Below are 57,476 nucleotides of genomic sequence, written 5' to 3'. Positions count from 1 at the left end.
CCCTACGCGGGCATTTTTCTGCTGAGTATCCTGGGTTTCGTGATATTTGCTTCGACCCAGCCCATGCTGGCCGGGATTCTCAAATATTTCGTCGATGGCTTGAGCAACCCCGATGCGGTGCTCTTTCCCAACGTGCCGTACCTCAAGGACTTGAAACTGCTGATGGCGGTGCCGCTGCTGATCATTCTGATCGCTGCCTGGCAGGGCCTGGGGTCGTTCCTGGGCAACTATTACCTGGCCAGGGTTTCCCTGGGGCTGGTGCATGACCTGCGGGTCGAGTTGTTCAAGAAATTGCTGGTGTTGCCCAATCGCTACTTCGACACCCATAACTCCGGCCACCTGATCTCCCGGATCACCTTCAACGTGACCATGGTCACCGGTGCGGCCACCGATGCCATCAAGGTGGTGATCCGCGAAGGTCTCACCGTGGTGTTCCTCTTCGCCTACCTGGTGTGGATGAACTGGAAGCTGACCCTGGTGATGTTGGCGATCCTGCCGCTGATCGCGGTCATGGTCAGCAGTACCAGCAAGAAATTCCGCAAGCAGAGCAAAAAGATCCAGGTGGCCATGGGCGACGTGACTCACGTTGCCTCCGAGACCATCCAGGGCTACCGCGTGGTGCGCAGCTTCGGCGGTGAAGCCTATGAAGAGCAGCGCTTTACCAACGCCAGCCAGGGCAACACCGACAAGCAATTGCGCATGACGCGTACCGGCGCGGTCTATACGCCGATGCTGCAACTGGTGATCTACACCGCCATGGCGGCCCTGATGTTCCTGGTGCTGTTCCTGCGCGGTGACGCGACGGCCGGTGACCTGGTGGCCTACATCACGGCTGCTGGCTTGCTGCCCAAGCCGATTCGCCAACTCTCGGAAGTCAGCTCCACCATCCAGAAAGGCGTGGCCGGTGCCGAGAGTATCTTCGAGCAACTGGATGTCGAACCGGAGGTCGACGGGGGGACGGTCGAGCAGGAGCGGGTCAGCGGTCGTCTCGACGTGCGCAACCTGAGTTTCACCTACCCCGGCGCTGAGCGCGAGGTGCTCAAGGACATCAGTTTCACCGCGGCACCCGGGCAGATGATTGCGCTGGTGGGCCGTTCGGGCAGCGGCAAGTCGACCCTGGCGAGCCTTATCCCGCGCTTTTATCACCATGAGGTCGGCCAGATCCTGCTCGATGACGTGGAAATCGAAGACTACCGCCTGCGTAACCTGCGTCGTCATGTCGCCCAGGTGACCCAGCATGTCACCCTGTTCAACGACACGGTGGCCAACAATATCGCCTACGGCGATCTGGCCGGTGCTCCGCGGGCCGACATTGAAAAGGCCGCCCGGGATGCCTATGCGATGGACTTCATCGAGCAGTTGCCCAATGGCCTGGACACCGAGGTGGGCGAAAACGGCGTGCTGTTGTCCGGCGGCCAACGCCAGCGCCTGGCCATTGCCAGGGCATTGTTGAAGAACGCGCCGCTGCTGATCCTCGACGAAGCCACCTCGGCGCTGGACACCGAGTCCGAGCGGCATATCCAGGCCGCGCTGGACCAAGTCATGAAAGGCCGTACGACCCTGGTCATCGCTCACCGGTTGTCGACCATCGAAAAGGCCGACCTGATCCTGGTGATGGACCAGGGCCGGATCGTCGAACGGGGGACCCATGACGAGCTCTTGGCGCAGAACGGCTACTACGCACGTCTTCATGCCATGGGGCTGGACGCTCCCGCCCAGAATATCGCCTGAGTTCGGACCCCAGGCTGTGAGCCGGCCTGTTTCTCTCGGCCGGCTTCGCTCCCATCTGGTGTTGGACACACATGTTGCATGCACCTGAGAACCACTGTGGGAGCGAGCTTGCTCGCGATAGCGGTGTGTCCGGACCAGTGATGTTGAACGTGCCGGTACCATCGCGAGCAAGCTCGCTCCCACTGAGTTTGTATCTAAAACTTTACCTGCGTTGACCAATCCACAATAAATCCGCGACCCGTGACTGCTAAGGTCTGGCTACAGGACTTTCCTGAGCCCACTTCAGTCATCGAGGGGCTCATCCCTTCCGCGTGGGTGTTTGAATGCTGCAACGCTATCTCTGGAAGCTGCTGCCCAAGTCACAGCGCTCCTTTCTGTTGGGGCGTCTGTCGGTTGTCGACCGACAGGTCGTGAACAAGTCGATGTCGGCCAATTACCGTTTTCCCGATGCCTTTGCCCAGCGCGCCTGCCTGTTCATCCACGTGCCCAAATGCGCCGGCAGCAGTGTTTGCGTGGGGCTTTTTGATGGCTATAGTCCGGGCCACTTGCCGCTGTATTGGTACGAAGAGCAGTTTGCGCAGCAGTACGCCGCCAGTTTCAAATTTGCCTTTGTTCGCGACCCGCTGGAGCGTGCTTATTCAGCCTATGCTTTCCTGCGGGGCAACACGTTGGGCGCGCGCGACCAGGCGGCGCAGAAAATGGTGTGCCAATACCGGGACTTCGATGATTTCGTCGCGCGATGGCTGCACCCGGAGAACATCACCCGGCAATTGCATTTCGCTGCCCAGACGGATTTCCTCATCGATTCTCTCGGCCACCTGGCGATGGACTTCATCGGCTACCAGGAATACCTGGACCGGGACTATCAGCGAGTGTGCGAACACCTGGGGATGGTCGCGAGGTTGCCCCATGTGAACCACAGCTGGCAGCGCACCACGATGCCGGTCAGGGACATGTGCTCAGTACGGACCCGTCGACTGGTGCGGCGGGTGTACCAACGTGATTACGAGATGCTTGGTTATGAATGAAACGTCAAACGTACCGATGCAGCAGCCGCAGATTCGTCCTTATGCACAGGCGCTCACGCCGGCGGACCGGGCGGCCATCAAAGCCCAGCGGCCGCGCTGCATCTGGCTGACAGGACTGTCGGGGGCGGGCAAGTCGACCCTGGCCAATGCCTTGGAAGTGCAGCTCAACCAGCAGGGCTTGCACACCTCCCTGCTCGATGGTGACAACCTGCGCCAGGGGTTGTGCCGGGGGCTGGGCATGGATGCCGAGTCCCGCAAGGAAAATATCCGCCGCATTGCCGAGGTCGCGCGCCTGATGGTCGATGCCGGTCTGATCGTCATCGTTGCGGCCATCTCACCGTTTCGTGCCGACCGGGAAGCTGCCAGGCAGTTGTTTCCCGAGGGCACCTTCGTGGAGGTTTATGTGAGTACACCCTTTGACGTCTGCGCCCAGCGTGATCCCAAGGGGTTGTACCGCGAGGCCCGTGCCGGGCGGATCAAGAACTTCACCGGGCTCGACAGCCCCTACGAAGCGCCGCTTGCGCCGGACTGCGCGATCGATACCAGCGAGGTGGAGTTGGCCCAGGCCTGTACGCGGCTATCGGCGCTACTGCAAATCTGATGGGACAAACGTCCTGGCTTCGCGTTGCAGCCATGGACAAGCCTTCGCCAACCCTGTGCTAATATCGCGGCCCTGTTCATTTTGTATGTGGGATGCTCCATGAAGTTGTCCATGCCGCGATTCGATCAAGCCCCTGTATTGGTGGTCGGCGATGTCATGCTCGACCGCTACTGGCATGGCGGTACCTCACGGATTTCCCCTGAGGCGCCGGTACCGGTGGTCAAGGTCGAGCACATCGAGGATCGCCCCGGCGGTGCCGCCAACGTTGCCCTGAACATCGCTGCCCTCGGCGCACCGGCCTCCCTGGTGGGTGTGACCGGCGACGACGAGGCCGCCGACAGCCTGACCAACAGCCTCAAGGGCGCGGGTGTTCGTGCGATATTCCAGCGCGTCGCGCACCAGCCGACCATCGTCAAGCTGCGGGTCATGAGCCGTCACCAGCAACTGCTGCGAATCGATTTCGAAGAGCCTTTCGCCACCGACCCCCTGGCCCTCGGTGCCGAGGTCGACAACTTGCTCGAAGGCGTCAAGGTCCTGGTGTTGTCGGACTATGGCAAAGGCGCGTTGAAGAACCACCAGGCATTGATCCAGGCCGCTCGTGCCCGTGGCATTCCGGTCCTGGCCGATCCCAAGGGCAAGGATTTTTCCATCTACCGTGGCGCCAGCCTGATCACGCCGAACCTCAGCGAATTCGAAACCATCGTCGGCGGTTGCGTCGATGAACACGAATTGGTGAGCAAAGGCGCGCAGCTGATGCAAGACCTCGACCTGGGCGCCTTGCTGGTGACCCGTGGCGAGCACGGCATGACCTTGCTGCGCCCCGGTCACCCTGCGTTGCACCTGCCGGCCCGTGCCCGTGAAGTGTTCGACGTGACGGGGGCCGGCGACACGGTGATTTCCACCCTGGCCGCGGCGATCGCTGCCGGCGAGGAACTGCCCCATGCGGTCGCCCTGGCTAACCTGGCGGCGGGCATTGTCGTCGGCAAGCTCGGCACGGCAGCCATCAGCGCCCCCGAGCTGCGCCGCGCCATCCAGCGCGAGGAAGGCTCCGAGCGGGGCGTGCTGGGTCTGGAGCAACTGCTGCTGGCCGTTGACGACGCCCGTGCCCACAACGAGAGCATCGTCTTCACCAACGGTTGCTTCGACATCCTGCACGCTGGCCATGTGACCTACCTCGAGCAGGCCAGGGCCCAGGGTGATCGCCTGATCGTCGCGGTCAATGACGATGCCTCCGTGAGCCGTCTCAAAGGGCCGGGCCGTCCGATCAACAGCGTCGACCGTCGCATGGCGGTCCTGGCCGGCCTGGGCGCGGTGGACTGGGTGATCAGCTTCAGCGAGGGCACGCCGGAAAACCTGCTGCGTCAGGTCAAGCCGGATGTGCTGGTCAAGGGCGGTGACTACGGGATCGACCAAGTCGTCGGCGCCGACATTGTCGCGGCCTACGGCGGTACCGTGAAGGTGTTGGGGCTGGTGGAAAACAGCTCGACGACGGCGATCGTGGAGAAGATCCGCAACAACTGATGCGTCAGGCAAAAGCGCGGAACCTGTGGGAGCGAGCTTGCTCGCGATAGCGGTGTATCAGCCTAATCGAGGCTGAATGATCCAACGCAATCGCGAGCAAGCTCGCTCCCACTGGACCCATTGTCCAGCCAGAAAATGGGCATCAGGCCTAACGAGCCACCTTGCGCGGCACGATCTTCTTGAGCAACTGCCGGGCCTTGCCCTTGAGTCGGGTCAGGCCCGATTCCTTGCCCGGTGGTGTCAGCCCTTGCTGGCGAAGCCAGTCCTTCCAGCGAATCCGCTCGTCACGCACCAGCCAGCCGTCCTGCCGGGCGAAACTTTCCGCCAGGTACAGCCCCCGGGTGCTGGCCGGGTACAGCTGATCCTTTTTCAAGGTATACAGCTCGGGCAAGGGTTGCCCGTCCTGCAGCGGCATCAGGTACAGGTCGGGTCGCTTGCGGTCCAGGCGTGCCACCAACTGGTCGCCCTCCAGGCGCTCATCGACGTGAAACAGGCTCAGGGACTTGGCTTCCTTGGGCACGTCCAGGCGCAAGTCATAGATCAATTGCAGGGATGCCGTCGGCAGGTGCACATAGGCCCGTGGCCGTTCGATCAGTTGCAGGTTGGCGCTACGCACCGGGCGGGCCGAGCCCGACAGGGGCGTCAGGCGAAACGGCAAGGCCTCGCGGTAGTGCAAGGCCGTGGCGTAGGGGGCTGGCAGCCAGGTGTCGTTGAAGCGCCCGCCCAGCCAGCCTTCAGGGGTTTCCAACAGGCATTCTTCGGCGATCTCGCTGATGGCGGTGAGCAGCGGCAGGTTCAGTTCGTGGGCCGGGACGTAGCCGGAAATCAGCTTGAGCACCACATCGCCGCGATCTTGCCGACGCTGGCGCACCAGCACCCAATAGTCGCGGTTCTGCCAATGCAAGGTCAGGCGCACCGAAACGCCCAGGTTGGCCAGTTCCAAGGAAAAACGCTCGGGATCGGCCACCGCGACAGGGCGTCGGCGCTGCAAGGTCTGGGCGAAATTCAGCGGCATCCCGACACTCTGGTAAGTCAGGCCTTCGGGGGTCGCTTCGACGAAGAGGGGCAGGGTCTTGAAGTTACTCGGATTCTTTCTGATGAGCGTACGCGGCATGTCGGCTCCTTCCTTAAGGCCGCGTAGGGCGGCGTCAGTGTTTACGCAGGACCGTGGCTACGGTCGCGACGTTATGGGCGAGGTGCAGCGGATTGATGGTGCCGACAATAGCACTGGCGACCCCAGGATGCTCAAACAACAGTTCGAAACTGGCACGAACCGGGTCTACCCCGGGGCTCAGGCAGGCGTGGCCGCTGGCCAGGGCCTTTTTCACCAGGATCGCTTTGCCGTGCTCGTTGGCGTAGTCAATGACCGTCTTTTCGTTTCGTTCGTTCAGATTGTAGGTGACCATCGCGCAATCGCCTTGCTCCAAGGCCTTCAAGCCGCCGTCGACGGTCTTGCCGGAAAAGCCGAAGCCGCCGATCTTGCCTTCGCGCTTGAGCGCCGCCAGGGTCGGGTAGACCTCGCTGTCGTTGAGGATCGCCAGGTCATTGCCGTCGGAATGCACCAGGACCAGGTCGATATAGTCGGTTTCCAGGCGCTTGAGGCTGCGTTCCACCGAGAATCGGGTATGGGCGGCACTGAAGTCGTGGCGTGACTGGCCGTCACTGAATTCTTCGCCGACCTTGCTGACAATCACCCAGTCGTGACGTTGGCCGCGCAGCAGCGGACCGAGGCGTTCTTCGCTGCGGCCATAGGCCGGTGCAGTGTCGATCAGGTTTATCCCCAGGTCGCGCGCGAGTTTGAGCAACATGCGCGCTTCGTCGTCATCGGGAATCTGAAAGCCGTTGGGGTATTTGACGCCCTGGTCGCGGCCCAGCTTGACGGTGCCCAGGCCCAGGGGGGAAACCCGCGGGCCGTCATGGCCCAGAGGGCGAAAGAGGTCATGCAGGGTCGCTTGGCTCATGGCAGCAGTTGCTCCCAGGCAGGTACGCCCATGGGCGGCTTCGGCAGGTCCGGCAGCGGCGCCGGGTGACTGGGCTGGATGCCATCGCGCTGCAGCGCGTTGACCACCCGATCGGCGAAGTCCGGGGCCAGGGCCAGTTTGGTCGGCCAGCCCACCAGCAGGCGATCCTGCTCGGCGAGGAAGGCGTTATCCGGGCGGGTCAGGCCCGACTGCAACGGTTCGGCGCGGTCAACCCGCAACGTGGCCCATTGCGCGGTGCTGAGGTCGATCCACGGCAGCAATTGGCCAAGTTCTTTCTGCGCGACGGCGATCTGCTCGGCGGGCTCGCGGGCGATGGCATCGCCTTCGGCGAGGTCGCCCCCCAGGTACCAGACCCATTGGCCGTTGGCGGCCGGGTGGGTGGTCACGGTGACGCGTGGCTTCGGCCCGCCGCCCAGGCAGTGGGCGTAAAGCGGCTTGAGGCTCGGCCCCTTGGCCAGGACCATGTGCAACGGCCGGGTCTGCATGGCCGGTTTGTCCAGGCCCAGGGCTTTGAGCAGGTCAGCGGTGCCCGCGCCCGCGCTGAGGATAATGCGCTGGGCCCGAATCTCACGGTCGTCGACCTTCAGCCCGATCCATTCACCTGCTTCGCGCAGTGGCTCGATGCGCTGCCCGGCCAGCAGGCTGTCGCCGGCCAGTTCCGCCAGGCGCTCGATCAGGCTGGGAACATCCACCACCAACTCGGCCAGGCGGTAGACCTTGCCCTTGAAGCGCTTGTCTTGCAGGGCCGGCGGCAATTGGTCGCCCTTGACCTGGTCGACCCGTCCGCGCACGGCCTTGCTGGCGAAGAAACTGGTGAGGTTGCCGGCCAGGGTGCCGGGGGACCAGAGGTAATGGGCATCGGACAGCATGCGCACGCCGGACAGGTCCAGTTCACCGTCACCCTTCAGGGCTTCGCGCCAGCGGCGCGGCATGTCGGCGATGGCTTCCGAGGCGCCGGTCAGGGCGCCATGCAAGGCATATTTGGCGCCGCCATGGATGATGCCCTGGGATTTGACACTCTGCCCGCCACCGAGGCTGGCACTTTCCACCAGCACGGTTGAAAACCCCAGGCGGCGCAAGCGCGCGTTCAGCCAGAGGCCGGCGACTCCGGCGCCGACAATCAGAATGTCGGTGGAAATAACGGATGGCATGCAGCGACCTCAGTGTTCAAGACGAGGGCGCAGTATACAGACTCGATGGGGATGGGATTTTGTTGGTGATCAATCGCGATGTCGATAAACCTGTGGCGAGGGAGCTTGCTCCCGCTTGGGTGCGAAGCGCCCATGGAAAGTGGGGGTTGCTGCGCGACCCAGCGGGAGCAAGCTCCCTCGCCACAAAAGTATTCCAGTTTAATGATCAGGTGTTTTCAGTGCCCGGCGGTCTTGGAGAACAGCTGGATCACCACCACCCCCAACACAATCAGCGCCATCCCCAGCATCGCTGGCACGTCCAGTTTCTGCCCGTAGATGAACAGCGCCGCCACGCTGACCATGACGATCCCCAGTCCGGCCCAGACCGCATAGGCCACGCCCACCGGTACGGTGCGCACCACCAGCGTCAGCATCCAGAACGCGGTGCCATAGCCGACAATGACCAGCAGCAGGGGCAGGGGTGTGCTCAGGCCCTTGATCGCTTTCATCGAAACAGTGGCAATCACTTCGGCGCAGATGGCGATGGCCAGATAGTAGTAGGCGTTCATGGGCGGTTCCTCTTTGACGGTGGCGTCTTTCGATGGCGTAATTCTAGAGATCGCCCAGATGCGGTAAAGTCATTACCTATCTGCAATGGAGATAGGTTGAGCCATGAACGTACAGTGGAACCTGGAGCAACTGCGGCTGTTTGTCGGGGTCGCCGAGAAACGTTCGTTTTCCGCCGTAGCCCGGGACCAGCGCAAGGCGCAATCGGCCATCAGCAGTGCGATTGCCTTGCTGGAAGACGACTTGGGGGTGAGCCTGTTCGAGCGCAGCAGCGGCCGTCAGCCCAGGCTCACCGACGCGGGTGAAGCCCTGCTCGAAGAAGCCAGGGAAGTGCTGCGTCAATGCGAGCGCCTCAACGGTCGGGCCCTGGCCTTGATGCGTGGGCAGGAAGCGTCGCTGCGTCTGGCCCAGGATGAAGCCATGCCTTATCAACCGGTCATCGACAGTCTGGCAGCCCTGGCCGAGCAATTTCCTACCCTCGAAGTGCAACTGGCCAGCGCCGCCCAGGGCGACGTGGCGCGCAAACTGGTGGAGCGGCGCGCCGATCTCGGTTTGCTGTTCTATCACGACCAGATCCCCGAAGCGCTGGAGCGCCGGGTACTGGGCAGCGTCGAAATGGTCACGGTGTGCGGTCGGGATCATCCCCTGGCGAACCATGATTATGTGACCTGCCGGGAAATGGCCCGACACCGCCAGTTGTTGATGGCGACCCAGTCCAGCGTCTATCCCGGCAGCGAGCAGGCCAGCCCGCAGGTCTGGCGGGCCGACAGCTTCTATGTGTTGGCCGAATGGCTGAGGAGTGGCCTGGGCTGGGCCTGGTTGCCACGACATGTGGTGCAGTACCCGGCGTACCTGGGGGACATGGTCGAACTCAGCAGCGAATGGACCCCGCCGGCCCTGGTGGTGGAACTGGTCTGGCGCCGCGACGAACCCCTCGGGCCGGCGGCCCGTTGGCTGGCGGAACGTTTTGCCGTGCAGTTGCAGGCGATCGGCTGAAAAACCGATAAACTCCGCCGCCATGAACAGAACTCTCTATAGCGCGTTGTTTTATCTGGGGCTGCCACTGGTAGCGATTCGGCTGTGGTTGCGGGCCCGCAAGGCGCCAGCGTATGCCCGGCGCATCGGCGAGCGATTCTCCTGGGGACTGCCGGTCATGGTGCCGGGGGGGATCTGGGTGCACGCGGTGTCGGTGGGCGAGAGCATTGCCGCCGCGCCGATGATCCGCGCCTTGCTGCAACGTTATCCACAGCTGCCGATCACCGTCACCTGCATGACGCCCACCGGGTCGGAGCGGATCCAGGCGATGTTCGCCAGCGAGCCACGCATCCAGCATTGCTATTTGCCTTACGACTTGCCCTGCGCCGCCAAGCGTTTTCTCGACCGGGTTCGCCCGTCCCTGGCGGTGATCATGGAAACCGAGCTGTGGCCCAATCATATTCACCAATGCGCCAGGCGCGGCATACCCGTGGCCCTGGCCAATGCGCGGTTGTCGGAGCGTTCGGCCCGGGGTTATGCACGCTTTCCCAAGCTCACCCGGCCCATGCTCGCCGAGATGAGCCTGTTCGCCGTGCAGACAGAAGCCGAAGCCGAGCGTTTTCGTCAATTGGGCGCCCGGGCGGCAACCGTCGAGGTCACCGGCTCCATCAAGTTCGACCTGACCATCGACCCGCAACTGCTCGAAGACGCCAGCGCCTTGCGCCGCCAGTGGCAGGCAACCGAGCGCCCGGTGTGGATCGCCGCCAGCACCCATGAAGGTGAAGACGAAGTGGTACTCGCTGCCCACCGTCGGTTGCTCGACAGTTATCCCGATGCGTTGCTGATCCTGGTGCCGCGTCATCCCGAGCGCTTCGACTCGGTGCACCGGTTGTGTGAAAACGAAGGTCTGGTCACGGTGCGGCGCTCCAGCGGCCAGCCGGTTACCGCACAGGCTTCGGTGTTGCTCGGCGACACTATGGGCGAGCTGCTGTTTCTCTACGCGTTGGCCGACAGCGCGTTTGTCGGTGGCAGCCTCGTGCCCAACGGTGGGCACAATCTGCTCGAACCGGCGGCCCTGGCGAAACCGGTGCTCAGTGGGCCGCACCTGTTCAACTTTCTCGAAATCGCCGCGCAATTGCGTGCTGCCGGAGCGCTGGCGGAAGTGGAAGATGCCGAAAGCCTGGCCCTGGCGGTGCAGCGTCTGTTCGAACTGCCCCGCGACGCCCAGCGCATGGCCGAGGCCGGGCTGAAGGTGATGCGCACCAACCAGGGCGCGTTGCAGCGGTTGCTGGAGGGGTTGGGGCGGTTGCTCGCCAGTCGGTGATCTTTGCCCTTGTGGGAACCGCTGTTGTGGCGAGGGAGCTTGCTCCCGCTTGGGTGCGAAGCGCCCACTAGAAATGGGACCGCTTCGCGATCCAGCGGGAGCAAGCTCCCTCGCCACAAAGGTATCGTCGTTATTGCGCCGGCCGCGAGCGCAACTGCTGCGAGGCTGCCTGGGCCAGGTCCGGCGGCAGGAAGTCGCGGTCGGGGTTGTAGTCGGGCTTGAGGTAGCGCGACAGGTCCTGCAGGTCCGCCGGGCTCAACGTCCCGGCCGCTTGCTTCAGACGCAGGTTGTCGAGGATGTAGTCGTAGCGGGCGTTGTTGTAGTTGCGCACCGAGGTGTACAGCTGCCGCTGGGCATCGAGCACATCGACGATGTTGCGGGTGCCCACCTGATAGCCGATTTCCGTGGCTTCCACCGCGCTCTGGTTGGAGATGATCGACTGGCGCCGGGCCTGGACCTGCTCCACATCCGTGTTCACGGCGCGGTGCAGGTTACGGGTGTTCTCCACCACCTGGCGGCGCAGGCCTTCGCGTTGCTGTTCGGTCTGGGTGAGCTGCGAGTAGGACTCGCGCACCTGGGAACTGGTCAGCCCGCCGCTGAAAATCGGTATGTTCAATTGCAGGGCCAGCGTGCGTTGCTCTACGTCGCCGCTGTAGGCGCGACCGAATGCGTTCGGGTTGCTGAAGCCCAGGGCGTCGTTGTCACCTTTTTCGTATCTCGCCACGGCGTCCAGGGTCGGCGCGTGCCCGGCCTTGCGCTGGCGCAGAGTGTCTTCGGCGGCATCGACCGCGTAGTTGCTGGCCAGCAGGTTGAGGTTCTGCTTGGCCGCGGTGTCGACCCAGGCCTTGGCATCGTTCGGCGTCGGCGGCAGGATCGGCAGGGTGTGGACGATGCCTTGGAGCGAGTTGTACTGACGGTTGGTCAGGGTGATCAGCGCTTCGAACGCGTCCTCGACCTGGCGCTGGGCGAGGATCCGGTTGGCGCGTGCGGTGTCGTAGCTGGCCTGTGATTGCAGCACGTCGGTCTTGTCCGACAGGCCGACGTCGAAGCGTTCGTTGGACTGGTCGAGTTGGCGCTTGAAGGCGGCCTCCTCGGCCTTGGTCGAAGCCAGGTTGTCCTGGCTGCGCAGTACGTTGAAATAGCTCTCGGCGCTTTGCAGGATCATGTTCTGCTCGGTGGCCGACAGTTGCAGCGCGGCCTGTTCATTCACCGACTTGGCGGCCTGGAACTGGAACCAGCGATCGGCACGGAACAAGGGTTGGGACAGCGTGGCCTGGTAGGAGCGGGCACTACGGCTGGCGACTGCGGCAGGCTGGTCGATATCGGTGCGCACATTGGCGACTTCCGCACCGCCGGACAGGTTCGGCAACAACCCGGCGCGGGCCTGGGGCACTACCTCCTTCTGGGCACCATACTGGGCGCGGGCAGCGGCCAGGTCGGCGTTGTTGTCCACCGCTTCCTGATAGACGCTCACCAGATCGGTTTTGGTGGTCAGGGGCGCTTCGGCAGCCCAGGCCATTCCGTTGGACGCACAAGACACGGCGAGGGCCAGTGAAAGTTTGCGCAGCATGAGGCGATCCCTACTTCTCGAATGTTTGCGCACAAGAGGCGCGGCGTAGCGAGTGTAGTTGCGCCCGCGCACGGCAACAATCCTGTATATGTGCCATTCATCACGCCTTTTGCCCGGGCGATAGCGTTCTGTGGTGGTTGTGTCTAGACTGGCCGGGTTCTTGTCGGGGTGCCTTGCTATGAGGCTGAGATCGAATAATTTCGGATCCCGTTGAACCTGATCAGGTTAACGCCTGCGTAGGGAACAAGATTTCTCGTCACCCGGCGAGTCCTCTTGTGCTTCGTCCGGGATGTCGTTCGACCATTGAACGCACTCGAGCAGCAAGCACAGCATCCGCACTTTCGTGCTGGGTGCGTCCATTCGCTACAGGTTCGCTCCGACAAAAATCCACTGCCTGGATGTGTGTCTGGAGAGCCCGTGATGACGACAAAAGCAAAAAGCGCGACCAACCTCAGTGATTCGGCCAAGGTCGATGAGCAATCGGTCCAGCCCTTTACCCGCTCGCAAAAAATCTATGTCCAGGGCAGCCGCCCGGATATCCGCGTGCCCATGCGCGAAATCAGCCTCGACGTGACCCCCACCGACTTCGGCGGTGAAATCAACGCGCCGGTGGTGGTGTACGACACGTCGGGTCCGTACACCGACCCGAACGTGATCATCGACGTGCGCAAAGGCCTGGCCGACGTACGCTCTTCGTGGATCGAAGCCCGTGGCGACACCGAGCGCCTGGCGGGCCTGAGTTCCAACTTCGGTCAGGAACGCCTGGCCGACCCCGAGCTGACCAAGCTACGCTTCGCCCACGTGAACAACCCCCGTCGTGCCAAGCCGGGCGCCAACGTCAGCCAGATGCACTACGCGCGCAAAGGCATCATCACCGCCGAGATGGAGTACGTCGCCATCCGCGAAAACATGAAGCTGGAAGTGGCCCGCGCCGCTGGCCTGCTGGACCAGCAACACGCCGGCCACAGCTTCGGCGCCAGCGTGCCGAAAGTCATCACCCCGGAATTCGTGCGTGACGAAATCGCTCGGGGTCGCGCGATCATCCCGGCCAACATTAACCACACCGAACTGGAACCGATGATCATCGGCCGTAACTTCCTGGTGAAGATCAACGGCAACATCGGCAACAGCGCGCTGGGTTCGTCCATCGAAGAAGAAGTGGCGAAACTGACCTGGGGCATCCGCTGGGGTTCGGACACGGTCATGGACCTGTCCACCGGCAAGCACATCCATGAAACCCGCGAGTGGATCATCCGCAACTCGCCCGTGCCGATCGGCACCGTGCCGATCTACCAGGCCCTGGAAAAAGTCGGCGGCGTGGCCGAAGACCTGACTTGGGAGCTGTTCCGCGACACGTTGATCGAGCAGGCCGAGCAGGGCGTCGACTACTTCACCATCCACGCTGGCGTGTTGCTGCGCTATGTGCCGATGACCGCCAAGCGCGTCACCGGGATCGTCAGCCGTGGCGGTTCGATCATGGCCAAGTGGTGCCTTGCGCACCATAAAGAAAACTTCCTCTACACCCACTTCGAAGACATCTGCGAAATCATGAAGGCCTACGACGTCAGCTTCTCGCTGGGCGATGGCCTGCGTCCGGGCTCGATTGCCGACGCCAACGACGAAGCGCAGTTCGGCGAGCTCGAAACCCTCGGCGAGCTGACCAAGATCGCCTGGAAGCACGATGTGCAATGCATGATCGAAGGCCCCGGCCACGTGCCGATGCAGTTGATCAAGGAGAACATGGACAAGCAGCTCGAGTGCTGCGACGAAGCGCCGTTCTACACCCTCGGCCCACTGACCACCGACATCGCGCCGGGTTATGACCACATCACCTCCGGTATCGGTGCGGCAATGATCGGCTGGTTCGGTTGCGCCATGCTCTGCTACGTCACGCCGAAGGAACACCTCGGCTTGCCGAACAAGGATGACGTGAAGACCGGGATCATCACCTACAAGATCGCCGCCCACGCGGCCGACCTTGCCAAGGGCCACCCGGGCGCGCAGATCCGTGACAACGCCTTGAGCAAGGCGCGTTTCGAGTTCCGCTGGGAAGACCAGTTCAACCTCGGCCTGGACCCGGACACCGCCCGTTCGTACCACGACGAAACCCTGCCGAAGGACTCGGCCAAGGTGGCGCATTTCTGCTCGATGTGCGGGCCGAAATTCTGCTCGATGAAAATCACCCAGGAAGTGCGCGAGTACGCGGCCAACCAGCGCATTGAAGCGGTGGATGTCGATGTCGCCCAGGGCTTGGCGGAGCAGGCGGAGCGGTTCAAGAAGGAAGGTAGTCAGCTTTACAAGAAAGTGTGATGTGAGCCCAAGGTGGCGGTGATTTCACCGCCGCCTTCGCGAGCAAGCCCGCTCCCACAGTAGATCGTTGGTGTACGCAGATTTTGTGTTCACAGCAGATCCATTGTGGGAGCGGGCTTGCTCGCGAAGGCGATCATCAGAACAACAAATATTCCTCTGAGATAACACTCTTGAACATCCAACCCAGCACCTACTCCCCAGACACCGCCGTGCCCCTGGACAAACGCGTCTTCGGCGCCCGCGATCTGTTTTCCCTGTGGTTCTCCCTCGGCATCGGCCTGATGGTCTTGCAGGTCGGTGCCTTGCTCGCGCCGGGCCTGGGCCTGAGCGGTTCGTTGCTGGCGATTTTCCTCGGCACACTGGTGGGCGTCCTGCTGCTGGCCGCCGTCGGCGTGATCGGCAGTGACACTGGCCTGTCGGCCATGGCCGCCCTCAAGCTCAGCCTCGGCACCCAGGGCGCGAGCGTGCCGGCGGTGTTGAACTTGCTGCAATTGATCGGCTGGGGCTCGTTCGAAATCATCGTCATGCGCGATGCCGCCAGCCTGCTCGGCGCGAGGGCTTTCAGTGAAGGCAGCCTGGGGGCGACCCCGTTGCTGTGGACGCTGTTCTTCGGCGCCCTGGCGACCCTGCTCGCCGTGAGTGGGCCGTTGACCTTCGTGCGCAAGGTCCTGCGCAAATGGGGCATCTGGCTGCTGCTGGCGGCCTGCCTCTGGTTGACCTGGAACCTGTTCGCCAAGGCTGACCTGGCGGCGCTGTGGGCCCAAGCGGGCGATGGTTCGATGCCGCTGGCGGTAGGGTTTGACATCGCCATTGCCATGCCGCTGTCGTGGTTGCCGCTGATCGCCGACTACTCACGTTTCGGCCAGCGCGCCAAAAATGTCTTTGGCGGCACTGCCGTGGGTTTCTTTATCGGTAATTTCTGGCTGATGAGCCTGGGCGTGGCCTACACCCTGGCGTTCGCGCCGAGCGGTGAAGTCAACGCGTTGCTGCTGGCCCTGGCCGGTGCCGGGCTAGGTATTCCGTTGTTGCTGATTCTGCTGGACGAGTCGGAAAACGCCTTCGCCGACATCCACTCGGCGGCAGTGTCCAGCGGCATGCTGTCGGGGTTGAAGGTCGAGCACCTGGCCTTGGCGATAGGCGTCATCTGCACTTTGATCGCCTGCTTCGCACCGTTGGCGCAATATCAGAACTTCCTGTTGCTGATCGGCTCGGTATTCGCGCCGCTGTTCGGCGTGGTGCTGGTGGACCACTTCATCCTGCGTAAACGCAGCAGCCAAGTGGTCTCAGCCGCGTTGCGCTGGCCGGCCCTGTTGGCGTGGCTGGGTGGGGTGAGCACTTATCATTTGCTGGCCAACCTCTATCCGGATGTCGGTGCAACCCTGCCGTCGCTGATTCTGGCAGGGTTGCTGCAACTGCTGTTGGGTCGGGCTTTCAGCTACGGCCGGGGAACAGCTCAGGCTTGAGGATGCCATTGAGGCGAGGATAGGCGATCTTCAGTTCGATGTGACCCAGGGCGTACGGCGCGATGGTGCTCACTTCGTACTTGAGGATCACCCCGCCGTAGGTCAGCGCCACGTGCGGGGTTTTCTGGAAGGACCACTGTTTCAGGAACTCGGGCTCCTGATCCAGCTTGGTGCTGATCAGCCAGCTGTTGTGGGCGACTTGCGCGGCTTTCCAGAAGGCTTCCTCCTGGCCTGGCAGCAGCATGTCCGACAGGGTCAGTACCTTGTGCTGCTGGCGCGAATAGTTGATGAAGCCGCGCCCTGGCGTGCCGTGGGCACCGCCGGTGTCCAGGTAGCTGGACAATTCGATGATCACCAGGCCGTCATGTTGCTCGCGTACCTTGGCCTGCAAATAGCTGCTGTTGCGCGGTGCGGCATTGCGCAAAAACTGTTCGCGATAGGCCGCCAGCGTCGGTGCCACCGGGGCGTCCGGGGTGCGGGTCATTTGTAACAGGCGTTTTTCGACGATGCCGTCCAAGGCTGGCTCGGTGGGAAAGTGCAGGGTATCGATGTTCACCAATGGGCAGTCGGCGCTGGCGCAGCCGGGTTGCAGTTGTTCCGAAGCGTCGCGGGTGGTCTCCAGCGGTGCGCGATAGTTGGGTTGGAACAGGCTTTGGCAAGCGCCCAGGGTCAGGGCAATGGCAGCCACGGAGGCGGTTTTGAAAAGCGACATGGGCGTCCTTCATGAAACACGGAAAGGCAAAAAGTTACCCGCTTCGACTGTCGGCAAGGCAATCAGTTCGCCACTAAGCTCATTAGAGTGATTTTCAGCGCAGCCGTCCATCCCGATCACCGGAAAGGGGCTGCATCAAAGGGGACGGGCGCGTTAGGATGGCGCGAAGCCGAGGTTGGAACCTCGTATTGATCCATTGCACACGAGGATTGTCATGACCGACTTCGCCAACGCCACACCGAACACCGTGGACATCGTCAAGCGTGAAACCTGCTTCAAGGGTTTCTATAAGCTTGACCGCCTGGTCTTGCGCCACGAGTTGTTTGCCGGTGGCATGAGCCGTGAGATCAGCCGTGAATTGTTCGTGCGCCATGACGCGGTGTGCGTGCTGCCCTACGACCCGCAGCGCGATGAAGTGGTGTTGATCGAGCAGTTTCGCGTGGGAGCCATTGGCAAGACCACCAACCCCTGGCTGGTGGAACTGGTGGCCGGCCTGATCGACAAGGATGAGCAACCGGAAGAAGTTGCTCATCGCGAAGCGCAGGAGGAAGCTGGGCTTGTCTTCGCTGCGCTTTGGCCGATGACTCAGTATTTTCCATCGCCGGGCGGCAGCAATGAATTCGTACATTTGTTCTTGGGGCGTTGCGACAGCACGGGGGCAGGCGGCCTGCATGGCCTTCTGGAAGAGGCCGAGGACATTCGGGTGAAGGTCTGGGCCTACGAAGATGCCTTGCAAGCCGTGCGCGACGGACGTATCTGCAACGCGGCCAGCATCATTGCCTTGCAATGGCTGGCCTTGAATCGCGATGAAGTGAGGGGGCTATGGTCCTGAACAAGCTGCGCGACCGCTATCGCGTCGATCTGGTGGGGTTGCAGGCCGCCTGCGAGGCCAATTACGCCCGTCTGATGCGCTTGTTGCCGGACATGCGCAACGACCCGTTGCCGCGCCGCATCGCCGTGACCCATGGCGACCAGATGCTCGGCGTACTGGCCCTGGAAGTGCTGCAGACCTGTCCCTACACCACCACCTTGCAGGTGCGCCAGGAACACAGCCTGCCCTGGTTGCCGGTGCCGCAGCTGGAGGTTCAGGTCTATCACGATGCGCGCATGGCCGAAGTCGTCAGCGCCGAACATGCACGGCGCTTTCGTGGCATCTATCCTTATCCCAATGCCTCGATGCACCAGCCGGATGAAAAGGCCCAGTTGAACCTGTTCCTGGGCGAGTGGCTGAGTCATTGCCTGGCGCTGGGCCACGAGTTCGAAGTCGTTCGGTAGTTGTGAACCGGTTCCGGTTCGCGGGTTTCCCCTTTCGATCGTCCCCCAGCATAATTGTCGCTTCATGCAACGGCGTGATTGCGCCTGGGAGAGAGCGATTTGCCGAGCGTATCCAGCTTGACCACTGCCGACGCGGCGTTGTTGGTCCAACTGTCCGATAGCCATTTGTTCGCCGAGGCCGATGCCTCGTTGCTGGGCATGAATACCCGTGACAGTTTGCGGGCGGTCATCGATCTGGTGCTCAAGCAGCAGCCGGACATTGACCTGATGCTCGCCACGGGGGACCTGTCCCAGGACGGCACGCTGGAGTCCTACGCGGCGTTTCGGCAGTTGACTGCCCGAATCGATGCGCCGGCCCGGTGGATTCCCGGAAACCATGACGAGCCGCGGGTGATGCTCGAGGCGGCGGTCAAGAGCACGTTGCTCGATCCGGTGGTGGACATCGGCAATTGGCGGGTGACGATGCTGGACTCGGCCGTGCCGGGGTCGGTGCCGGGGTTTTTGGCCGAGGAGCAGTTGATTCTGTTGGCCAATGCGTTGAGCGAGGCGCCGGAGCGGCATCATCTGGTGTGTCTGCACCATCATCCTGTTTCGATTGGGTGTGTGTGGATGGAGCCGATTGGGTTGCGTAATCCGGAGGCGTTGTTTGCGGTGCTGGACCGGTTTCCACAGGTGCGGGCGGTGTTGTGGGGGCATGTGCACCAGGAAGTCGATCAGGTGCGCGAGGGGGTTCGTTTGTTGGCTTCGCCTTCGACTTGTATTCAGTTTGAGCCGGGGAGTGAAGATTTTGCGGTGGGCTCGCAGGCGCCGGGGTATCGGTGGTTGCGGCTCTTGCCGGATGGGCGGTTGGAGACGGGGGTTGAGCGGGTGGTTGGATTTGCGTTTACCCCGGACTATGACTCAAACGGGTACTGAGTTCGGCCCAACTGTGGGAGCGAGCTTGCTCGCGATGGCGGTTGAGTACATATCCATTTCTGCGGTAACGGCTGCTGACGGTTCCGCTCTTACAGCGGCTCACTTTTGAGAAGCGCAAAAGTAAGCAAAACGCTTTATGCCCCACCACTCGGTGCCTCGCTTAGGCTCGGCATGCCCTCACTCCGGCATCCATGCCGGGATGCCCACTGCGCAATACCTGCGTTCGGCCAGCGTGGTCAACGGGGCGCCGAAATCAACGTCCATCGCGAGGCGGCCTTATAGCCGGCCTGGCTCTTTTGTCGTACTCCGATCCAATTGTGGGAGCGGGCTTGCTCGCGAAGATGGCCTGACAGCCGACCAGGGTTTGTGGGAATGGTCGGACACACTTTCTGATTCAAGTAGATTTTTCCGACGAGTTCTGGCGGTTGCCGGGTGGGAAGGGCCGTCGGTAACCTTTTTCCGTCGCTGCAAATTCAGCGGCCGGGCCTGGAAACCCGATGAGTAAAAGGCATATCAGCGAGTCCCGTGAGATACTGAGGCGCTTTGAGCGTTCAGTTCTGCGTTATGGCGGCTGTGCGCGGGAGACTTTCGAGTCTACCGGGATTGCCTTTTACCTCGGTTTTCCAGCCCGTGCATAGCTGCCACCCTCTCGCCTGGAAACGGGAGATGGCGGTTCCACTACGTAAAAGGAACTACATCATGTTCAAAGCCACACCCAATCCCCCCGAAACCGCTTCCTCATCAGCCCACGCAGGGCTCGATCCCCAAAAACTCGATGAAGCCGCCAAGCGCGTCATCGACCACTATCTCGACCCCAAACCTCAAGCCAAAAAGAAACAGCCCTCAGGTCAACTGTTCACCGTCGTGGACGGCGTCGACACCGAAAGCCTACTGGCCAACCTCAGCGAAACCCTGGCCTCAGCCGATGCCATGGCCAGCGACCTTGCCTTCGACCTGAAAGGCTCGCGACGCCATGTTGCCCTTGGCATTCAGCAACTGATCGAGCTGGGTGCCTTGTTGGCGAATCGGATGCTGGACAACGTCAATACACAACCCTGACCGCACCGCGCGCAAAAGCGAGCAAGCCCGCTCTCACTGGAGAAACGCGATCACCCAAAACCAGGCCGGCTATCAGGCCGCCTCGCGGAGGACGTTGATCTCGGCGCCCCGTTAACCACGCTGGCCGAACGCAGGCATTGTGGAGTGGGCATCCCGGCATGGATGCCGGGATAGCTGCGCTGGGCCATGGATGGCCCTTCGCAGCGGGCCCACGGTGAGGGCACACCGAGCCTAGGCAGGTGCCGAGTGGTGGGGCATGAGCGCTTTGGTTACTTTCGCGCTTTTCGAAAGTGACCCGCCGTCAGGGCGGAACCATAAGCCGCCGTTACCGCAGCAACGGATATGTACTCGGTCTATAAGAGAAGGGGCGGTTGCAAGGGGCGCTTCGCACCCCAGCGGGGATAAATCCCCTCGCCACAGGGTTTTGTGTTGTCTTGTATGAACAGATCACCCCCAAACCCCTGCAAACTCCCTGTAAACTCCGGCCTTTGCCCAACACCCAGGGAGTCGGCAATGGCGGGTTCTATCCTTTATATCCACGGCTTCAACAGCGCCCCAGCGTCGACCAAGGCCAGTCAGCTGATCAAAGTAATGGCGCAATTGGGCCTGAGCGACCACCTGCAAGTCCCAGCCCTGCACCACCACCCCCGCCAAGCCATCGGTCAGCTGGAACAGGCGATTGCACAACTGGGCCGACCGCTGCTAGTCGGCAGCTCGCTCGGCGGCTACTATGCGACTCACTTGGCCGAGCGCCACGGCCTCAAGGCCCTGCTGGTCAACCCGGCCGTCAGCCCGCATCGGATGTTCGACGGTTACCTGGGCACGCAGAAGAATTTGTACACCGACGAAACCTGGGAATTGACCCACGACCACGTGGCGGCCCTGGCCGAGCTGGAAGTGCCGGCGCCCCGGGATCCGCAGCGGTATCAGGTATGGTTGCAAACCGGTGACGAAACGCTGGATTATCGCCACGCCCAGCAGTATTACCGTGCCTGTGCCTTGCGCATCCAGGCCGGCGGCGACCACAGTTTCCAAGGGTTTGCCCAGCAGTTGCCGGCGCTGTTGAGTTTTGCCGGCATTGGCGCCGATTTGTACCAGGCGATCGACTTCACCTCGCTGTGAGCCATCGCCCCTTTTTCATTGAACACTGACGACGAGACCCCATGGCCACTCCCAGCGCTAGCTCTTATAACGCAGACGCCATCGAAGTCCTCTCGGGCCTCGACCCGGTGCGCAAGCGCCCCGGCATGTACACCGACACCAGTCGGCCGAACCACCTCGCCCAGGAAGTCATCGACAACAGTGTCGACGAAGCCTTGGCCGGGCATGCGAAGTCGGTGCAGGTCATCCTGCACGCCGATCACTCGCTGGAAGTCAGCGATGACGGCCGCGGCATGCCGGTGGACATACACCCTGAAGAGGGTGTGTCGGGTGTCGAGCTGATCCTCACCAAGCTCCACGCCGGCGGCAAGTTTTCCAACAAGAACTACCAGTTCTCCGGCGGTCTGCACGGGGTGGGTATTTCCGTGGTCAACGCCTTGTCGACTCAGGTGCGGGTGCGGGTCAAGCGTGACGGCAACGAATACCAGATGACCTTTGCCGATGGCTACAAGGCCACCGAGCTGGAAGTGGTCGGCACCGTCGGCAAGCGCAACACCGGGACCAGCGTGTATTTTGCCCCGGACCCGAAATATTTCGATTCACCGAAGTTTTCCGTCAGCCGCCTCAAGCACGTGCTCAAGGCCAAGGCCGTGTTGTGCCCGGGGCTGCTGGTCAGTTTCGAAGACAAGGCCACCGGCGAGAAAGTCGAATGGCATTACGAAGACGGCCTGCGCTCTTACCTGGTGGACGCGGTCAACGATTTCGAGCGCCTGCCCAACGAGCCGTTCTGCGGCAGCCTGGCCGGTAATAAGGAAGCGGTGGACTGGGCGTTGTTGTGGCTGCCCGAAGGTGGTGAAAGCGTCCAGGAAAGCTACGTCAACCTGATCCCTACGGCCCAGGGCGGCACCCATGTCAACGGCTTGCGCCAGGGCCTGCTCGATGCCATGCGCGAGTTCTGCGAGTTCCGCAACCTGCTGCCCCGTGGCGTGAAGCTGGCGCCGGAAGACGTTTGGGAACGCATTGCCTTTGTCCTGTCGATGAAGATGCAGGAACCGCAATTCTCCGGCCAGACCAAGGAACGCCTGTCGTCCCGCGAGGCGGCGGCGTTTGTTTCCGGTGTGGTCAAGGACGCGTTCAGCCTGTGGCTCAATGCCAACCCGGAAACCGGCCTGGCCCTGGCGGAGTTGGCGATCAACAACGCCGGTCGTCGTCTCAAGGCCAGCAAGAAGGTCGAACGCAAGCGCATCACCCAAGGGCCGGCCTTGCCAGGCAAGCTGGCCGATTGCGCCGGGCAGGACCCGATGCGTTCCGAGCTGTTCCTGGTGGAAGGTGATTCCGCCGGTGGTTCGGCCAAGCAGGCGCGGGACAAGGAGTTCCAGGCGATCCTGCCGCTGCGGGGCAAGATCCTCAACACCTGGGAGGTGGACGGTAGCGAAGTGTTGGCCAGCCAGGAAGTGCATAACATCGCCGTCGCCATCGGCGTCGACCCGGGCGCCGAGGACATGAGCCAGCTGCGCTACGGCAAGATCTGCATCCTGGCCGACGCCGACTCCGACGGCTTGCACATCGCCACGTTGCTCTGCGCCTTGTTCGTCCAGCATTTCCGCCCCTTGGTGGACGCCGGTCACGTCTACGTGGCGATGCCGCCGCTGTACCGCATCGACCTGGGCAAGGAAATCTATTACGCCCTGGACGAAGCCGAGCGCGACGGCATTCTGGATCGCCTGGTGGCCGAGAAGAAACGTGGCAAGCCGCAGGTTACCCGATTCAAGGGCCTGGGCGAGATGAACCCGCCGCAGTTGCGCGAAACCACCATGGATCCGAACACTCGCCGCCTGGTGCAGTTGACCCTGGATGATTTCGAAGCGACCTCGGAAATGATGGACATGTTGCTGGCGAAGAAACGTGCCGGCGATCGCAAGACCTGGCTCGAATCCAAAGGGGACCTGGCCGAGGTGCTGGCCTGATGCGCAACGGTTTCGCCCTGGCGTTGTGGCTGTGGGCGGGGGCGGTAGTCGCAGGACCTGCGCCGGAACTGAAGTTGCTGTCCGAGCACGCCGTCGATGGCATGCGCGGCGGCAACCTGTCCGGGTTGGCGCTGTGCGGCGGCGAGATGTGGACGGTGTCCGATCGCGACGATGACCGGATCTATCGCCTCGCCCCATCCGAGGCGCCGGTCTGGCAGGCCGAGGTGGTTGAAATCGAGGTGCCGAAGGTGCCGGACAGCGGTTTGCCCTGGGGCCTGCGTTCCCGGACCTGGGCGGCGTCGTTCCTGCGTGGTGGCGAATTGGATTTCGAGGGCATCAGTTGCGACAGCGCTGGCAATCGCTATGTGGTCAGCGAGTCTCATGCCGCGGTGTTGCAAGTGTCGCCCTCGGGAGACGCATCCTGGTTGAAAATCGCCCCGACTCTGATCCGTCAGGCCCGGGGCAGCGGCATGTTGTTGCATTTCAACGCCTTGTTCGAAGGCCTGGCGATCAACCCGGCTGGCGATCAGCTGTGGCTGGCGGCGGAGCGCGAGCGTCGCGGTCTGTTGCAGATCAAGCGCCAGCAGACCGTGTGGGACTGCGATGGCAATTGCGTGTTGCTGAGCGAAGCCGGGCTGGAGATGCAGCCGGCGCAGTTCCCCAAGGCCAAGGCGGTTTCGCGGGATTTCGCTGACCTGTCATTGTTCAATGGCAAGCTGTTTACCCTGGAACGCAACGCCTATCAGATCTGCCGGCGTGACCCGCGGACTGCCCAGGTCGAGCGTTGCTGGTCGTTCGCCGCCGAGGCGTTGCAGGATAACCGCCGTTATCCCCAGGCCTATGGGCTGGCCGAAGCGCTGGTGGTGGATGCCGAGGGGGCCTGGATCGGCCTGGACAACAACGATGGCGCGCGGGCCGATGGTGAGCAGCGGCCAATCGTCTGGCGTTTCGCTGCGCCGGACGGTGGCTGGAGTGCCTCGCCGTGAGCCAGCAGTTGCCGGGCAAGCGCGCCGGCCGGGTGCTGATGATCCTGGCCTGGTGCGCCGCGCTGTTTCTGGCGACGCGGTTTTTTGCCCAATGGGAGCAGCGCCAGCAAAACCCCAATACCCAGGTGTACTCGCAAAAAGGTGAAGGTTTTATCGAGGTGAAGCTGGTCGGCAATCAACAGGGGCATTTCGTCGCCAGCGGCCAGATCAACGGCCAGCCGGTGGACTTCATGCTCGACACCGGTGCCACTGACGTGGCGATTCCGATGGAGCTGGCCGAGCGCCTCAAGCTGGAAAAAGGGTTCGGCGTGACCTTGAGCACCGCCAACGGTGTGAGCGAGGGCTACCGTACCCGCGTCGACCGGCTGCAATTGGGCGACATCGTTTTGCGCGATGTTCGTGCCCTGGTGGCGCCCGGCCTCGGTGGCACCCAAGTGCTGCTGGGCATGAGCGCCCTGAACAAACTTGAATTTACCCAGCGCGACGGCACCATGCTGCTGCGCCAGACAACGAACTGATGAGGCCCGCATGAGCGACATTCTTGCAGACAGCTTAGACGGCGTAGAACGCCGATCGCTGGCTGACTTCACCGAAAATGCCTACCTCAATTACTCCATGTACGTGATCATGGACCGTGCCTTGCCGCACATCGGCGACGGTTTGAAGCCGGTTCAGCGGCGGATCATCTATGCCATGAGTGAGCTGGGGCTGGATGCGGATTCCAAGCACAAGAAATCGGCGCGTACCGTCGGTGACGTGCTCGGTAAGTTCCACCCCCACGGCGATTCGGCCTGCTACGAAGCCATGGTGCTGATGGCCCAGCCGTTCAGCTATCGCTACACGCTGGTGGACGGCCAGGGTAACTGGGGTGCGCCGGACGATCCCAAGTCCTTCGCGGCCATGCGTTACACCGAGGCGCGGCTGTCGCGCTATTCCGAAGTGCTGCTCAGCGAATTGGGCCAGGGCACGGCGGATTGGGGGCCGAACTTCGACGGTACCCTCGATGAACCCCTGGTTCTGCCAGCACGTTTGCCGAATATCCTCCTCAATGGCACCACCGGCATCGCCGTGGGCATGGCCACCGACGTGCCGCCCCACAACCTGCGGGAAGTGGCCACGGCGTGCGTGCGTCTGCTGGACGAGCCGAAAGCCACGGTGGAACAGCTCTGCGAACACATCCAGGGGCCGGACTATCCGACCGAAGCCGAAATCATCACCCCGCGCGCCGACCTGCTGAAAATCTACGAGACCGGTCGCGGTTCGGTGCGCATGCGCGCCGTGTATCACATCGAAGACGGTGACATCATTGTCACGGCATTGCCGCATCAAGTCTCCGGGGCCAAGGTCCTGGAGCAAATTGCGGCGATGATGCAGGCAAAACCATCGAAAGCGCCGCAAGTGGCGGATCTGCGCGACGAGTCTGACCATGAAAACCCCTGCCGCATCGTGATCATTCCGGTCAACAGCCGGGTCGACCACGACGCGCTGATGCAGCACCTGTTCGCCAGCACCGACCTGGAGTCCAGCTACCGGGTCAACATCAATATCATCGGCCTGGACGGCAAGCCGCAGTTGAAAAACCTGCGGGCATTGCTGGTGGAGTGGCTGGAGTTCCGGGTCAAGACCGTGCGTCGGCGCCTGCAATTCCGCCTGGACAAGGTCGAGCGCCGCCTGCACCTGTTGGATGGTTTGCTGATTGCCTACCTCAACCTGGATGAAGTGATCCACATCATCCGCACCGAGGAGCACCCCAAGGCCAGCCTGATCGCCCGCTTTGACCTGAGCGAAATCCAGGCCGACTACATCCTCGACACCCGCCTGCGGCAGTTGGCGCGGTTGGAAGAGATGAAGCTGCGCGCCGAGCAGGATGAACTGCTCAAGGAACAGGCCAAGCTGCAGGCCCTGCTGGGCAGCGAAGCCAAGCTCAAAAAGCTGGTACGCACCGAGCTGCTCAAGGACGCCGAAACCTATGGCGACGACCGTCGCTCGCCCATCGTCGAGCGCGCCGAAGCCAAAGCGCTGACTGAGCATGATCTGTTGCCGAACGAGAAAGTCACTGTCGTGCTGTCGGAGAAAGGCTGGGTGCGCTCGGCCAAGGGTCATGATATTGACGCGACGGGGCTTTCCTACAAGGCCGGGGACGGCTTCAAGGCCTTGGCGGCCGGGCGTTCCAACCAGTTTGCAGTGTTCGTCGACTCCACTGGGCGTAGTTATTCCGTGCCGGCGCATACCTTGCCATCGGCTCGCGGCCAGGGCGAACCGCTGACCGGTCGTTTAACACCACCACCGGGTGCAACTTTTGAATGCGTGCTGATGCCTGATGATAATGGACTGTACGTCATTGCATCGGACGCGGGTTACGGGTTCGTGGTCAAGGGTGAGGACCTGCAAGCCAAGAACAAGGCGGGCAAGGCGCTGTTGAGCCTGCCGAACAACGCCAAGGTGATTGCGCCGCGCCCGGTTGCCGATCGAGAGAGCAACTGGCTGGCGTCGGTGACCACCGAAGGCCGGTTGCTGGTGTTCAAGATCAGCGACCTGCCACAGTTGGGTAAAGGCAAGGGTAACAAGATTATTGGTATTTCCGGCGAACGGGTCGCCAGCCGTGAGGAATATGTCACGGATATTGCAGTGTTGCCGGAAGGCGCCACGCTTGTGCTACAGGCAGGAAAGCGTACGCTTTCGTTGAAGGCGGACGATCTTGAGCATTACAAGGGTGAACGTGGTCGGCGGGGCAACAAGCTTCCGAGAGGATTTCAGCGGGTCGATGCGCTGCTCGTCGAAAACCTCAATTAGGCGTAGTAGAGGGCTCGGTCTGCGATTAAAAGCCGCAGATCGATGCTTTCGCGCTGGAGTCGGCGCGCATATTCACGGATGATAGGCCCTTTCAAGCGCCGGCGTAGCCGAGCGTTCTTCACATTGACCGAGTATTTTTTCACTGTGGTAAGCCTTGTGGCTGCCACCTGGACGGAACGATGACTGCTCTGCGCCTCCCTATTTTGTGGCTCGCCGGCCTGCTTGGCCTGGCGGGCTGCAGCATGAACCAGCCGGTGTCGCTGTACCAACTGGACAGCGGCACCCCGGCCCAGCCTGCGCAAAGCACAGGCATGGCCGTTTTGCTCGGCCCGGTTCTGATCGCTGACTACCTGCAGCGTGAAACCTTGTTGCAACGCCAACCGGATGGCAGCCTGCAAGCCGCCACTGACGGCCGTTGGGCCGGCAGCCTGTCCTCTGACATCGATCAGTTGCTGTTGCGCCAGGTCGCCGGGCACCTGGACAGCCAGCGCGTGGTGCTGGCACCGGCGACCCAGGGTTTCACCCCGGATGTGCAGGTACTGCTGTCGATTACCCGCCTGGACTCGGGTAAAGCCCAGCCAGCAGTGCTCGATGCCCAATGGCGGTTGATCGACCGCCGTGGCAAGGTGCGTGAGAACCGCATCGTTCATCTGCAAGAGCAACATGCCGGCACCACCGCGGCACAGGTCCAGGCCCAAGGCGTGCTCCTGCAGCGCCTGGCCGAACAGCTGTCGGTGTCGCTCAAACCCCTGGCGAACCAGCCGCCTGTCGCCGAAGTGCCCCGCAAGGCCGCGCCAGCCCCGGCCAAACCGGTAGGGAAGGAAAAGGACAAGATTCCCATGGCCTTGCCGATCCGTACGGACATGGAAGTGTTCAGGTTCTGACGGTTGGACCGGCTACACGACAAAGCCCGCGTTGATGCGGGCTTTGTTGTTTCTGCCGGTTGGATTGTCGGTGCCTATCCTGGCCTCTTCGCGGGCAAGCCCGCTCCCACAGGAGATATTCATGGTCTACAGAATCTGAGTTCACTGAAGATTGAATGTGGGAGCGGGCTTGCCCGCGAAGAGGCCAGGACAGGCAACAAAAAAACCCGCAGATAATCACTCATCTGCGGGCTTTTGTTCGCTTCAACTACTGGATATCAGGTCTGGCGCTCATGCATCCGCGCCAGTTGCCGCTCCAGCATCGATGGATAAGGCTCCATCAAGCGCTCCACGCAACACGCGCCTTCGGGGCTGGCGATGGGGCGGATGCGCGCGCGCTGGCGGATCAGAGCGTCGTCGTTGATCTTGCGCTCCACCAGCAGCAGGTTACGGCTGTGTTGCGACAGCGCCAGGGCGTCCTGGGCGGTTTCGGTCAGCAACAGGTCGATCTGGCTCAAGCCGAACAAGCCATCGCCCAAGGTCAGGCCCAATTGCAGTTGCAGGGTGATGCCGCTGTCGGCGACTTCGATTTGCAACTGGTGACCCAAGGCGCGCAGTAACTCACCGCAGCAAATGGCATTGGTCAGGTAGTCGTCGCCGCTGTCTTCGGTGTGGAACAGCATCAACGTGCTGCCGTCGTTCAAGGTGTGCAATTCGCCCTGATACAGCGATGCGGCCTGGTCGAGGCAGTCGCGGTAGCGCTCGAGCAACTCCTTCAGGCGCGCCTGGGGCAGGCGGCGCAGCTGATCCTGGGCGCCCAGTTGCACGGCCAGTACGGCGCTGTGCTGGGGCAGGTTCGAGGCCGCAGGCTTGGCGACCGGCCGGGGTGCCCCATCGACCGACTCGTCACGCAGGTCGGCGAAGGCGTCGTCGTCTTCCTCATCCTCTACTGCGCGCACCACGTGGCGTGGGGCCGGCTTGGAGGCCGGCATCGGCTGGCTTTCGTCGAAGCCCGGGTCGCGCAGGTTACGCACTTCGAAGCCTGGCTCGGCATCGTCGTCGTCCGTGTAGTCGAGGTCTTCAGGTTCCGGCTGGGGCTCGGGTTCCGGCGCGAAGCTGGCGTGCAGTTGCCGGGCCAGGTCGCCGATCTCGTCCTGGCGCTGGGTGGCCGGCGTGTGTTCGTCGATGTCCCGCAGCCAGACGCGCAATTGCAACAGCGGCGTGGAGATGTGCCGCCCCAGGCGCAGACTCAAGGCCAGTGCCAGGGCCAGCAGGATCGCGCTGAGGATGCCCATGCTTTGCAGGCTGATGGTCATCGGTTGCTGGAACTGGTCCATGTCCAGGCTGATGCGCAGTTGCCCGGCGGTCACGTCCTGGAAGGTGATCTTGCTCTGGTACATGCCGCCGGATTCGCCCAGCAGGCCAGGCTTGGGCCGCTGCCCGGCCTCGGCGAGGATGCGGTTGTCCACGCTGTAGATGGCGGCGTGGGCCACCAACTTGTTCTTGGTCAGGTTGTTGAGCAGCACGTTGAGGCTGAGGATGTCGTTGGACACCAGCAGCTCCGTGGCGGACGTGGCGGTCTGGGTGGTCAGGCTTTCACCCAGGGCATCGGCCTGCTCATGCATGGCTTGCTTGAACTGCAGGCCCATTACGCAGGCATAGATGACCAGGGCCAGTGCGACCAGGATCACGTTATGGCTGGCAATGCGCAATGCAATCGGCACGCGACGGTGGCGCAGTGCACGGAAGATCAGCAGGAAGAAGTTGTCGGTTTTGACTGGCGTGGGCCGGTTCACTGAGCTCGGCTCTTTGTCCGTGAAATTGACGCGCAGTATAGCGACAGGCCCATGACCGGCAAAGCACTGGCGGTGCCCGATGGTCACTGAATGTGGGTAGAATGCGGTTTTTTTCCACCTGCGGGGGTGCGCCTTGCGCGAAATCGTCCTGATAAACATCACTGGCAGCGACCGTCCGGGTCTGACTGCGGCCATTACCGGCGTTCTGGCCCAGGGTGGTGTGAACATTCTCGACATCGGTCAGGCGGTGATCCACGACACGCTGTCGTTCGGCATCCTGGTTGAAATCCCGGACGCCGAACAAAGCAAGTCCGTGCTCAAGGACATCCTGTTCACCGCCTACAAGCTCGACCAGCAGGTACGCTTCACCCCCGTGTCGGAGGACGATTATCAACATTGGGTGGCCGGCCAGGGCAAGAAGCGCCATATCGTGACCCTGTTGACCCGCAAGGTCACTGCCGAGCAGTTGCAGCGCGTCAGCTCGATCACCGCCCAGTATGGCCTGAACATCGACCACATCGACCGCCTGTCCGGGCGCATGCCGCTGGACACCCCTGCCGACAAGGGCAAGGGCTGTATCGAGTTTTCGGTACGCGGCGAGCCGGCCGATCCCCAGGCGTTGCGTGCCGAGTTCCTCAGCGTGGCCCAGGAACTGAACGTCGACATCGCTTTTCAGGAAGATTCGCTGTTCCGCCGCAACCGCCGCCTGGCGGTGTTTGACATGGACTCGACGCTGATCGAGGCCGAAGTCATCGACGAACTGGCCAAGGCGGCCGGCGTGGGCGACAAGGTCTCGGCCATCACGGAGCGAGCCATGGCCGGCGAGCTGGATTTCCGTGCCAGCTTCAAGGAGCGCCTGGCCCTGCTTAAAGGTCTGGACGTCAGCGTACTGGATTCCATTGGCGCTTCCCTGCGCCTGACCGAAGGCGCCGAAACCCTGTTCGCCGAACTCAAGCGCCTGGGTTACAAGACCGCCATCCTGTCCGGCGGCTTTACCTACTTCGCCAAGCAGTTGCAGGCCAAGCTCGGTATCGACTACGTATTCGCCAACGAGCTGGAAGTGGTGGACGGCACGGTGACCGGCGTGGCCGTCGAGCCGATCGTCGATGCCCAGCGAAAGGCGGACCTGTTGCGTGAACTGGCTGAAAAAGAAGGGCTGCGCCTGGAGCAGACCATCGCCGTGGGCGACGGCGCCAACGACCTGCCGATGCTGGCGATCGCAGGCCTGGGCGTGGCGTTCCGCGCCAAGCCGCTGGTCAAGCAGTCGGCCAGGCAAGCGATTTCCACCCTGGGGCTGGATGGGGTGTTGTACCTGCTGGGCTTCAGGGATCGTGACGGGCAGCTCTGATTCGAGTCTGTCGCAATCTTTTGGAGGCATTCATCTGTGGCGAGGGGATAAATCCCCTCGCCACAACGGGTTGTGTGCGGTTCAAAGCGATTTCCACAACGAATCAAAATTCCCTTCCTGGTCGCCGCTCTCTTCGGTGGCTCCCGAGTCTTCCGGGTGATAGGAAAACTGGTTGAAGCTGTGGGTGCTGGTCACCCGACGGTCCAGGCCGGCGCGGCGTTCCTGGCCGTTGGTATTGATCAACACCCGCTGGCCTTCCTGGAAGGGCAGGCGTGGGGCGATCATGGTCGGGGGCAGGTCAATGGCGCTGATCTCTGGCAGCAACAGCCCGCGCAGATAGTGACCGTGCTCGTTTTCCCGGACCAGTTGCAGCCCGCAAGGCTGGGCATGGGGGGCGACCAGTTCGATGCCCATTTGCATGGCGCCGTTGCGCACTTGGCGGATCCAGCGCACCACGGCGACGCTCCAGGCTTGGTCGCTGCTGTCGCGGATGCCGATCATTTCCCCGGCTTGCAGTTGTTCCGGCACCTCCTTGGGCCAACCGAGGCAATAGCCGCCAGGGCTGTGGTTGATGATCGGCAGGTCGTAGGTGGGGAAGTGATGCTGGTTGTCGGAGCTGGTGCCATCGTCATCGGCCGGGTTGACCGGGTACTCGATTTCTTCATAGGGCAGCAGGTCGCTGTCGCCGGCGGGGGCGGCGTCGAACGCTTGCTTCCAGGTGTCGTTTGTCTTGCTCGGCGAGGCTTCGAAGCGGGCCTTGCGGGTGGCGGGGCTTTTCAGAATTTCATTGAAAGAGCGCTCGCCGCCAAGGTAGTAGTGCAGCGCACTCATGCCCACGCACAGGGTCAGCGTGCCGTTGCCCTCGGTGCGCTGGAAGCTGCGTTCAGCCGCTTCGCCCCAGGCTGCTTGCAGGTGATGCAAAGTGTCGGCGCTCATGCCACCAGGGACTGGCAACGTATTATCGGCAGGCTGTTCCAGGTGAGTGGCGATAGCACGCACCAGCGGCTGGGGATCGAAGCCCTGCAAGGTTGGCTGCTGTTCGGCCCGGAACTTGGAACGGTAGCGTGGCCCGACATCCAGCTCTGGAGCGACTGCGAACAGGCTGCTGGCAGCGGTGGCAGGGTCCAGCTTGACCCACTGGCTCCAGGATTCGAGCACTTCGGTCAGTCGCCCGATCTGGCTCTGGCGCAATTGATTGCTGCGTGACGCGCCCAGCAGCAGCGCGACGACATAGGTTTGCTCGGCGTTCAATTGATGAACCTGGCTGGCCAGCTCGTCACTCACGCTCAGGTGTTGCAAGCGGTGCAGGCAGGCGATCCGGTACAACTGATGCAAATCGAGCCACAGCCCCTCGGGCACTGGGCTGTACAGCTGGCTGGCACGCAACAGCGGGCCGTTGAGGGCATGCATCGCCCGTTGCAGCGCGGTGCTCAGCAGGCGGGCCCGGTCCTTGGTGTATTTCGACGCGATACGCGCCACGATCTGTTTGTAGCCCATCGCCAGTTGAGTTTGCAGGGCCTGGCACAGGTTGACGATCTTGCGCGAGCGATCATCCAGCACGATGGCCTGTTGCAGGAAGTGCCGCTCCAGGTGCTTGCAGACGTAATACACCTCGGGCCGTAGCAGTTCGAGCAGCTGCAGGCGATTGTCGCTGGGTGTGAGCAGTTGGTTGAGCTCACCAAGGGCCTGGTACAACAGGCGGGCCGTTTCGCCGATGTTGGCCTTGGGCAGGTTGGCGATCCAGCGCTTGAGGTCCCGTGGCGTAGCATCGCAGAACGACAGGCGTGATTGTGTCGGGGTCAGGACGCGCAATAACTGGAGAGGGCTGGTCTCATTCATGCCGTGTACGGGCTCCGGCGGGAAATAAACGTAATGTTTCCAACTCTAGCAGTTGTAGCCGAAGGAGGTGCGCTATCTATGCTGGGTACCCTGTGGGAGCGAGCTTGCTCGCGATGACGCCAGGACAGTCGCCATCGAGGTGACTGTTACATCGCCATCGCGAGCAAGCTCGCTCCCACATGTGATCTTTTACTCAGCCTTTGGCAGCGCCAAGCCCTGGCCCATCTGCACTGGTGAGCCGGCCACCAGGTCTTCGGCCCATTTCACCTGGCCTGGACCGAACAGCACGATGGCGGTCGAGCCCAGCTTGAAGCGTCCCAGCTCGGCGCCTTTTTCCAGATGGATCGGCGCACGGGCGGCTTCGTCATAGCGGAAGGTTTTCAGCTCACGCTTGGGTGGCGTCACCAGCCCGGCCCAGACGGTCTCGATGGAGGCCACGATCATCGCGCCCACCAGCACCACGGCCATCGGCCCGCGCTCGGTGTCGAAAATGCACGCCACGCGTTCGTTGCGGGCGAACAGCTCCGGAACGTTTTCGGCGGTGGTCTGGTTGACCGAGAAAATCCGCCCGGGAATATAGACCATCTCCCGCAGGGTGCCGGCCAATGGCATGTGCACGCGGTGGTAGTCCTTGGGGGACAGGTAGATGGTGGCGAAATCGCCGCCCATGAACGGCGCTGCGTTGGCCGCGTCACCGCCCAGCAGCTCCAGCACGCTGAAGCTGTGGCCCTTGGCCTGGAACACTCGGCCGTGCTCGATCGGGCCGAGTTGGCTGACCGCGCCGTCGGCGGGGCTGAGGATAGCCCCCGGGGTTTCGTCCAGCGGCCGCGCGCCGTCTTTCAGGGCGCGGGTGAAGAAGGCGTTGAAGTGCTCATACGCGGTCAGGTCTTCCACCAGGGCCTGGGACATGTCCACTTGATAACGCTTGGCGAACCACGCGGTGAAGGCATTCTTGAACCAACGCACGCGGCATTCGGCAATGCAACCGGCCAACCGCGACAGCAGGTGGTGGGGCAGCAGGTATTGAGTGAGGATGAACAAACGGTTTTTCATTAACTGTCCTTAAGAACCTTCAAAGCTCGATGGGCGTGTCGGGATGGTTGCCCCATTCGCCCCAGGAACCGGCATAGCCTTTGACTCGTGGATAACCGAGCGCCTTGGCCACCAGATAGGTGAAGCCAGAGCGGTGGTGAGTCTGGCAGTGGGTGATGATTTCTTTGTCGGGCGTGATGCCCAATTGTTCAAGGATTTGCGGCATATCCTTGCGGATGCGCAGGTTGCGCGCCGGGTCCATGCCGGCCGTCCATTCGAAATTGACCGCGCCGGGAATGTGCCCGCCCCGGGCTGCGACGACTTTCTCGCCGTTGTATTCCAGCGGGCCACGCGCATCCCAGATGGCCAGGTCGGCGGCGCCGAGACGGCTTTGCAGGTATTCGCGGGTGGCGGTGGGGGCTTCGTGCAGCGTCAGGCTGACCGGGCCCGCGACGGGGGCAGGGACGTCGATGGCCACAGGCAGGCTTTCGCCCAGCCACGACAGCAGGCCGCCGTCGAGGTAGTGGTAGTTCGAGTGGCCGATCACGTCCAGCAGCCAGATAAAACGCCCGGCCCAGCCGCCGCCTTCATCGTCATAGACCACATAGACCGCATCCGGATGGTGCCCGAGTTCGCCGAACAGGGCTTCCAGGTCGGCCTTGGCCGGCAGCAGGCCCGGCGCTGGCGGTTGGCCAAGCTGGGTGCGTTTGGGGTCGACGAAACGTGCGCCGGGGATATGCCCGGTGCTGTAGCGCGCGGCGCTGGTCAGGTCCACCAGAATCAGTTCGCGGGCGTCGAGGCGCGGCAGCAGTTCGCTCGGCTCGATCACCAGCGGCAAGCCAGAGAAGTCAGGCATGTGAGGTCTCCAGGGGCGCAAAGGGAAAGGATTGTAGCAAGTTCAGCGACCGCGGTTGGTAAAGGTGTGCAGGGCCCTTTCGATGCATTGCACGGTTTTGCCGAAGGCCTGCACGGTGATGTCCGAGAATGGCCCGCCGCCCTGGTCCACCGCCACCAGCATGATCACCCGGCCATTGCAGGTCAGTGAGCGCAACAGCAGGTGCTCACCCCGGAACAGGCTGCGCAGGCCCGGCGGCAGTAGTGCCGAAAACTGCGGGTTGTTGTCCGGGTTCAGGCGAACCTGGGCCTGCTGGGCCAGCAACCGTTGCAATATTTTGCTCTGGCTGATGGTGAAACTCATGGCCGCGGCCTCCTTGGGCAGGCCGGCGGTCTGGTGTACGCGCACGCTGGTCTGGCTGCGGTCGGCCATCAGGATCATCACTCGGCGCATGCCACAGGCCACCAGGACGTCCCGGGCCGAGGTGGTCAGGTGCATGGCATTGCGGAAGGGGCTCGGCTCCACCAGCATGGCGGAGCATTGCTTGCGCCACTGGCTCAGGTCTTGGGCGCTGGGCGGGGCGGCGGGCAGCAAGCCGGGGTGGATTCGGCGACTGCCCGGGGGCCAGATCAACGCCACGGCTGGGTGCCAGAGGTCCGGCATGGCGTCATGATGGGCGCTGTTGGCCGCTTGTTGGTGCAGCTGTTGCTGGACCTCATCCATCGACATTTGCAGATACAAACTGGTGAGGTACTGCCAGCGTATGAGCGCGGGGCTGTCCCAGGCCTGTTGTGCGGCCAGCGCCAAGCCGTTGGCCAGCAACACGGTGTTGGCCGGCTGGTTGAGCCAGCGTCGCAGGGTCGGATCGTCGTCCAGGTGATTCTGCTGGCGCAGGGGGTGTTCGCTGTCCCGGGCGATGCGCAGGACTTTCACCAGCTCGCGGCGTTCATTGAGCAGCAGGCGGTACCCTTGCGCCACCCAGATGGGCAAGCGCCAGGTTTCCACCAGCGCCAGGCAGATTTCCAGCAGGCTGGCGCCGAACAGTTCGCGCTCCACCTTGGGCGCCGGCTCGCCTTTATGGATGACCCGCAATTCCCATTCCCCGAGCAATCGTGGATGGGTCAGGGCCAGGGGCCAGAGCGGTGACAGGAACAACAGACTGCCCCAGTGTATGTCTTGCCACAGCCGCGCCAGGCGGCTGGCAAAAAAACCATTGGCCTGTTGCGTGGCGTGCTGGCTGATCAACTGCAGCTGGCGCAAGGCGATGGGTATTTCATGCTCCGGCAACGATGGCAGGCGGGCGAGCAGTTCCTCAGTACGCTTGAGGCCGAGGCGGTTGATGGCCACTTCGAGGTTTTCCGCAGGTTCTGCAAGGCTGCCATGGGTGTGATGGTTGGCCTCGCGGATGACGCTCAGGGCCAGGGCGGGGCTGTCCTGCATCAGGTCGGCGATGTCGCGCAATGAGCGGCGGCTGTCGGCGAGGGCCTTGCAGACCAGGTCGTGGCTGGCCTGGGGCACCGGCAGATGCACGCCCTTGAGCAGCTTCACCCAACCTTCGAGAGTGGTCGGTCGGGGCGTTGGAAGCTTGGTTTCGTTAGTCATGGCTGGACGTGATCATCGTATGAATTCTCTACGCCCGGAACGGGGCAAATTGGCTTTTCGCCAGAACAGCCTATAGTCTGGCGCAGTTTTGCCGATAAGTAGAAGAAGAGATTTTTCAGCTTCCGAATATGACCTTGAACCCGACTTAAATAAGTACTTTCTATCTATGGCTAAAATTATCGGCATCATTGTCGTGTTCGCGAGCGTGCTCGGCGGATACGTGCTCTCCCATGGCAAGATTGCCGCCCTGATCCAGCCCTTCGAGGTATTGATCATCGGTGGCGCGGCCCTCGGTGCGTTTCTGCAGGCCAACCCTGGCTATATGACGATGCACGTGCTCAAGAAATCCCTGGGCATGTTCAGTTCGCGCTTTAGCCACACCTTCTACCTCGAGGTGCTGGGGCTGATCTACGAGATCCTCAACAAGAGCCGCCGCGAAGGCATGATGGCGATCGAAGGCGATATTGAAGACGCCGCCGCCAGCCCGATTTTCGCCAAGTACCCGGCTGTGCTCAAGGACGCCCGCATGACGGCGTTCATCTGTGATTACCTGCGCATCATGTCGTCCGGCAATATGGCGCCCCACGAGCTCGAAGGCCTGTTCGACATGGAGCTGTACAGCCTCAAGGAAGACCTGGAGCACCCCTCCCACGCGGTCAACGGCATCGCCGACGGCATGCCTGGCTTCGGTATCGTCGCGGCGGTATTGGGCATCGTGGTGACCATGGCGTCCCTGGGCGATGGCGACCAGAAATCCATCGGCCTGCACGTGGGTGCCGCACTGGTGGGTACCTTCTTCGGTATTTTGGCCGCGTACGGTTTCTTCGGTCCGCTGGCCCATTCCCTGGCCCATGATGCCAAGGAAGAGCTCAACGTCTACGAGGCCATCAAGGCGTCCCTGGTGGCCTCGGCCTCGGGCATGCCGCCATCGTTGGCGGTGGAGTTCGGTCGCAAGGTCCTGTACCCGGCGCACCGTCCAAGCTTCGCCGAGCTGGAACAAGCGGTTCGCGGTCGCTAAGTCATGGAAAATAACCAGCCGATCATCGTCAAGCGCGTCAAGCGCATCGCCGGCGGCCACCATGGCGGTGCTTGGAAAATCGCCTTCGCCGACTTCGCAACGGCGATGATGGCGTTCTTCCTGGTGCTGTGGTTGCTGTCCACGGCGACCCCGGAACAGAAGATCGCCATCGCCGGTTACTTCAAGGACCCGGTCGGCTTTTCCGAAAGTGGCACGCCCTACATCATCGACCTGGGCGGCTCACCGACCCTGGCCCCGGAAAACACACTCAACCCCGAGGTCAAGTCCCAGCCCCAGCCTGACAAGGTGACGGTGGATTCCGAGCAGGTCGAAGGCATGGCCGAACAGGTCGAGCGCGAGCGCCTGGAACTGCTGCTGCAGGAATTGCAGAACAAGGTCGAAGAGAACCCGCAACTGCAGAAATTCAAGGACCAGATCCTGTTCGAAATCACCCCGAACGGCTTGCGTATCCAGATCATGGACGCCGAGAACCGGCCGATGTTCGATTCCGGCAGTGCGCGCCTGAAGCCGTATTTCGAAGACATCCTGCTGGCCATGGCCGACACCATCAAGGCGGTGCCGAACAAGATCAGCATCAGTGGTCATACCGATGCCAAACCCTACATCGGCAAGGGTGACTACGGTAACTGGGAGCTGTCCGCCAACCGCGCCAACGCGGCCCGTCGCGCCCTGGTGGCCGGCAGTTATCCGGACGAGCAGGTGGCGCGGGTAGTCGGTTATGCGTCTTCGGCGCTGTTCGACCGCAAGGACCCGTTCAACCCGGTCAACCGGCGTATCGATATCGTGGTGTTGACCAAGAAGGCGCAGAAAGCCATCGAGGGTTCACAAACCGACGATCCGGCACCCGATCCGGTCCCGGGCGAGGGGGCGCCAGGTGAAGCGCCTGCTCCGTCCGCCACACCAGATGCGGCGGTCGATCCGAACGCGTTGCCGGCAGACCAGCAACCCGTGCCGGCCCATGAACTGCGCGAGCGGCTGAATCTGTTCGACGACGCCGCGCCCAAGCCTCCCGGAGCGCCGGCGCAGTGACCTGAAGGTTTGTCGATGGACCTGTGGCGAGGGAGCTTGCTCCCGCTCGACTGCGAAGCAGTCGTAAACCGGCGGGTGCAGTGTGTCTGATGCTCCGCATTTGGCAGGTTTTGGGGCCGCTTCGCAGCCCAGCGGGAGCAAGCTCCCTCGCCACGATGGTGTCCGGCGTCCCTTCCTTTCAGCTCAGTAACTGCTTTCCGGCAGGCTGGCGATGATCGAGCGGTAGCTGTTCATCCGTTGCTGATGCACGCGACCTTCTTCCAGGGCCTTGAGCAGGGCGCAACCGGGTTCGCGGTCGTGCTTGCAGTCGCGGAAGCGGCAGGTGCCGATCAACTCGTTGAACTCGATGAACCCGGCTTCGACATCGGCCCGGCTGACGTGTCCCAGGCCGAATTCGCGGATACCCGGCGAGTCGATCAATTCACCGCCGCCAGGGAAGTGGAACAGCCGCGCGGTGGTGGTGGTGTGGGTGCCCTGGCCGGACAGCTCGGACAACGGCCCGACGCGCGTCTCGACTTCTGGCAGCAGGCTGTTGACCAGCGAAGACTTGCCCACGCCAGACTGGCCGACGAACACACTGATGCGCCCGTCCAGTTGCTGTTGCAATTGCTCCATGCCGTTGCCGTGATGGGCCGAGACTTCCAGCACCGGGTAACCCAAATCCCGATAGACCGACAGCAGGGCGTTCAGCGCCGGGGCGTTGTGTTCGTCGATCAGGTCGAACTTGTTGAGTAGCAACAACGGACGGATACCCGCGTGTTCGGCGGCCACCAGGTAACGGTCGATCAGGTTGGCGTGGGGCTCGGGCAACGGGGCGAACACGATGACGATCATGTCGACGTTGGCGGCCACGGGCTTGAGCTGGCCGCGGCTGTCCGGCCGGCACAGCTCGGTGTGGCGCGGCAACTGCGCGACGATCACACCGATGCCTTGGTTGCCGGCCCGCCAGACCACCTGGTCGCCTGTCACCAGCGCCGGCAGGTTGGCGCGCAAGTGGCAGCGGAACACCTGGCCGGCCAGTTCGCCTTCCTGGGCCTCGACCTCGACCTGCACGCCGAAGTGGGCGATCACCAGGCCGGTCTGTTCAGGGCCCAGGTCGCCACCCTCCAGGGCTTCGACAGCGCTGGATTCGCGTTTGGCGGCGCGGGCGGCGCGCTCGCCCTGGATCTTTTCGATGCGCCAGTTCTGACGACGATTGAGTTGGCGTTTGGCCATGGGTGTTCCGTATGAAGAAATGCAGCGAATAGGGTAAAACGGCGGCGAGTTTAGCACGCCCAAGGACCTGCCTAAGCTAAACTGCGTGGCTACGCCGAGGAGCTTCCCTATGCAAAACCCGCAGAACCTGATCTGGATCGACCTGGAAATGACCGGTCTGAACCCTGACACCGACGTCATCATCGAAATGGCCACCATCGTCACCGACAGCGACCTCAACACCCTGGCCGAAGGCCCGGTGATCGCGATCCACCACAGTGACGAAGTCCTGGCTGGCATGGACGAGTGGAACACGCGCCAGCACGGCGGCTCGGGCCTGACCCAGCGGGTGCGCGAGAGCAAGATCAGCATGGCCGAGGCCGAGGCCCAGACCCTCGCTTTCCTGGAGCAGTGGGTGCCCAAGGGCAAGTCGCCGATCTGTGGCAACAGCATCTGCCAGGATCGTCGCTTCCTTTATACCCACATGAAATCCCTGGAAAGCTACTTCCACTACCGCAACCTGGACGTCTCCACCCTCAAGGAGCTGGCCGCCCGCTGGGCCCCAGAAGTGCGCGACAGTTTCCAGAAGGGCAGCACCCATCTGGCCTTGGACGACATCCGTGAGTCCATTGCCGAGTTGCAGCATTACCGCAAGCATTTCATCAAGTTCTAACCGGCACCCCGGCGATGGGCGGGATTGCTTGTGTGGCGAGGGAGGTTGCTCCCGTTGGCCTGCGAAGCAGGCCCCGACAGACCTTCAGGTAGACCGCATTGTCCGGTTTGCGACTGCTGCGCAGCCGAGCGGGAGCAAGCTCCCTCGCCACAGGGATCTGGTGGGACTGTGGGCTGGGTGTTTAGGCAGGGATCGTTGCCTTGCCCTCTTTTGGTGCCTGCCCGAAATGGCTAGACTGCGCGCCTTCCTGCAAGGACCGCCATCATGTTGCTGATGCTTTATCTGATCGCTATCACCGCCGAAGCCATGACCGGCGCCTTGTCTGCCGGGCGTCGGGGCATGGACTGGTTTGGCGTGGTGCTGATCGCCTGTGTCACGGCGCTGGGTGGCGGCTCGGTGCGCGATGTGCTGCTCGGTCATTACCCGCTCACCTGGGTCAAGCACCCGGAATACCTGGTGCTGACCACCGCGGCGGCGATGCTGACGGTGTTCCTGGCGCGCTGGATGCGCCATCTGCGCTCGCTGTTCCTGGTGCTCGACGCCGTAGGTCTGGTGGCGTTCACCCTGATTGGCTGCATGACCGCCCTGGAAATGGGCCATGGCATGCTGGTGGCATCGGTCAGCGGGGTGATCACCGGTGTATTTGGCGGCATCCTGCGGGACATCTTCTGCAACGATATTCCGCTGATCTTCCGTCGCGAACTCTACGCCAGCGTCTCGTTTGCCGCGGCGTGGTGTTATCTACTGTGTGTCTTCCTGCAACTGCCGAACGAGCAGGCAATCCTAATCACCTTGTTCGGCGGTTTCCTGCTGCGGCTCCTGGCGATTCGCTTTCACTGGGAAATGCCGAAATTCGTCTACAACGACGAGGTCTGACGCTCGGCATGTTGACGCAACGCCCACGCCACGTGCTCGCGCACCAGTTCCGACGGATAGTCGCGCCGCGCCTCGAGCGCTTGCAGCACGGGAATGGTTGAAGGCGCGTTGCCCAGGCCCACCGCCAGATTGCGCAGCCAGCGCTCGTAACCGGCACGGCGTAGCGGTGAGCCCTCGGTGCTGCTGAGGAATTTCTCTTCGTCCCACATGAACAGCTCGGCCAGCCCGGCATTATCCAGGTTGTGCCGCGGCTTGAAGTCGCTTTCCCCGGACGGACGGGCAAAGCGGTTCCACGGGCAGACGATCTGGCAGTCGTCACAGCCGAACACCCGATTGCCGATCAGTGGCCGCAGCTCTTCAGGGATGGCGCTTTTCAACTCGATGGTCAGGTAGGAAATACAGCGGCGAGCATCGAGCACGTAGGGGCCGACGAAGGCATTCGTAGGACAGATGTCCAGGCATGCGGTGCATTTTCCGCAATGCTCGGTGCCGTGGGGCGGGTCGATGGGTAGTGGCAGGTCGACAAACAGCTCGCTCAGGAAGAAATAGCTGCCGGCCTTGCGGTTCAAGACCAGGGTGTTTTTACCGATCCAGCCCAGGCCGGCCTGTTCGGCGATGGCTTTTTCCAGCACCGGTGCGCTGTCGACAAAGGCGCGGTAGCCAAAGGGGCCGATGACCGCCTGGATTTTTTCCGCCAATTGCTGCACGCGTTTACGGATCAATTTGTGGTAATCGCGGCCCAACGCATAACGCGAGACGTAGGCTTTTTCCGGTTGGCCGAGCAATTGCGCCATTTGCGTATCGCCCGGCAAGTAATCCATGCGCAGGGAAACCACCCGCAGCGTGCCCGGTACCAGCTCCTCGGGGTGCGAGCGTTTACTGCCATGGGCGCCCATATAGTCCATTTCGCCGTGGTAGCCGGCCTCAAGCCAGCGTTGCAGGTGTTGTTCATGCTCGGCCAGGTCCAGGCCGCTGATGCCGACCTGCTGGAAGCCCAGCTCGCGGCCCCATTCCTTGATGGATTGGGCGAGGGCGGGGAGGTCTGTGGGAATGGCAGGCATGAGGCGAGAGAAACCGGAGCTGAGATGCGTATAATTCTGCCAGACATCGGAGCCCGAAGACGCATGCCGCACACTAAAGATGATTTTCCCGACGCGCTGTACAGCGCCGCGCAGGTCCGGGCCCTCGATGCTCAACTGATCGCGGCAGGCACCGCCGGTTTCGAATTGATGCAGCGCGCTGCCCGCGCCACCTGGCGAGCGATCGTCCGGCGCTGGCCTGACGCCCGCGAGCTGACCGTGTTGGCCGGCCATGGCAACAATGCCGGCGATGGCTACCTGGTCGCGACCCTGGCCCGACGCGCCGGCTGGTCGGTGCGGGTGCTGACAGTGGGCGAGCCCCGGCGATTGCAGGGGGACGCCGCCAATGCCCATGCCGAGGCTGTGGCAGTGGGCGTGCCGATGGAGCCATGGTCGGATGAGGCCGAGTTGCGCGGCGTGTTGCTGGACGCGCTGCTCGGCACGGGCCTGAAGGGCAATGTGCGCGAACCTTATGTGCAGGCCATCGATACCATCAACGTCAGTGGCCTGCCGGTCGCGGCGGTGGATATCCCTTCGGGGTTGTGTGCCGACACCGGCCGGGTGCTGGGCACAGCGGTGGCGGCCGACCTGACCGTGACCTTCATTGGCTTGAAACTGGGGCTGTTCACTGGCGAGGCGGCTGACCGGGTCGGTGAACGGGTGTTCAATGATTTGCACGCCGATCCGGATATTGTTGAAGCGGCACCGGCCTGTGCCCGACTGCTCCTGCCCCACAATCTGCCGCGTCTGACACCTCGCGCGCCCACTTCCCACAAAGGCAAGTTCGGTCATGTGCTGTTGATTGGCGGCGACCGGGGTTTCGGCGGTGCCATCCAGATGAGCGCCGAAAGCGCCTTGCGCTGCGGTGCGGGCATGGTTTCGCTGGCGACCCGCAGCGAGCATGTATCCGCCGCGCTGATGCGTTTACCGGAAGTGATGGTGCAGGGCACTCATTCGGCGAACCAATTGATGGGCTTGCTCCAACAGGCCAGCGTGCTGGTGGTCGGGCCGGGCCTGGGCCAGGCTGCCTGGGGGCGAAGTCTGTTGTCGGCGGCGGCCAATGCGCCACTGCCGCAAGTGTGGGATGCCGATGCACTGAACCTGCTGAGCAGCGGCGATGTCCGTCTGCCTGAACAGTGCGTCATCACCCCGCATCCGGGCGAGGCGGCGCGACTGTTGAATATGTCCGTCGCCCAGGTGCAGGCCGATCGCCCGGCGGCGGCCCATGCCTTGAGCCAGAAATACAGCGCCACGGTGATCCTCAAGGGCGCCGGCAGCTTGATCGCCAGCCCGGGCGGTCGCCTGGCGGTTTGCAGCCAGGGCCATCCGGCCATGGCCACCGCCGGTCTGGGGGATGTGCTGGCCGGTGTGATCGGGGCCTTGCTGGCCCAGGGCATGGACGGCTTCGAGGCCGCATGCCTGGCGGCCTGGCTGCATGCCAGTGCCGGTGCCCAGGTCGGTCGCTCGGGCCGGGGCTTGGCGGCGACCGATCTGATCCCGGCCATTCGTCAGTTGTTGGAGGAGCATTCACCGTGTCTGAAGTAACCCTGTACGTGGCGGACGAACACGCCATGACACAATTTGGCGCCCGCATCGCGCAGATCACCGCCGGCCACGGCCTGATTTTTCTCGAAGGCGACCTCGGCGCGGGGAAAACCACCTTGTCCCGTGGCATCATTCGCGGCCTCGGGCATGTCGGTTCAGTCAAGAGCCCGACGTTCACCCTGGTCGAGCCCTATGAGATCGGCGACATTCGCGCCTTCCATTTCGACCTGTATCGACTGGTGGATCCTGAGGAGCTGGAATTCCTCGGCATCCGCGATTATTTCGAAGATGACGCCTTGTGCCTGATCGAATGGCCCCAGAAAGGTGCAGGCTTTTTGCCAAAGCCCGACCTGACCATTACCATTGGCGCGCAGAACGGCGGGCGTTCGCTGAAACTGACGCCGCAAGGCTCCCGTGGTGAGTCGTGGTGTGCCGCTTTGGCATTGGAAAACTAATTGATGATGGGGTTTGGTATGCGCTTTCGCGCGGTGGTTGCTGTCGTAGGACTGTTGCTTACGGCACTGGCCGTCGATGCTGTGGCCGAGACTAAGGTCAACAGCGTTCGCCTCTGGCGGGCGCCGGACAACACACGGCTGGTGTTCGACCTGACGGGCCCGGTACAGCACAGCGTATTCACCCTGACCGCACCGGATCGCCTGGTGATCGACATCAATGGTGCCTCCCTGGGGGCGCCGCTGAACGTTGCCACTGCCAACACACCGATCACCGCCATGCGTTCGGCCCAGCGGACGCCGACCGACCTGCGGGTGGTCATCGACCTGAAAAAAGCCGTGACCCCGAAAAGCTTCACCTTGGCCCCCAACGCCCAATACGGCAACCGGCTGGTGGTGGACCTCTTCGACAACCCGGCCGACGCCGCGCCGCCTCCGCCACCCCCGCCCAACGTCGCCACGGTACCGGCGGTTCCAGTGACCCCGACCGAGCCTGCGCTCAAATTGCCACCGGCCCCGGCCGGCAAGCGCGACATCATCGTGGTGATCGACGCCGGACATGGTGGCGAAGACCCGGGCGCTTCGGGCTCGCGCGGGCAACGTGAAAAAGACGTGGTGCTGTCCATCGCCCGTGAATTGCAGCGCCAGGTCAACGGCATGAAAGGCTTCCGCGCCGAACTGACCCGCACCGGCGACTATTTCATTCCTTTGCGCGGACGCACCGAAATCGCCCGCAAGAAAGGCGCTGACCTGTTCGTCTCCATTCACGCCGACGCCGCACCTTCGGCGGCGGCGTTCGGGGCCTCGGTGTTTGCCCTGTCCGACCGTGGCGCGACGTCCGAGACTGCCCGTTGGCTGGCCGACACCGAAAACCGCTCCGACCTGATCGGCGGTGCCGGCAACGTCAGCCTCGATGACAAGGACCGGATGCTCGCCGGTGTCTTGCTCGACTTGTCGATGACGGCTTCGTTGACCTCCAGCCTGAACGTCGGCCAGAAGGTCTTGAGCAACATCGGTCGCGTCACGCCGCTGCACAAGCAGCGGGTCGAACAGGCCGGGTTCATGGTGCTCAAGTCGCCGGACATCCCGTCGATCCTGGTGGAAACCGGGTTCATTTCCAACGCCAACGAAGCCTCGAAACTGTCGACGTCGAGCCATCAGCAGGCCCTGGCCCGCTCCATCAGCAGTGGCGTACGGCAGTTCTTCCAGCAGAACCCACCGCCAGGCACCTACATCGCCTGGCTGCGGGACTCCGGCAAGATCGCCCAGGGGCCACGGGATCACCGCGTCAACCCGGGCGAAACCCTGGCGATGATTGCCGTGCGCTACCAGGTGTCGCCCGCCACCTTGCGCAGCGCCAACAATCTCAAGAGCGATGAGCTCAAGATTGGCCAGACCCTGACCATTCCGGGCAATGAAGTGGCGGCCAAGCAATGAGTGACGAAGTGATTGGCAGCACCGCCCGCATCGAGCTGCTCAGCCCTCGGCTGGCGAACCAGATCGCCGCTGGTGAAGTGGTCGAGCGTCCGGCGTCGGTCATCAAGGAACTGCTGGAAAACAGCCTTGACTCCGGGGCCCGGCGCATCGATGTGGATGTCGAGCAGGGCGGCGTCAAGCTGCTGCGGGTGCGCGATGACGGTGGCGGGATTCCCTCTGACGACCTGCCGCTGGCCCTGGCGCGTCATGCCACCAGCAAGATCCGCGACCTGGAAGACCTCGAGCGGGTCATGAGCCTGGGCTTCCGGGGCGAGGCGCTGGCGTCCATCAGTTCGGTGTCGCGCCTGACCCTCACCTCCCGCACCCGCGACGCCGAGCAGGCCTGGCAGGTCGAGACCGAAGGCCGCGACATGGCCTCTCGCGTCCAGCCCGCGGCCCATCCGGTGGGCACCTCGGTGGAAGTGCGCGACTTGTTCTTCAACACCCCTGCCCGACGCAAGTTTCTCAAGGCCGAGAAGACTGAATTCGATCATCTGCAGGAAGTCATCAAGCGCCTGGCCCTGGCGCGTTTTGACGTGGCGTTCCATTTGCGTCACAACGGCAAGACCATCCTCAGCCTGCACGAGGCCCACGACGATGCCGCCCGCGCCCGGCGTGTGGGCGCGGTATGCGGTGCGGGGTTCCTGGAGCAGGCCTTGCCCATCGAGGTGGAGCGCAACGGCCTTCACCTGTGGGGGTGGGTCGGCTTGCCAACGTTCTCCCGCAGCCAGGCGGACTTGCAATATTTCTACGTGAACGGCCGGGCGGTGCGCGACAAGCTGGTGGCCCACGCGGTGCGCCAGGCGTATCGCGATGTGCTGTTCAATGGCCGGCATCCGACCTTCGTGCTGTTTTTCGAGGTCGATCCGGCGGTGGTGGACGTCAACGTACACCCGACCAAGCACGAAGTACGTTTCCGTGACGGGCGCATGGTCCACGATTTCCTCTACGGCACCTTGCACCGCGCCTTGGGCGATGTGCGTCCGGAAGATCAGTTGGCGGCTCCGGCGGCAGTGGCTGGCATGGTCCGGCCAACGGGACTGGAAGCCGGCGAATTCGGGCCCCAGGGCGAGATGCGCCTGGCGGCCAATGCCCTGCTGGAGCAACCTCAGCCCCAGCCGAGCTACAACGCGGCCGGCAGCGGTTATCAGTATCAATACACCCCGCGCCCGCAATCCAACGTGCCGGCGGCCGAGGCCCAGGCGGCCTATCGCGAGTTCTTCAAGCCCTTGCCGCAAGCCGGTGCGGCGGCGCTGCCTGACGGCCAGGGCGATATCCCGCCGCTGGGCTATGCCCTGGCGCAACTCAAAGGCATCTATATCCTCTCGGAAAATGCCCAAGGCCTGGTGCTGGTGGACATGCACGCCGCCCATGAGCGGATCATGTACGAGCGGCTGAAAATCGCCATGGCCAGCGAAGGTCTGAGCGGCCAGCCGTTGTTGGTGCCCGAGTCCCTGGCCGTCAGCCAGCGCGAAGCCGATTGCGCCGAAGAGCATGTGGCCTGGTTCCAGCGCCTGGGCTTCGAATTGCAGCGCCTGGGCCCGGAAACCCTGGCGATCCGCCAGATCCCGGCCTTGTTGAAGCAGGCCGAGGCCAATCGGCTGGTCAGCGACGTGCTGGCGGACCTGATGGAATACGGCACCAGCGACCGGATCCAGGCGCACTTGAACGAACTGCTCGGTACCATGGCCTGTCACGGCGCGATCCGCGCCAACCGGCGCCTGGCACTGCCGGAAATGAACGGTCTGCTGCGGGACATGGAAAACACCGAACGCAGCGGTCAATGCAACCATGGCCGGCCGACCTGGACCCAACTGGGCCTGGACGACCTGGACAAACTGTTCCTGCGCGGTCGTTGATGAGCCCGTTGCCACCCGCGATTTTCCTGATGGGGCCGACCGCCGCCGGCAAGACCGACCTGGCCATCGAATTGACCAAAGTCCTGCCCTGCGAGTTGATCAGTGTCGATTCGGCCCTGGTCTATCGAGGCATGGACATCGGCACCGCCAAGCCGTCAAAAGAACTGCTGGCCGAATTTCCCCACCGTCTGATCGACATCCTGGACCCGGCCGAGGCTTATTCGGCGGCCGATTTCCGGCGTGACGCCCTCCAGGCCATGGCCGAAATCACCGCGCGGGGCAAGATCCCGCTGCTGGTGGGCGGTACGATGCTGTATTACAAGGCCTTGGTCGACGGGTTGGCGGACATGCCAGCGGCCGATCCCGGGGTGCGCGCGCAGATCGAAGAGGAGGCCGCGCGCCTGGGTTGGCAAGCCCTGCACGAGCAGTTGGCGGTCATCGACCCGGAGTCGGCGGCGCGAATCCACCCCAACGATCCGCAGCGGCTCAGTCGGGCCCTGGAGGTTTATCGGGTCAGCGGCCAGAGCATGACTGCCCTGCGCCAGCGACAATCTGCGCAAAGTACTGAAGCAGCCGCTTCGGGACTGCAACAATTGCCCTATACTGTCGCGAATCTGGCCATCGCTCCGGCGAACCGGCAAGTGCTGCATCGGCGAATTGAACAAAGATTCACATTAATGTTGGAACAGGGTTTCATAGACGAGGTCGTAGCCCTGCGTGAGCGAAGTGACCTGCATGCCGGGTTGCCGTCTATACGTGCGGTAGGTTATCGACAAGTCTGGGATTACCTGGACGGCAAGCTGACGTCAGCCGAGATGCGGGAGCGTGGGATCATTGCCACGCGCCAATTGGCGAAACGCCAGTTCACCTGGCTGCGCAGCTGGACTGACCTGCATTGGCTCGACAGTCTCGATTGCGACAATCTGCCACGCGCCTTGAAATACCTCGGGACCATCTCCATATTGAGCTGAGTCCTTGCAATTGCCGTCTATCCTTGGGGGTGTGACGGCCCAAGCCATCTGATTCCGATTTTTATTATTGATCCTTAAAGGAGTGCGGCACATGTCAAAAGGGCATTCGCTACAAGACCCTTACTTGAACACTTTACGTAAAGAGAAAGTTGGGGTGTCCATCTATCTGGTCAACGGAATCAAACTGCAGGGCACGATCGAGTCTTTCGACCAGTTCGTCATCCTTCTGAAAAACACCGTCAGCCAGATGGTCTACAAGCACGCGATCTCGACAGTGGTGCCAGTTCGTCCAATTCGTCTGCCTAGCGCAACCGAATCCGAAGGCGGTGACGCTGAACCGGGTAACGCCTGATAGGAGCCTCCTTTGTTCTTTGAGCGCCACGGTGGTGGTGAACGGGCCATTCTCGTTCACTTGGATGGACAGGACCCTGAGGCGCGCGAAGATCCGCAGGAGTTTCAGGAATTGGCACTGTCGGCCGGCGCCGAGACCGTCGCGTTTTTCAACGTGCCGCGTCATCGGCCAACCGCCAAGTTCCTGATCGGCAGTGGCAAGGTCGAGGAGTTGCGCGACCTGGTCCAGGCCGAGCAGGTCGATCTAGTGATTTTCAATCACATCCTCACGCCCAGTCAGGAACGTAACCTCGAACGTGTCTTCGAGTGTCGCGTGATCGACCGCACGGGGCTGATCCTCGATATCTTCGCCCAGCGCGCCCGCACCCATGAAGGCAAGCTCCAGGTCGAACTGGCCCAGCTTGAGCACATGAGTACGCGGCTGGTCCGCGGCTGGACTCACCTCGAGCGGCAGAAAGGCGGTATCGGCCTGCGCGGCCCGGGTGAAACCCAGCTGGAAACCGACCGACGCCTGTTGCGGGTTCGCCTGCGCCAGATCAAGGGGCGGCTGGAAAAGGTCCGCAGCCAGCGCGAGCAGTCGCGACGTGGTCGCAAGCGCGCGGATATCCCGACGGTTTCACTGGTGGGTTATACCAACGCCGGCAAATCGACCCTGTTCAACAATGTCACCCAATCCGACGTCTACGCCGCCGACCAGTTGTTCGCCACGCTCGACCCGACCCTGCGCCGGCTCGACCTGGATGACCTCGGGCCGATCGTGCTGGCCGACACCGTGGGCTTTATCCGTCACCTGCCGCACAAGCTGGTCGAGGCTTTCCGGGCTACGCTCGAAGAGTCGAGCAACTCCGACCTGCTGCTGCACGTGATCGATGCCGCCGAACCGGACCGGATGCTGCAGATCGAGCAGGTGATGGTGGTGCTGGGCGAGATCGGAGCCCAGGACTTGCCGATCCTCGAGGTATACAACAAACTCGATTTGCTCGAAGGCGTGGAGCCGCAGATTCAGCGCGATGCCGATGGCAAGCCGCAACGGGTCTGGCTGTCAGCCCGTGATGGCACCGGCCTGGACCTGCTCAAGCAGGCCGTGGCCGAGCTGTTGGGTAGCGATCTGTTTGTCGGCACCCTGAAGTTGCCGCAACGTTTCGCCCGGCTGCGTGCGCAGTTTTTCGAGCTGGGGGCCGTGCAAAAAGAAGAACACGACGAAGAAGGCGTCTGCCTGCTGGCTGTTCGCCTGCCTCGGGCGGAGCTCAACCGACTGGTCAGTCGTGAAGGGCTGCAACCGATGGAATTCATCGAGCAACACACTTTGCAATAAAAGCCTGAGAAAGCGGTGTCAGGCATTCTGTAGCATTGGTCGGCGCGCCGTGGGTGCGTCTTTGCTTTATCAGATGGAGAGCGCTATGGCTTGGAATGAGCCGGGTGGCAACTCGAATAATCAGGATCCTTGGGGTGGCAAGCGTCGTAACAACGGCGACCGCAAGGGGCCGCCGGATCTCGACGAGGCCTTCCGAAAGCTGCAGGAAAGCCTGAACGGTTTGTTCGGTGGTGGTAAAAAACGCGGTGATGAGGGGGGCGGTCGTTCGGGCAAGGGCGGCGGTTTTGGCCTGCTCGGCATCGGTCTCGTCGTGCTGGCGGCTGTCTGGCTGTACAGCGCGGTCTATGTCGTGGACGAGCAGGAGCAAGCCGTGGTGCTGCGCTTCGGCAAGTACTACGAGACGGTTGGCCCGGGCCTGAATATCTATTTCCCGCCGATCGACCAGAAGTTCATGGAGAACGTCACGCGTGAGCGGGCGTACACCAAGCAGGGCCAGATGCTGACCGAAGACGAGAACATCGTCGAAGTGCCGCTGACCGTGCAATACAAGATCACCAACCTGCAGGACTTCGTGCTGAACGTCGACCAGCCGGAAATCAGTCTGCAGCATGCGACCGAAAGTGCCTTGCGCCATGTGGTGGGTTCCACCGCCATGGACCAGGTGCTGACCGAAGGTCGTGAGCTGATGGCCAGCGAAATCAAGGAGCGCCTGCAACGGTTCCTCGATACCTATCGCACCGGTATCACCGTCACCCAGGTCAACGTCCAGAGCGCAGCGGCACCGCGTGAGGTCCAGGAAGCCTTCGACGACGTGATCCGTGCCCGTGAAGACGAGCAGCGTTCGCGCAACCAGGCTGAAACCTATGCCAACGGCGTCGTGCCGGAAGCTCGTGGCCAGGCCCAGCGCATCATCGAGGATGCCAATGGTTATCGCGATGAAGTGGTCTCCCGTGCCAAGGGTGAGGCCGATCGCTTCACCAAGCTGGTGGCCGAGTATCGCAAGGCCCCTGAAGTCACCCGTGAGCGTCTGTACCTGGACACCATGCAGGAAGTCTTCAGCAATACCAGCAAGGTCCTCGTGACCGGCAACAAGAACGGCCAGAGCAATCTGCTGTACCTGCCGCTGGACAAGATGGTCGAGAGCGGTCGCAACACCAGCACGCCACCGGCCAGTTCGGCGGCGGCCAGCAATGAGGCCGGCACCCGCGCGGCGGCGGACCTGCAACAACAGCAAGCACGTACCAGGGAGAGTCGCTGATGAGCAATAAATCGCTGATCGCCCTTATTGTCGGTGTCGTCGTGGCGATCGCTGCCTGGAACTGCTTCTACATCGTTGCTCAGACCGAGCGTGCGGTGTTGCTGCAATTCGGTCGCGTGGTCCAGGCTGATGTCCAGCCGGGGCTGCATGTGAAGGTGCCGTACGTCAACAAGGTGCGTAAGTTCGACGCCCGCCTGATGACGCTGGATGCGCCGACGCAACGCTTCCTGACGCTGGAAAAGAAAGCCGTGATGGTGGACGCCTACGCCAAGTGGCGGGTGAAGGATGCCGAGCGCTTCTACACCGCGACCTCGGGCCTGAAGCAGATCGCCGACGAGCGTCTGTCCCGTCGTCTGGAATCGGGCCTGCGTGACCAGTTCGGTAAGCGCACGTTGCATGAGGTGGTGTCCGGTGAGCGTGATGCGCTCATGGCCGACATCACCCGTTCGCTGAACTCGATGGCGGAAAAAGAGCTGGGTATCGAAGTGGTCGATGTCCGGGTCAAGGCCATCGACCTGCCGAAGGAAGTGAATCGCAGCGTGTTCGAGCGGATGAGCACCGAGCGTGAGCGTGAAGCCCGCGAGCATCGCGCCAAGGGTAACGAGCTGGCCGAAGGCATCCGTGCCGACGCCGATCGCCAACGCCGGGTGCTGCTGGCCGAAGCCTATCGTGAATCGGAAGAGGTCCGGGGTGATGGCGATGCCCAGGCCGCTGCGATCTACTCCAAGGCCTATGGTCAGGATCAGGAGTTCTACGGGTTCTACCGTAGCCTGCGTGCCTATCGTGAAAGCTTCGCGAACAAATCCGACGTCATGGTCCTGGACCCAAGCAGCGACTTCTTCCGCTACCTGGAAAAGGCCAAGCCTTGATACGACGTTGACCTGAGGCACTCCGCCCGGCGGCTAAAGCGTCGGGCGGGGTGATCCTTTGGGAAAACGTGTGTATGATGCGGCAGCCGGGAAATTCCCGGCTTTTTTGCGTCTGCACGTTTGATTGTGGTTTTGGTTGCAGGCGTCGGGTTGAACGACTCGACAGGTTTTTCGAGGAAAGTGCTGGGCGAGGCCGATTGCTGGCCATTCGTCACGTCGCTCATGCGCGTGTTTTGCGCGTGGGCCAAGTATTTTCTGCTTCACTCAAGGCTTGCCCGAGGGCTGGCCGCCCGGACCATAGGGGAATGGCGTAATGGCAACGGTAGACCGCTGGCTGCTGCCAGATGGCATCGAAGAAGTACTGCCACCGGAAGCTGCGCGTATCGAAGTAGCGCGTCGGCAGGTGTTGGATCTGTTCCAGAGTTGGGGTTACGAGTTCGTCGTCACCCCGCATATCGAGTACCTGGAATCCTTGCTCACCGGCGCGGGCCAGGACCTGGATCTGCGCACCTTCAAGGTTATCGACCCGCAGTCGGGCCGGCAGATGGGCTTTCGTGCCGACATCACGCCGCAAGTGGCGCGCATCGACGCCCACACCCTGCGCCGTGAAGGCCCGAGCCGCCTGTGCTACGCCGGCAGTGTGCTGCATGCCCAGCCGCGTGCCTTGTCATCTTCGCGCAGCCCGATCCAACTGGGCGCCGAGTTGTATGGCGATGCCAGCCCGAGCAGCGACGTGGAAGTCATCAGCCTGATGTTGGCCATGCTGCAACTGGCTGACGTGCCTGATGTCCACATGGACCTGGGGCATGTCGGCATCTATCGCGGCCTGGCCCGTGCGGCCGGTTTGTCCGGCGAAGTGGAACAACAACTGTTCGATGCCCTGCAGCGCAAGGCTATCGACGAAGTCATCAGCCTGACCGAGGGCCTGCCGGCCGATCTGTCGGGCATGCTGCGGGCACTGGTGGACCTGTGCGGCGGGCGTGAAGTATTGGCCGCTGCCCGTGAACGCCTGGCCCATGCGCCGGCGCCGGTGTTGGCCGCGCTGGACGATTTGCTGGCGATTGCCGAGCGTCTGTCGGTGCGCTTCCCCGAGTTGCCGCTGTATTTCGACCTGGGCGAGTTGCGCGGTTATCACTATCACACCGGCGTCGTGTTCGCCGTGTTTGTGCCGGGCGTGGGCCAGTCCATCGCCCAGGGCGGCCGTTATGACGACATCGGTGCCGACTTCGGTCGCGCCCGTCCGGCGACTGGCTTCTCCACCGATTTGAAAACCCTGGTGACCCTGGGGCGTGCTGAAGTCGAGCTACCGTCTGGCGGTATCTGGATGCCTGACAGTACGGATGCGGCCCTCTGGCAGGCAGTCTGTCAGTTGCGCAGTGAGGGTCAGCGTGTCGTCCAGGCCTTGCCTGGGCAGCCTTTGGCCGCCGCCCGTGAAGCGGACTGCGACCGGCAATTGATTCAGCAGAACGGGCTTTGGCAAGTATTGCCGCTGGCTTCTTGAGTTTTCCCGCCGGCCGCGGCCGGCACCAAGTTTGCGCGAATGAGGACAAGTGTTATGGGTAAGAATGTCGTAGTCCTGGGCACCCAGTGGGGTGATGAGGGCAAAGGCAAGATCGTTGATCTGCTGACCGAACATGCTGCCGCCGTAGTGCGCTACCAGGGTGGCCACAACGCAGGCCACACCTTGGTGATCGACGGTGAAAAAACCGTCCTGCACCTGATTCCGTCGGGCGTGCTGCGCGAAGGCGTCCAGTGCCTGATCGGCAACGGTGTGGTGGTTGCGCCCGATGCCTTGCTGCGGGAAATCATCAAGCTGGAAGAAAAAGGCGTACCGGTGCGCGAGCGCCTGCGTATCAGCCCATCCTGCCCGCTGATCCTGTCCTATCACGTGGCGCTGGATCAGGCCCGTGAAAAGGCCCGTGGCGAGCTGAAGATCGGCACCACCGGTCGTGGCATCGGCCCGGCCTACGAAGACAAGGTGGCCCGTCGTGGTCTGCGCATCGGTGACCTGTTCCACCGCGAGCGTTTCGCCGCCAAGCTGGGCGAGTTGCTGGACTACCACAACTTCGTCCTGGTCAATTACTACAAAGAACCGGCCATCGACTTCCAGAAGACCCTGGACGAGTGCATGGAGTACGCCGAGCTGCTCAAGCCGATGATGCTCGATGTCACTGCCGAGCTGCACGAGCTGCGTCGCGCCGGCAAGGACATCATGTTCGAAGGTGCCCAGGGTTCGCTGCTGGACATCGACCACGGTACCTACCCGTACGTCACCAGCTCCAACACCACTGCCGGCGGCATCGCCACGGGTTCGGGTTTCGGCCCGATGTACCTGGATTACATCCTGGGCATCACCAAGGCCTACACCACTCGCGTCGGTTCGGGTCCATTCCCGACTGAGCTGTTCGACGACGTCGGTGCCTTCCTGGCCAAGCGTGGCCACGAATTCGGTGCCACCACCGGCCGTGCCCGTCGTTGCGGCTGGTTCGATGCCGTCATTCTGCGTCGCGCCATCGATGTCAACAGCATCTCGGGCTTGTGCCTGACCAAGCTGGACGTGCTGGACGGCCTGGAAACCATCAACATCTGCGTGGGCTACAAGAACGAGGACGGCGCTGTCATCGACGCGCCGACCGATGCCGACAGCTACATCGGCCTGGAGCCCGTGTACGAGCAGATGCCAGGTTGGACCGAATCGACCGTCGGCGCCAAGACCCTGGAAGAGCTGCCTGTGGCAGCGCGCAACTACATCAAGCGCGTTGAAGAGTTGGTCGGTGCGCCGATTGACATTATTTCGACGGGGCCGGATCGCAACGAAACCATCGTTCTGCGTCATCCGTTTGCCTGATAAGTCTTTGATGTAAAACACAAAGGGCCCTCGCTGGGGCCCTTTGTCATTTCTGCCAGCCGGGCGGCACGACACTTGCTATGCAACTCCATTAAGGCACCGCTTTCCCGAGTGCCATCAAATTAATGGCGTTTGGTAGAGGGATTTCACGTGTCGGCCGTTCTCTCACTGTTACAAAGTCGTTTATTGCGGCCTGTGTTCGTTACCCTGGGTATCGCCCTTTTGGTGCAGGTTCTGGTGGCCGTTGCGCTGACCCGGAGCACCGTCACGGCGCTGGAAGCTGACCTGGGTGCGCGGTTGGGGGCGGATAGTCAGAAGCTCTCCGCCGAGCTGGAGCAGGCCGGGCGAGAGGTCACGTCGAGCCTGGACAGTCTGTCCGCCAATACTCGCCAGCGGCTCAATGCCGGCTTGTCTGCTCGCCTGAAGGATGAGCAGGCGCAGTTGCGTGGGACCTTGGAGAAGGACTTGAGGGATTCCGCCAATGATATGGCGCAACTCCTGGCTTCCGTTGCACCGCGTGCCATGTGGGATAACGACGTGCCCACCCTCTCTGAATTCGCCCGTCGGGCCCAGCGCAATCCCAACGTGCTGTTTGTCATCTATGACGACGCCGCGGGTGAGCACCTGACGCGCTACCTGAACCGGGAAAACCCGATCAACAAAGCGTTGCTGGAGAAAGGCAAGGGCGAGCGGGCGTTGGACAAGGTGCTGGACGCGGCGAAGAACGATCCGTCGGTGTATTACCTCGAGGCCTCGATCAACCCCAATGGCGTCGAGATCGGCAAGGTCTTGATGGGGGTCTCCACGGCGGCCGTTGAAACTGACCTGAAGGCGCTGGACCAACGCTTCTCGGCCTTGATCGCCAGCAGCGATCAGTTGGTCGGCGACAGCCTCAAGGGCGCGGCGGCTGACAGTGCCAACGCCATGCGCGGTCGCCTGGAGTCGGCCCAAGCCACGGCCACGCAGATGCAGACCAACACCGCCAGCACCGTGCAGGACGCTGCGGGCACCTTGCGCTGGCGCATCGGCCTGGGCCTGGCGCTGGTGGGCTTCGGCGTGCTGGTGTTGCTGGCCGTGGTGCTGGGGCGTCGGGTGGTCAATCGCTTGAAACTGCTGATCGCGGCCATGAACGACCTGGCGGCGGGCGAGGGTGACCTGACCAAGCGCGTGCAAATCAACAGCAAGGACGAAATCGGCGACATGGCCTCGGCGGTCAATCGTTTTGTGGATAAGTTGCAGCCCATCGTGCGTGAGGCGGGCGATGTGGCGCAGCGCACCGGTGTGGAAATCGGTGCGATGACCTTGCGCAACTCCGGCGCCGATGCGGCGGCCGGGATGCAGCGTGATGAAGTGGCTGAGAGTTTGCGCGCGCTGTCGCAAATGGCGGACGAGGCTCAATCGGAAAGCCAGGCGATGCAGGCGGCCCTGCAACAAGTGGTGGAGATCCGCCAGGCCACCGATGAGAACACGCGCACGTCGGCCAAGGTGAGCAGCTTGATCGAGGCCCTGGCCGGCCAGGTCGATACCGGGGCGAAAGTCATCGAACGGCTGGCGCAGCAGAGCGAACAGATTGAAGTGGTGCTGACTGTGATTCATGGCATCGCCGAGCAGACCAACTTGCTGGCTTTGAACGCGGCCATCGAGGCGGCGCGGGCCGGGGAAACCGGGCGCGGCTTTGCGGTGGTAGCGGATGAGGTGCGGGCGTTGGCGAGCAAGACCCAGAGCTCCACGGGCGATATCCAGGCGCATATCGTGGCCTTGCAGCAGGGGGCTCGCGAGGCGGTGGCCGCCATCGGCCAGGCCGGGCGCCAGGCCAGCGAAGGCTTGTTGGTGCTGCGTGACAGCGCGCGGTTGCAGCAGTCGGTGCAAGTGTCCGTCGAGCAGGTGCATGCGGCCATCGGCTTGGCGACCCAGGCGGCGGCCCACCAGGCCCAGGGTGCGCAAGCGGTGCGTGGGAGGGTGGAAACCATCCATGCCCAGGCCGAGAAAGCGGCCCAGGCCGTGGTCGAGACCACTGCCAGCGGCAAGGTGCTGGACAGCCTGGCGGCGCAACTGAAGGCAAGTTTGGGGCAGTTCAGGGCCTGACCGGGTGGTTGGGCTGGACCCATCGCGAGCTTGCTCGCGATAGCGATTTCAGCGGCTCAGATATATTTCCAGAATCCAGAAACGCAAAAACCCGCTTTCGCGGGTTTCTGTGAGGTTCAAGGCCGTGACCTTGAAGCTTGAATTGGTGCCCAGAAGAAGACTCGAACTTCCACGACCTTGCGGTCACCAGCACCTGAAGCTGGCGTGTCTACCAATTTCACCATCTGGGCAG

At 62.6% G+C, this 57,476-nt stretch carries 48 protein-coding genes, 1 tRNA gene, 1 pseudogene and 1 riboswitch (1 of these 51 running past the window's edge); of the genes and pseudogenes, 36 read left to right on the top strand and 14 right to left on the bottom strand.

The features are described 5' to 3' along the window. The 4 genes from msbA to hldE all read left to right on the top strand — a co-directional run. Positions 1 to 1,731, top strand: the 3' portion of a protein-coding gene (msbA, locus tag BT125_RS12015; protein WP_072407158.1) for a lipid A export permease/ATP-binding protein MsbA. 75 nt of this gene lie to the left of the window's left edge; 1,731 of the gene's 1,806 nt are visible here — the last part of the coding sequence; the start codon falls outside the window, past its left edge; the stop codon is at positions 1,729 to 1,731. Positions 1,732 to 2,054: 323 nt separating this feature from the next. After that, the gene (locus BT125_RS12010) at positions 2,055 to 2,759 is read left to right on the top strand and encodes a sulfotransferase family 2 domain-containing protein (RefSeq protein WP_072407155.1); all 705 of its coding nucleotides are present in this window, start codon (positions 2,055 to 2,057) and stop codon (positions 2,757 to 2,759) included. Then, the gene (cysC, locus tag BT125_RS12005) at positions 2,752 to 3,360 is read left to right on the top strand and encodes an adenylyl-sulfate kinase (protein ID WP_072407153.1); all 609 of its coding nucleotides are present in this window, start codon (positions 2,752 to 2,754) and stop codon (positions 3,358 to 3,360) included. The genes BT125_RS12010 and cysC overlap by 8 nt, the downstream gene beginning before the upstream one ends. 99 nt (positions 3,361 to 3,459) lie before the next feature. Next, positions 3,460 to 4,881 carry a bifunctional D-glycero-beta-D-manno-heptose-7-phosphate kinase/D-glycero-beta-D-manno-heptose 1-phosphate adenylyltransferase HldE gene (hldE, locus tag BT125_RS12000; RefSeq protein WP_072407151.1) on the top strand — a complete coding sequence of 474 codons (1,422 nt, stop codon included), beginning with the start codon at positions 3,460 to 3,462 and terminating at the stop codon, positions 4,879 to 4,881. Between the two features lie 148 nt (positions 4,882 to 5,029). On the opposite strand, the gene BT125_RS11995 is transcribed toward hldE, so the two are convergent. The 4 genes from BT125_RS11995 to BT125_RS11980 all read right to left on the bottom strand — a co-directional run bounded on the left by BT125_RS11995 (position 5,030) and on the right by BT125_RS11980 (position 8,562). Next, positions 5,030 to 5,995, bottom strand: coding sequence for a metal ABC transporter ATPase (locus BT125_RS11995; protein ID WP_072407149.1), 966 nt, complete (start codon positions 5,993 to 5,995; stop codon positions 5,030 to 5,032). Between the two features lie 34 nt (positions 5,996 to 6,029). Beyond that, positions 6,030 to 6,842, bottom strand: coding sequence for an aldo/keto reductase (locus BT125_RS11990; RefSeq protein WP_072407147.1), 813 nt, complete (start codon positions 6,840 to 6,842; stop codon positions 6,030 to 6,032). Next, positions 6,839 to 8,014 (bottom strand): NAD(P)/FAD-dependent oxidoreductase, encoded by a 1,176-nt coding sequence (locus BT125_RS11985; RefSeq protein WP_072407145.1) that lies wholly within the window; start codon positions 8,012 to 8,014, stop codon positions 6,839 to 6,841. The genes BT125_RS11990 and BT125_RS11985 overlap by 4 nt, the downstream gene beginning before the upstream one ends. Positions 8,015 to 8,229: 215 nt before the next feature. Continuing rightward, the gene (locus BT125_RS11980) at positions 8,230 to 8,562 is read right to left on the bottom strand and encodes a DMT family transporter (protein WP_003197153.1); all 333 of its coding nucleotides are present in this window, start codon (positions 8,560 to 8,562) and stop codon (positions 8,230 to 8,232) included. A 103-nt stretch (positions 8,563 to 8,665) separates the two neighbouring features. Here BT125_RS11980 and BT125_RS11975 point away from each other — a divergent pair, with 103 nt between their 5' ends. After that, a complete protein-coding gene (locus BT125_RS11975; protein WP_072407143.1) occupies positions 8,666 to 9,556 on the top strand; it encodes a LysR family transcriptional regulator in 891 nt (296 codons plus the stop codon). 22 nt (positions 9,557 to 9,578) lie between these two features. Continuing rightward, the gene (waaA, locus tag BT125_RS11970; RefSeq protein WP_072407141.1) at positions 9,579 to 10,859 is read left to right on the top strand and encodes a lipid IV(A) 3-deoxy-D-manno-octulosonic acid transferase; all 1,281 of its coding nucleotides are present in this window, start codon (positions 9,579 to 9,581) and stop codon (positions 10,857 to 10,859) included. A gap of 130 nt (positions 10,860 to 10,989) precedes the next feature. Here the strand turns inward: waaA and BT125_RS11965 are convergent, their stop codons facing one another. After that, positions 10,990 to 12,429 (bottom strand): TolC family outer membrane protein, encoded by a 1,440-nt coding sequence (locus BT125_RS11965; protein ID WP_072407139.1) that lies wholly within the window; start codon positions 12,427 to 12,429, stop codon positions 10,990 to 10,992. 154 nt (positions 12,430 to 12,583) lie between these two features. Beyond that, positions 12,584 to 12,689: riboswitch (TPP riboswitch) on the top strand. A 160-nt stretch (positions 12,690 to 12,849) separates the two neighbouring features. On the opposite strand from BT125_RS11965, the gene thiC reads away from it, so the two are divergent. Then, entirely contained in the window at positions 12,850 to 14,739 is a 1,890-nt protein-coding gene (thiC, locus tag BT125_RS11960; protein WP_072407137.1) for a phosphomethylpyrimidine synthase ThiC, read from the top strand. 170 nt (positions 14,740 to 14,909) lie between these two features. Further along, positions 14,910 to 16,202 carry a putative hydroxymethylpyrimidine transporter CytX gene (gene cytX, locus BT125_RS11955; RefSeq protein WP_072407135.1) on the top strand — a complete coding sequence of 431 codons (1,293 nt, stop codon included), beginning with the start codon at positions 14,910 to 14,912 and terminating at the stop codon, positions 16,200 to 16,202. Here cytX and BT125_RS11950 read toward each other — a convergent pair. After that, the gene (locus tag BT125_RS11950; RefSeq protein WP_060739446.1) at positions 16,171 to 16,914 is read right to left on the bottom strand and encodes a DUF3298 domain-containing protein; all 744 of its coding nucleotides are present in this window, start codon (positions 16,912 to 16,914) and stop codon (positions 16,171 to 16,173) included. The genes cytX and BT125_RS11950 overlap by 32 nt on opposite strands. Positions 16,915 to 17,128: 214 nt before the next feature. Here BT125_RS11950 and BT125_RS11945 point away from each other — a divergent pair, with 214 nt between their 5' ends. From BT125_RS11945 to BT125_RS11900, 10 genes are all read left to right on the top strand, one after another. Beyond that, the gene (locus tag BT125_RS11945) at positions 17,129 to 17,746 is read left to right on the top strand and encodes an NUDIX domain-containing protein (protein WP_072407133.1); all 618 of its coding nucleotides are present in this window, start codon (positions 17,129 to 17,131) and stop codon (positions 17,744 to 17,746) included. Next, positions 17,737 to 18,189, top strand: coding sequence for a DUF1249 domain-containing protein (locus BT125_RS11940; RefSeq protein ID WP_024618006.1), 453 nt, complete (start codon positions 17,737 to 17,739; stop codon positions 18,187 to 18,189). The genes BT125_RS11945 and BT125_RS11940 overlap by 10 nt, the downstream gene beginning before the upstream one ends. 99 nt (positions 18,190 to 18,288) lie before the next feature. Next, positions 18,289 to 19,104 carry a 3',5'-cyclic-AMP phosphodiesterase gene (gene cpdA, locus BT125_RS11935; RefSeq protein ID WP_072407131.1) on the top strand — a complete coding sequence of 272 codons (816 nt, stop codon included), beginning with the start codon at positions 18,289 to 18,291 and terminating at the stop codon, positions 19,102 to 19,104. A gap of 699 nt (positions 19,105 to 19,803) precedes the next feature. Beyond that, positions 19,804 to 20,163 (top strand): DUF6124 family protein, encoded by a 360-nt coding sequence (locus BT125_RS11930; protein WP_072407129.1) that lies wholly within the window; start codon positions 19,804 to 19,806, stop codon positions 20,161 to 20,163. Positions 20,164 to 20,676: 513 nt separating this feature from the next. Then, on the top strand, positions 20,677 to 21,285 hold the full coding sequence (locus BT125_RS11925; protein ID WP_072407127.1) for a YqiA/YcfP family alpha/beta fold hydrolase: 609 nt from the start codon (positions 20,677 to 20,679) through the stop codon (positions 21,283 to 21,285). 41 nt (positions 21,286 to 21,326) lie between these two features. Continuing rightward, positions 21,327 to 23,231 carry a DNA topoisomerase IV subunit B gene (parE, locus tag BT125_RS11920; RefSeq protein ID WP_072407125.1) on the top strand — a complete coding sequence of 635 codons (1,905 nt, stop codon included), beginning with the start codon at positions 21,327 to 21,329 and terminating at the stop codon, positions 23,229 to 23,231. Continuing rightward, on the top strand, positions 23,231 to 24,217 hold the full coding sequence (locus tag BT125_RS11915) for an esterase-like activity of phytase family protein (RefSeq protein WP_072407123.1): 987 nt from the start codon (positions 23,231 to 23,233) through the stop codon (positions 24,215 to 24,217). The genes parE and BT125_RS11915 overlap by 1 nt, the downstream gene beginning before the upstream one ends. Beyond that, on the top strand, positions 24,214 to 24,735 hold the full coding sequence (locus tag BT125_RS11910) for a retropepsin-like aspartic protease family protein (RefSeq protein WP_072407120.1): 522 nt from the start codon (positions 24,214 to 24,216) through the stop codon (positions 24,733 to 24,735). The genes BT125_RS11915 and BT125_RS11910 overlap by 4 nt, the downstream gene beginning before the upstream one ends. Before the next feature lie 10 nt (positions 24,736 to 24,745). Further along, positions 24,746 to 27,010 carry a DNA topoisomerase IV subunit A gene (gene parC / locus BT125_RS11905; protein ID WP_072407118.1) on the top strand — a complete coding sequence of 755 codons (2,265 nt, stop codon included), beginning with the start codon at positions 24,746 to 24,748 and terminating at the stop codon, positions 27,008 to 27,010. 179 nt (positions 27,011 to 27,189) lie between these two features. Next, on the top strand, positions 27,190 to 27,894 hold the full coding sequence (locus BT125_RS11900) for a PqiC family protein (RefSeq protein ID WP_072407117.1): 705 nt from the start codon (positions 27,190 to 27,192) through the stop codon (positions 27,892 to 27,894). Between the two features lie 257 nt (positions 27,895 to 28,151). Here BT125_RS11900 and BT125_RS11895 read toward each other — a convergent pair whose 3' ends face one another. Further along, positions 28,152 to 29,669 carry an AhpA/YtjB family protein gene (locus BT125_RS11895; protein WP_072407115.1) on the bottom strand — a complete coding sequence of 506 codons (1,518 nt, stop codon included), beginning with the start codon at positions 29,667 to 29,669 and terminating at the stop codon, positions 28,152 to 28,154. 133 nt (positions 29,670 to 29,802) lie between these two features. On the opposite strand from BT125_RS11895, the gene serB reads away from it, so the two are divergent. After that, positions 29,803 to 31,017 (top strand): phosphoserine phosphatase SerB, encoded by a 1,215-nt coding sequence (gene serB, locus BT125_RS11890; RefSeq protein ID WP_072407114.1) that lies wholly within the window; start codon positions 29,803 to 29,805, stop codon positions 31,015 to 31,017. Between the two features lie 81 nt (positions 31,018 to 31,098). On the opposite strand, the gene BT125_RS11885 is transcribed toward serB, so the two are convergent. From BT125_RS11885 to BT125_RS11870, 4 genes are all read right to left on the bottom strand, one after another. After that, a complete protein-coding gene (locus BT125_RS11885; RefSeq protein ID WP_072407112.1) occupies positions 31,099 to 32,856 on the bottom strand; it encodes a molecular chaperone in 1,758 nt (585 codons plus the stop codon). A 189-nt stretch (positions 32,857 to 33,045) separates the two neighbouring features. Then, on the bottom strand, positions 33,046 to 33,909 hold the full coding sequence (asd, locus tag BT125_RS11880; RefSeq protein ID WP_072407110.1) for an archaetidylserine decarboxylase: 864 nt from the start codon (positions 33,907 to 33,909) through the stop codon (positions 33,046 to 33,048). 19 nt (positions 33,910 to 33,928) lie between these two features. Then, positions 33,929 to 34,744 carry a rhodanese-like domain-containing protein gene (locus BT125_RS11875; RefSeq protein WP_072407108.1) on the bottom strand — a complete coding sequence of 272 codons (816 nt, stop codon included), beginning with the start codon at positions 34,742 to 34,744 and terminating at the stop codon, positions 33,929 to 33,931. Positions 34,745 to 34,786: 42 nt separating this feature from the next. After that, positions 34,787 to 36,325: an HDOD domain-containing protein gene (locus BT125_RS11870; RefSeq protein ID WP_072407106.1), complete on the bottom strand. Its 1,539-nt coding sequence runs from the start codon at positions 36,323 to 36,325 to the stop codon at positions 34,787 to 34,789. A gap of 166 nt (positions 36,326 to 36,491) precedes the next feature. On the opposite strand from BT125_RS11870, the gene motA reads away from it, so the two are divergent. Further along, complete coding sequence (gene motA, locus BT125_RS11865) at positions 36,492 to 37,343, top strand: flagellar motor stator protein MotA (protein WP_058546517.1); 852 nt, start codon at positions 36,492 to 36,494, stop codon at positions 37,341 to 37,343. A gap of 3 nt (positions 37,344 to 37,346) precedes the next feature. Further along, positions 37,347 to 38,393, top strand: coding sequence for a flagellar motor protein MotB (gene motB, locus BT125_RS11860; RefSeq protein ID WP_072407104.1), 1,047 nt, complete (start codon positions 37,347 to 37,349; stop codon positions 38,391 to 38,393). Positions 38,394 to 38,576: 183 nt separating this feature from the next. On the opposite strand, the gene rsgA is transcribed toward motB, so the two are convergent. After that, complete coding sequence (rsgA, locus tag BT125_RS11855; protein WP_072407102.1) at positions 38,577 to 39,608, bottom strand: small ribosomal subunit biogenesis GTPase RsgA; 1,032 nt, start codon at positions 39,606 to 39,608, stop codon at positions 38,577 to 38,579. 109 nt (positions 39,609 to 39,717) lie between these two features. On the opposite strand from rsgA, the gene orn reads away from it, so the two are divergent. Together orn and BT125_RS11845 are read left to right on the top strand one after the other, a co-directional pair. Further along, complete coding sequence (orn, locus tag BT125_RS11850; RefSeq protein ID WP_060739428.1) at positions 39,718 to 40,260, top strand: oligoribonuclease; 543 nt, start codon at positions 39,718 to 39,720, stop codon at positions 40,258 to 40,260. 261 nt (positions 40,261 to 40,521) lie between these two features. Next, positions 40,522 to 41,136, top strand: coding sequence for a trimeric intracellular cation channel family protein (locus BT125_RS11845; RefSeq protein ID WP_170866829.1), 615 nt, complete (start codon positions 40,522 to 40,524; stop codon positions 41,134 to 41,136). Here the strand turns inward: BT125_RS11845 and queG are convergent. Further along, positions 41,118 to 42,197 (bottom strand): tRNA epoxyqueuosine(34) reductase QueG, encoded by a 1,080-nt coding sequence (gene queG / locus BT125_RS11840; RefSeq protein ID WP_060739427.1) that lies wholly within the window; start codon positions 42,195 to 42,197, stop codon positions 41,118 to 41,120. The genes BT125_RS11845 and queG overlap by 19 nt on opposite strands. Positions 42,198 to 42,260: 63 nt before the next feature. Between queG and BT125_RS11835 the strand changes: the two genes are divergently transcribed. From BT125_RS11835 to BT125_RS30035, 13 genes and pseudogenes are all read left to right on the top strand, one after another. Beyond that, positions 42,261 to 43,760 carry a bifunctional ADP-dependent NAD(P)H-hydrate dehydratase/NAD(P)H-hydrate epimerase gene (locus tag BT125_RS11835; protein WP_072407100.1) on the top strand — a complete coding sequence of 500 codons (1,500 nt, stop codon included), beginning with the start codon at positions 42,261 to 42,263 and terminating at the stop codon, positions 43,758 to 43,760. Continuing rightward, a complete protein-coding gene (tsaE, locus tag BT125_RS11830) occupies positions 43,748 to 44,215 on the top strand; it encodes a tRNA (adenosine(37)-N6)-threonylcarbamoyltransferase complex ATPase subunit type 1 TsaE (RefSeq protein ID WP_072407098.1) in 468 nt (155 codons plus the stop codon). Before BT125_RS11835 ends, tsaE begins: the two co-directional genes overlap by 13 nt. Before the next feature lie 3 nt (positions 44,216 to 44,218). Continuing rightward, positions 44,219 to 45,649 (top strand): N-acetylmuramoyl-L-alanine amidase, encoded by a 1,431-nt coding sequence (locus tag BT125_RS11825; protein ID WP_072407096.1) that lies wholly within the window; start codon positions 44,219 to 44,221, stop codon positions 45,647 to 45,649. After that, positions 45,646 to 47,547 carry a DNA mismatch repair endonuclease MutL gene (mutL, locus tag BT125_RS11820; protein WP_072407094.1) on the top strand — a complete coding sequence of 634 codons (1,902 nt, stop codon included), beginning with the start codon at positions 45,646 to 45,648 and terminating at the stop codon, positions 47,545 to 47,547. The genes BT125_RS11825 and mutL overlap by 4 nt, the downstream gene beginning before the upstream one ends. After that, positions 47,547 to 48,518 carry a tRNA (adenosine(37)-N6)-dimethylallyltransferase MiaA gene (miaA, locus tag BT125_RS11815; protein ID WP_072407092.1) on the top strand — a complete coding sequence of 324 codons (972 nt, stop codon included), beginning with the start codon at positions 47,547 to 47,549 and terminating at the stop codon, positions 48,516 to 48,518. Before mutL ends, miaA begins: the two co-directional genes overlap by 1 nt. 91 nt (positions 48,519 to 48,609) lie before the next feature. Then, positions 48,610 to 48,870, top strand: coding sequence for an RNA chaperone Hfq (gene hfq, locus BT125_RS11810; protein WP_003186419.1), 261 nt, complete (start codon positions 48,610 to 48,612; stop codon positions 48,868 to 48,870). 12 nt (positions 48,871 to 48,882) lie between these two features. Further along, positions 48,883 to 50,184: a ribosome rescue GTPase HflX gene (gene hflX, locus BT125_RS11805; protein ID WP_072407090.1), complete on the top strand. Its 1,302-nt coding sequence runs from the start codon at positions 48,883 to 48,885 to the stop codon at positions 50,182 to 50,184. A gap of 85 nt (positions 50,185 to 50,269) precedes the next feature. Beyond that, the gene (gene hflK, locus BT125_RS11800; RefSeq protein ID WP_072407088.1) at positions 50,270 to 51,442 is read left to right on the top strand and encodes an FtsH protease activity modulator HflK; all 1,173 of its coding nucleotides are present in this window, start codon (positions 50,270 to 50,272) and stop codon (positions 51,440 to 51,442) included. After that, a complete protein-coding gene (gene hflC / locus BT125_RS11795) occupies positions 51,442 to 52,311 on the top strand; it encodes a protease modulator HflC (protein WP_072407086.1) in 870 nt (289 codons plus the stop codon). The genes hflK and hflC overlap by 1 nt, the downstream gene beginning before the upstream one ends. A 313-nt stretch (positions 52,312 to 52,624) precedes the next feature. Further along, a complete protein-coding gene (locus BT125_RS11790) occupies positions 52,625 to 53,812 on the top strand; it encodes an ATP phosphoribosyltransferase regulatory subunit (RefSeq protein ID WP_046065549.1) in 1,188 nt (395 codons plus the stop codon). Between the two features lie 54 nt (positions 53,813 to 53,866). After that, a complete protein-coding gene (locus BT125_RS11785; protein ID WP_072407084.1) occupies positions 53,867 to 55,159 on the top strand; it encodes an adenylosuccinate synthase in 1,293 nt (430 codons plus the stop codon). Between the two features lie 486 nt (positions 55,160 to 55,645). Further along, positions 55,646 to 56,338: pseudogene (locus tag BT125_RS30040) on the top strand (methyl-accepting chemotaxis protein); the annotation flags it as partial. A gap of 21 nt (positions 56,339 to 56,359) precedes the next feature. Next, positions 56,360 to 57,244, top strand: coding sequence for a methyl-accepting chemotaxis protein (locus tag BT125_RS30035; RefSeq protein WP_371857804.1), 885 nt, complete (start codon positions 56,360 to 56,362; stop codon positions 57,242 to 57,244). 143 nt (positions 57,245 to 57,387) lie between these two features. Here the strand turns inward: BT125_RS30035 and BT125_RS11775 are convergent. Further along, positions 57,388 to 57,474: transfer RNA gene (locus BT125_RS11775), tRNA-Leu, on the bottom strand. Between the last annotated feature and the right edge of the window lie 2 nt (positions 57,475 to 57,476).

Origin of the sequence: Pseudomonas sp. NFACC04-2 (assembly GCF_900119265.1) — a bacterium.
GTDB lineage: Bacteria > Pseudomonadota > Gammaproteobacteria > Pseudomonadales > Pseudomonadaceae > Aquipseudomonas > Aquipseudomonas fluorescens_AA.
This window is presented reverse-complemented; position numbering and strand designations above follow the sequence as displayed.

Bases quoted from the DNA above. Each gene is read 5' to 3' on its own strand.
- BT125_RS12010 (WP_072407155.1), top strand. From the start codon at position 2,055: ATGCTGCAACGCTATCTCTGGAAGCTGCTGCCCAAGTCACAGCGCTCC.
- cysC (WP_072407153.1), top strand. From the start codon at position 2,752: ATGAATGAAACGTCAAACGTACCGATGCAGCAGCCGCAGATTCGTCCT.
- hldE (WP_072407151.1), top strand. From the start codon at position 3,460: ATGAAGTTGTCCATGCCGCGATTCGATCAAGCCCCTGTATTGGTGGTC.
- BT125_RS11995 (WP_072407149.1), bottom strand. From the start codon at position 5,995: ATGCCGCGTACGCTCATCAGAAAGAATCCGAGTAACTTCAAGACCCTG.
- BT125_RS11990 (WP_072407147.1), bottom strand. From the start codon at position 6,842: ATGAGCCAAGCGACCCTGCATGACCTCTTTCGCCCTCTGGGCCATGAC.
- BT125_RS11985 (WP_072407145.1), bottom strand. From the start codon at position 8,014: ATGCCATCCGTTATTTCCACCGACATTCTGATTGTCGGCGCCGGAGTC.
- BT125_RS11980 (WP_003197153.1), bottom strand. From the start codon at position 8,562: ATGAACGCCTACTACTATCTGGCCATCGCCATCTGCGCCGAAGTGATT.
- BT125_RS11975 (WP_072407143.1), top strand. From the start codon at position 8,666: ATGAACGTACAGTGGAACCTGGAGCAACTGCGGCTGTTTGTCGGGGTC.
- waaA (WP_072407141.1), top strand. From the start codon at position 9,579: ATGAACAGAACTCTCTATAGCGCGTTGTTTTATCTGGGGCTGCCACTG.
- BT125_RS11965 (WP_072407139.1), bottom strand. From the start codon at position 12,429: ATGCTGCGCAAACTTTCACTGGCCCTCGCCGTGTCTTGTGCGTCCAAC.
- thiC (WP_072407137.1), top strand. From the start codon at position 12,850: ATGACGACAAAAGCAAAAAGCGCGACCAACCTCAGTGATTCGGCCAAG.
- BT125_RS11950 (WP_060739446.1), bottom strand. From the start codon at position 16,914: ATGTCGCTTTTCAAAACCGCCTCCGTGGCTGCCATTGCCCTGACCCTG.
- BT125_RS11945 (WP_072407133.1), top strand. From the start codon at position 17,129: ATGACCGACTTCGCCAACGCCACACCGAACACCGTGGACATCGTCAAG.
- BT125_RS11940 (WP_024618006.1), top strand. From the start codon at position 17,737: ATGGTCCTGAACAAGCTGCGCGACCGCTATCGCGTCGATCTGGTGGGG.
- BT125_RS11930 (WP_072407129.1), top strand. From the start codon at position 19,804: ATGTTCAAAGCCACACCCAATCCCCCCGAAACCGCTTCCTCATCAGCC.
- BT125_RS11925 (WP_072407127.1), top strand. From the start codon at position 20,677: ATGGCGGGTTCTATCCTTTATATCCACGGCTTCAACAGCGCCCCAGCG.
- parE (WP_072407125.1), top strand. From the start codon at position 21,327: ATGGCCACTCCCAGCGCTAGCTCTTATAACGCAGACGCCATCGAAGTC.
- BT125_RS11915 (WP_072407123.1), top strand. From the start codon at position 23,231: ATGCGCAACGGTTTCGCCCTGGCGTTGTGGCTGTGGGCGGGGGCGGTA.
- parC (WP_072407118.1), top strand. From the start codon at position 24,746: ATGAGCGACATTCTTGCAGACAGCTTAGACGGCGTAGAACGCCGATCG.
- BT125_RS11900 (WP_072407117.1), top strand. From the start codon at position 27,190: ATGACTGCTCTGCGCCTCCCTATTTTGTGGCTCGCCGGCCTGCTTGGC.
- BT125_RS11885 (WP_072407112.1), bottom strand. From the start codon at position 32,856: ATGAATGAGACCAGCCCTCTCCAGTTATTGCGCGTCCTGACCCCGACA.
- asd (WP_072407110.1), bottom strand. From the start codon at position 33,909: ATGAAAAACCGTTTGTTCATCCTCACTCAATACCTGCTGCCCCACCAC.
- BT125_RS11875 (WP_072407108.1), bottom strand. From the start codon at position 34,744: ATGCCTGACTTCTCTGGCTTGCCGCTGGTGATCGAGCCGAGCGAACTG.
- BT125_RS11870 (WP_072407106.1), bottom strand. From the start codon at position 36,325: ATGACTAACGAAACCAAGCTTCCAACGCCCCGACCGACCACTCTCGAA.
- motA (WP_058546517.1), top strand. From the start codon at position 36,492: ATGGCTAAAATTATCGGCATCATTGTCGTGTTCGCGAGCGTGCTCGGC.
- motB (WP_072407104.1), top strand. From the start codon at position 37,347: ATGGAAAATAACCAGCCGATCATCGTCAAGCGCGTCAAGCGCATCGCC.
- rsgA (WP_072407102.1), bottom strand. From the start codon at position 39,608: ATGGCCAAACGCCAACTCAATCGTCGTCAGAACTGGCGCATCGAAAAG.
- orn (WP_060739428.1), top strand. From the start codon at position 39,718: ATGCAAAACCCGCAGAACCTGATCTGGATCGACCTGGAAATGACCGGT.
- queG (WP_060739427.1), bottom strand. From the start codon at position 42,197: ATGCCTGCCATTCCCACAGACCTCCCCGCCCTCGCCCAATCCATCAAG.
- BT125_RS11835 (WP_072407100.1), top strand. From the start codon at position 42,261: ATGCCGCACACTAAAGATGATTTTCCCGACGCGCTGTACAGCGCCGCG.
- BT125_RS11825 (WP_072407096.1), top strand. From the start codon at position 44,219: ATGATGGGGTTTGGTATGCGCTTTCGCGCGGTGGTTGCTGTCGTAGGA.
- mutL (WP_072407094.1), top strand. From the start codon at position 45,646: ATGAGTGACGAAGTGATTGGCAGCACCGCCCGCATCGAGCTGCTCAGC.
- miaA (WP_072407092.1), top strand. From the start codon at position 47,547: ATGAGCCCGTTGCCACCCGCGATTTTCCTGATGGGGCCGACCGCCGCC.
- hfq (WP_003186419.1), top strand. From the start codon at position 48,610: ATGTCAAAAGGGCATTCGCTACAAGACCCTTACTTGAACACTTTACGT.
- hflK (WP_072407088.1), top strand. From the start codon at position 50,270: ATGGCTTGGAATGAGCCGGGTGGCAACTCGAATAATCAGGATCCTTGG.
- hflC (WP_072407086.1), top strand. From the start codon at position 51,442: ATGAGCAATAAATCGCTGATCGCCCTTATTGTCGGTGTCGTCGTGGCG.
- BT125_RS11790 (WP_046065549.1), top strand. From the start codon at position 52,625: ATGGCAACGGTAGACCGCTGGCTGCTGCCAGATGGCATCGAAGAAGTA.
- BT125_RS11785 (WP_072407084.1), top strand. From the start codon at position 53,867: ATGGGTAAGAATGTCGTAGTCCTGGGCACCCAGTGGGGTGATGAGGGC.
- BT125_RS30035 (WP_371857804.1), top strand. From the start codon at position 56,360: ATGGCCTCGGCGGTCAATCGTTTTGTGGATAAGTTGCAGCCCATCGTG.